A 55,330-nucleotide genomic window follows, 5' to 3' on the forward strand; every position below is an offset into this window, starting at 1 on the left:
ACGCCGAGGTCTTCCTTGGCGAGACTGGCCACGGGCGAGTCACTGGCCGCGATCTCCCGTGCTTTCGAAATGGCGCCTTCCAAGTCGCCTTCGCGCGCCAGGGTGCGTACATTCAAATGCTGCAGCGTATCGGGGTTGAACACCTCACCCGTATCGCCTATCTGGAAGCCATCGGCGCGCAGGGTGTTGCGGTAATTCTCAGCCACACCTCGATCACCGGCGAAGTAGATACCGTGACCATAGGCCTGGGCACCTTCGCCCGTGCCGATCTTGTTGAGCTGGAAGCCGTCGTTCTCGATGCCCCGATAGGGTGAGCCGTGCCACGCGGGTTGCTCCATCGTCGCGCCGGCCTGCGCCAGTGCATCGCCCTGGACGTTCAACGGGTACCGCTGGTACAGCTCATCAGGGGTGATACCCAGGCGTGCCGCCGTGGTGGTGTAGAAGTCACGCGCCAGGGCCGCGTAGCCATGGTTCACGTCCGGACTGAAACGCCCAGTGTCGTTGAGCTGCGTCAGCACCTGGTCATAGACGGCCTGCGATTGCGTCTGCTGCGCATCCTGGGCCTGCTTGTCGCTGACGATCTTCGCAGCCTGGTCGGTCATGGCCTGCTGCTGGCCAGCCATGTAGTCCTGGCTCTGCTGATACGTCATGCCGTCCGGATCGGTTTTCAGGTGCGGAAGCAGCGCGGCATCGGCAGGGCCGCCCGCGATGTGCGTGGCATAATCTGCCACCGGTATGCGCACATCCCCATTGGTCTGGATGGCTTCGTTGAGCTGGGATGCCACATCAGGCAGTTTCTCGGCCAGCTGCGTGCCGCTGATGCCGGCCTGCTGCAGTGCGCCGTCCAGGTCGCGGGCCGACACGTACAGATCCTGCAGATTGCCACCCTCGGTCATGTTCTGCACCAGCTGACCAAAGGCCTGCTGGTCACGCCCCCGGGTCTTGCTGGCGGTCGCGGCCTCGCTGAGCTGCGAGAGTGCCTCATAGCCACCCTCGGCCTGCTGGGCTTTCATGCTGTTCGTGACGGTGTCGCGCACAGCCATGTCGTAAGGCTGCGCGGCACGCGGCCCCAAGGCACCGCCCATGATCGCGTTGGTGAGGGATCCCAGGATCAGATCGTCCAGCGTGGTCGGTTGCCGCATCGAGGGCGGCAGCGCCGTATTCATGAGCGCATTGCCGCCTGCCACCGTCGCGGCGCCCGAGACAGCCCCGGTAGCCAGACGCGTGAGTACGCCACCGGGGGCGGCCAGTGGCACGATGCCGCCGGCGGTGGTGACACCGTATTGCATTTGTGCGGCCCGAAGTGCCGCACCGATGTCTCCAGTCTTGGCATACACATCACGGCCCGTGTTGACCGCTGAGGTGAGCGACGGGAAAGCCATGGCCTGCGCGCCATGGGTGACGGCTTGGCCAACCGCTTGCGCCATGCTCGGCATTGCCGCTCCGGCGACCGCTTCCGGTGCACCCATGCCGCCGGTGCCGACTATCTGGGCCAACGTCCCCAGCAAGTTACCGGCCTGGTAGGTGGCCTTTTCCGCGAAGCCGGCATTGGGCGACAGCGTCAATTCTTTCTGCTGCTGGGCATCCAGCGGCTGCACCATGTTGCGCGTCCACCAGTCAGACGCGGCTGTGGTGGGGGAACCGGACACCCAGGAAGCCAACTTGTCGTAAGCCTCTGGCGCGGATCCCAGCACCCAGTTGAATGCGGCGGCGGCCCGATTGAAGGAACTGCCCAGGCCTTGGCCAAACGCCCCCAGCATGGTTGGGGGTGGCGCACCCGGATCCAGCTGGGGCGCGGGGTTGGTCGGCGCAGGAAGCCGCTGCACGCTGCCCTCAACCCCAGCCAGGTTCGGGATGTCGTCGTGGCTGATCGCCGTGTTCGATGGGCTTGTCAGGAACCGTGCCAAATGGGGCGCGACCTGCTGCAGGTTGTAGGGGTCCACGCTACGCGTGAGCAACTGCTGGCGCGCCAAGTCAGGATCCTGGCGCACCGTATCGGCGGGCACACCCAAGATACTCGCCTGGCGCTGCACGACAGCTGCCTGATCCGGGCTTTGCGCGCCCACGGTCATCAGGTTGTTGCTGATCTGGGTGGCCGTTGTGCCCAGCTCCTGCTGGGCGAACTTGGCAATGGCTTCCGCCATGCCGGGAGGGTATTGGTTATCGGACATTTTTAGGGGACCAGTAGGGGTGGTTAAGCCCACCCGTTCTTTTTGATGAAATCACCCAGCGGATCACCGCTACCGCTGCTTTGCTGGTACCGGTACCAGCTTTGGGCGACCTTGCCGGCGCTCGTGAGCAGGGTTCCTGCCGCAGAGCCTGCAGGACTGATACCTTCAGCGCTGGCGGACTCCATCGCACCGGTGGCATTCAGGCCAACGGCCTGGGATCTCTGACTGAGGGCCCCCATCTCGGCGTTCGATTGCACATTCATGGCCTGCACGCCAGACTGCAACTTGGCATTCATGCCCTGTTCCCGGTAGCCCAGGGCCTGCCCCATGGCGTTGTACTGAATGGTGTGCGTGTCGATATCCTTCATCATCTCGGTGGAGGCCTGCACCTCGGCGGCGCTGCCTTCGCCCAGATCGACACCCCGGGCCGCCATGACCGCACGCTGTGTGCCCGCCACCTGGCCCGCGCGCAATGTCTGCTGCATGACCTGGTTCTGGCCAGTGAGCAACGCGGACTGCGCGCCCAACTCGGCCATCTTGGCGTTGTAGTCGCCCACGGTCCGGATCGCATCCGCATTCGCGTTGCCGATGGTCAGCAAGGTGTTCGCGTTCGTGTCGGCAATGTCGGCGTTGATGCCCGACATCTTCGATTGAAATTCCAGGTTGCCCTGCTGCTCCTGCGCGCCGTAGTAGCTACCGGCGGCGGACATGACGCCCCCACCGATGTTGCCGATCAGCGAGGCCTGCGCAAGTTGGGCCTGCGCAAGCTGGGTGGATGGAATGGTCATTTATGCCCCTGTGCTGACTGCAGCCGCGGTTGCGAGGAGTCGCGGATTACGCCCACGTCGCGGTGTGTCTGGGATCGGGCCACGACGCCCGACAGGAAGGCTTCGGCCGATTCCCACACTTGGTCGAAGTCCTCGACGGTGCCATCCGGATTCTGGATGGCCTGATAGTCATCGATCAACCCCTGCGCCCCTATCGGCAGCGTGCAGCCGGCACTGTCCACGGCAAAGCCCACCACGGGGGTGCGCGCCACGGTGTCGCCATCGACAAGAAACAGCGTGAAAAAGCCGGGGTATGCTGGGATGACGTGCTGGGGGGCAAAGGGCGGGGGTGTATAGGCCATGTCACTGCCCCGCTTGCTGGGTTTCGCCGCCCCACTGGGCGGCCACCCGGCACGCGCTGGCGTGCTTGCTCAGGTCTTCGCCATCGGTGAAAGGTGCGGGCACGGCAATGCCCGATGTGACAATGCCGGCGGCAGTCACCGGCAGCACGACATTGGGCCGGGTATCACCCCCGGGGGTGACGACATCGGCAAGCACGAAAGACAGGACGGGCGCCAGGTATCGGTGATCGGCAACCAGGCCGGGGAACCAGACGTAGCCACTTTCGCGGTTCAGGACATGCCGGACTTGTACTTTGACGGCGGATTGCATGGGGGGTCGTCCTCCACAAGGTGTATTGCCCCCACCTTATCCGCCGGGTTCACTAGGCATCCATAGTAGGCATGTAGGCACTTTGTGGTGCCTACTTCCCACGCGCGTACATTTCGTAGTTTTCTACCCTCACCTTACCCTGAGCACTGGCCACTCTCCATGCATGCTCGAACGCATCAACAGAGGAAAAAAGTCGCGCATCGCCCAAGCAAGCATCCGTGATTTTCCCCTTGCCGCCACGCGGAACGTTCAAGGGGTCGTAATCCAAGCTGTGCACGGCGGCCAGGATGGCGGCGATTTGTTGCTGCCGACGGCCTTCCTTTTCTGGTGATGTGGGTGATGTGAGTGCGGGAGCTGTGGCGTCTCCCACATAGCCATGCTGCGCGCGCCATGCGTCAAAGGCCACCACAGGTATCTGCCAGTCCATCACAACCCGACGCTTGTCGCGCCAGGTGCGGCACAGCAGTAGCCGGTTCTCCCGGTCACCGGGGTCAACACCGTGCAAGGCGCCATCCTCGACCTGGCGCGCAAGAAGCGCCAGCCAGAAATCGAAGGTCTCATCGTCGCCGTCACCGGTCAAGACTTGCGCCGCGTCACACAGGCTAATGAATCCTGCCATGCCATCCCCTATCGATCCGTACCCGGTCACACCAGGTCGGAAAACTCGGTGTCCGCGCCAGCTGCGGCCTTGCGCGGCGCCTGCCCGGGCAGGGTGCCCGCCTCGAAGGCTTCCAGAATCTGCTCAGCGGTCATGGTGCCAGACGGCACGTTGTACCGGTGGGCCAGCTGCCACGCCATGCGATCCCGGGTTTCCTTGCGCAAGGCTTCCCGCTGCCGTTCCGCATGCAGGCGCCGATTCTCTGCACGCTTGGCTTCTTTCTGCTTGGCCCGCCACGGGGCCCTGCCGCGCTGGGGGGCTTCGATCACGTGCAATTCAGCCACCAGCGCATCCCACTGACCAAGCCTGCCGTGCAGCTCATGCAGGGCCGCTTCGACCAGGGGCCAATGGGCATACCGCAGTGATTCCTGGCTCACGAACCACAGTAGGTACCAGGTGGGCATATCGGCCACGGGCTTGCCCCGATAGGCGCCAAAGGTCATTTCCATGCCAAAGCCCCCCGCTGACGCACGCACAGGGCCGCATGGTGTGCCGATCGGCACGCGCCAGGGTGCGGTACCGAGGCGGCCGTATCGTGCGCGCGCATCGTGCGCGCGATGTGTGTCATTAACTCATGCAGGATGCGGCACCGGGGCCAGGACGGCCGTATCGCGTGCGCGCATCCGCGCGTGATGCGTCCCATACATGCTTGAAAGGCACCCACCCGGGCGGTTATCGTCGGCCCTGTACCCCAACCTTCAGGACACCACGCCATGCAAACCCGCAGACTTCTACTGATTGCCGCTTGCACCGCCCTACTTGCCGGGTGCGCCCATACATCGGCCGTGGTCGGGCAGTTCTCAGGATCGAAGGATGAATTCATGGGGGAAGCATCGGCCGCCATGTGGGGTGAAGGCACGCTGCACATCCAGACCCAGGCGGGCGTCACCTGTGAAGGCACGCTGGTGCGGCCCACGTCGCTGGTGTCGGGCAACGGGAAGATGCACTGCTCCGACGGGCGCACCGGCACCTTCGTCTTCACCAAGAGCAACGTGTACGGTGGCACGGGCTTTGGCTCCATGTCCGACGGGGAGCGGTTCCGCTTCAACTGGGGCAACGATGTACGTCGGGCAAATTCGCAGTGTGAGAAGTCCGGCAGCACTGTGTCATGCACCCAGTACTGACCTGTTTTGCACCCGCTATTTCGGCCACCGGGTGGGGGCGGAGAGGCCTGTAATTTTTTACTTGCGTCGTTTGCGTCGTTTCTTGCCCTTTTTTGGAAAACTTTCTCATACGCATACATAAAAAAGTTTATATAAAAACCATAAGAAACGACGCAAACGACGCAACCCGGCTCCGCCCGACCTTCTCTTGCCCGGTAAAAGCTGCGGATTCGCAAAAGCTGCGGATTCACCCCGCCGTAGCCTGTGACCGAAAATGCGGGGAATTGCGGAAATGCGAAATCTTGCGCGTTCATCGCAGCCCCTCGGCGGGGCGAACCCGCACGCCTTGCAGGCCGCGCCCCCGCAAACCCGACACATCCCTGACCGGATTGAACCCTCGGGCGGTCAGCCGCCGCCCCAGCGTCTTGCCACTGGGCACCATCCGCAGCATGCCCGAACCCTGCGCCCAGAACTCCCACGACCTCCACAGCCGGGTGTTGCTCTCCACATAGTCGGGGCCGATCTCGCAGCACTCATCCAGCCATTCGGACAGCACATCCATGTCACCCTTGTAGTCGTCGCGCGCCTGGCGCACCGAGGCGGGCAGGTCCAGGCCGTCGCGCTGATAGGCAAGTGCCCCGCGCACGCACCAGGCAAGGATGCCCGACGCCTCAGCGGCAAGCTTTGCCGCCCGCTGCGGGTCTTTGACAATCGTCTCGTCCTGGTCAAAGTTCCGGGTACCTGAGCCATGCTTGTTCACCCTGAAAACGAAACTGCGTCTAGACATTGGGCGTTGGTGGTCACTATCCTGGGCGTGCACAAGGGCGCATGGCCAGAAAACCCGCAGGGACAGCCACTTTGCAAACGGCTATGCATTCTTGTGCGCTTCTTCAAGCACTTCACGGCCCCGATTCGGGGAAGGTCTCGGTGTACGTCGTGCGGAGATGATCATGGAAAAAGCATTAACGCTGAAAGAGGTTGCAGAACTACTTGGCCTTTCCTATAGCACGATCTTCGCCAACCGCCATCAAATCGGCTTCCGGTTGCCTGGCTCCCGCGTCTGGCGCGTTTGGCCGGCAGACCTGGAGAAGTTGCGACCGCAAATGCCCACGCCACAGTCTCCGATCACCGTTCGAGATTATGGCGCTCCACTGGTGCATCAACCATTCCGGACATCTGCCGCACGGGAGGCTTCAAAGGAACTGGATAGGTTATTGGCGTTGGGCCGAAAGCCGAAGAAAAACGGTAACCCGTAATGGTCTGAAATTGGCGTAGGGCTTGCTCAGTCCGCCATCACCGACACAGAACGGGCCGCACGGCTGGCGGCCATCATCCATACCGCCCATGCACGCAAGGTTGGCGCCGAGTCAGGCGCCCAGGATGATTTGGACGGACTGGTGTGATTCATCCCCGACGAGATCGATAACAGACCCCCCTCACGCATTACTAGATTAAACGCTGACGGGGGGCCCTTACGCATTACTGGGGTGGCGGGGGCGCTACGTTGTGGTCGCACTGCCGGCTGCCGGATGCGTGCGCTATGCGCTATGCGCTGGGCGCTACGGGCATCGCGCAATGCGCAAAGCACCCCGGTACCGGCGTCCCCGTCATGTATCATGGCAGCAACGGGAGGGGTGGAAATCGTGAAGGAAGGCGCCAAGCCGTCATTTTTGGGTACCAGTTTGGGTACTTTAAAAAATGAGATCTTCTGAAACCCGCATGAATGCTGCATGTTTGTGTTTCCCTTCGGCACCAGAAGCAGCTCCACGGCTCGGCTCTACGGCTCTACCCCCAAAAACATCGGGGGACTCTACGCCATGCAGCTCTCCCCCATGGCTCTACCCCATTGGCGGGAATGGGCATTCATCAGACACGGTTGATCACCCCTGTCCCGGCATCGAGCCAGGAGGACACGGCCTCCGCCACTCTCAAAATCCCTGAAACTGTACTAAGAACGCTGGATCATCGCCACAAAGCATTGAGGCCCTCAAGAGGGCCTCAATGCTTTGTGGGGAGAACAACCGGCACACCCAGCCGACTGTTCTAATCAGATTATTTTTTGGCCGGAGGAACGCTGGGCACTGCATCACCCGTGGGGGCTGCCGGCACAACGGGAGCAGCAGCCTTGCCCTGCGGCACGGCCGAGCTGGCCGCTGGTGCATTGGTCGCGGGAGCCGAAGTCTTCGACGGAACGTTCGGCACTGCCGTGCCAGTGGGGGCAACCGGAGCTGCCGGCGCTTTCTTGGCCGGTTCACTGAAGCCCGACATGATGCCGGATTCGATCGGCGAACTGGACGGATGGTGCGCTACCCAGGCCAAGCCCCCGGTGGTGACGAAGAACACGATGGCTGCCCATTTGGTCATCCTGGACAGGAAGTTTGCCGCACCCGCCGAACCAAACACGCTGCCTGCGGAGCCACTGCCGAATGCAGCCCCCATGTCGGCTCCCTTGCCCTGCTGCAACAGCACCAGAACGATGATCAGGATGGACGAGATGATCTGCAAGGTCAGCAGGATCGAGTTAAGCAATTGCATGTTGACAGGGCTCCGGGCTGCGCAGTTTACGCAGCCGCTATTTTCAAAAATTCGTCAGCGACCAAAGAGGCTCCACCCACCAGCGCGCCGTCAATATCGGGCTGGGCAAAGAGCGCGGCCGCATTCGCGGCCTTCACGCTGCCGCCGTACAAGATACGGGTCTGGCCCGCGCCGCGCCGCGAGAGGGCCGCACGAATGAACGCATGCACGGCCTGGGCCTGATCGGGAGTGGCCGTGCGGCCCGTCCCGATGGCCCAGACAGGTTCGTATGCAATCACCATCCGCCCCAATGCACCCGCACCCAACGCCAGGACGGGGTCAAGCTGGTCACCGATCACGCGCTCCGCATTGCCCGCATCCCGTTCCGGCAGAGTCTCGCCCACACAAACCACCGGGCTGAGACCACATGCCAGCGCACTGGAAGCCTTGGCCGCCACCAGGCTGCTGGATTCCGCATGCATGGCCCGACGTTCAGAATGCCCGCACAACACCCAGGAACAGCCAAAATCAGCCAGCATGGCCGCCGAAGTCTCGCCGGTGTAGGCCCCACGCTCGTGAATGCTGACGTCCTGGGCGCCCCAGGAGACGGGCGATCCCGAGAGCAACGCCTGGGTCTGCGACAGGTACGGAAAAGGTACACAGACAGCGAGCTCCGTGTCACCGCCGCGAACGGCGCCAGACAGCAAGGCACCCAGCAGCGCCGCATTATCCTGCAGGCTGCCGTGCATTTTCCAGTTGCCCATGACAAGGCGCTTGCGGGGGTGGCTCATGAGAGTCGTTGCAGGCAAATAAAATCGAGTAACCCTGGATTGTAGCGTGTTTACCGGGCTGGCGCTCCAAGCAGAGGCATCATGGACGGTGCATCCAGCATGGGCAGCTCACCCGCACGCGGGTCGGTCCGATCCAAGAGCTGCTGCCGGCCCAAATTGAAAGTCGCCACGAGGCGTGCCAGCGTATCCGCCTGGCCCTGCAGACTGTTCGTCGCAGCTGCGGATTCGTCCACCAGGCTGGCATTCTGGCGTGTCACTTCGTCCATCTGGGTTACGGCGGTATTGATCTCTTCGATACCCGTGGTCTGTTCGCGGTTGGCTGCGCTGATCTCGCCCATGATGTCCGTCACACGCCGGACGCCATCCACGATGTCCCGCATGGTCGCCCCGGCATGGGTAGCCTGCTTGTTGCCCCTGGCCGCCGACTCCACCGAAGTGTCGATGAGCGCCTTGATCTCCTTCGCCGCAGCGGCGCTACGCTGGGCAAGCGCCCGGACCTCGGCGGCCACCACCGCAAAGCCTCGCCCCTGTTCACCGGCACGTGCCGCTTCCACCGCCGCATTCAGCGCCAGGATATTGGTCTGGAACGCGATCGAGTCGATGACGCCGATGATGTCGGTAACCTGCTGGGACCTCTGATTGATCTCACTCATCGTGGACACGAGCTGCGATACGATGGCACCGCCGTCCGTCGCCGTCCTGGCAGCTGATGCTGCCAGCGAATTGGCCTGCTGCGTATTGTCGGCATTCTGCCGCACCGTGGCCGTCAACTCTTCCATCGTGGCCGCCGTTTGTGCCAGGGAACTGGCCTGCTGCTCAGTTCGCGACGACAAATCCAGGTTGCCCGCCGTGATTTCGGCGGCCGCAGAGGCAATCGCATCGGACCCGCTACGAACCTCTCCAAGCGCGCCGCGCAAATTGCGCGTCATGGCCCCGAGGGCACCCAGCAATTGAGCCACCTCGTCCTTCCCACCGGCGTCGATATCCACAGTCAAATCGCGCCGGGCAACCGCACTCGCAAGATCCACCGCATGACGCAGCGGACGGGTCACCGAACGCGTCACGCGCCAGGCGAAGAGCGGTCCCAGCAACAACGCCAGCAACGTCGCCACCGCCAGAACGAACAGCCCCAACCGGCTGGATCGGGCACTCGCGTCGAACAGTTCCTGCACGGAATCATCCTGGAACCGGGACAGTTGGTCGACCCGATCCAGAAGGCCGGCCGTCACCTTCGGCAATTCCTGATTGAAGAAGGCGTCGGCTGCACCGTAATCACCACCATCCAGGCTCTTGAAAGCCTGGCCGCGCGCCTTCAGAAAGGTCTCCCGCGCCTGGCGAAATTGCCGCAGCAGCGTGATCGACTCAGCATGCGTGAGCTGCTGCGCCAGAGCGTCGCCGAGCTTTTGCATCTGCTGGTCCGAAGCCTGGATCGATGCCTTCAGCTTGTGCAGCGTATCCGGGTCCGCAGCCAGCGTGGCCTGCGTCTGGTTGGTGCTCATGCTGATCTGGCGCGTCAGTTGCTGGATCAGCGCGTTGGTCTGAAGCCGGTGGTTCAGCGCCTGATTGTCCTGTTGCGAATCGACGATGCGCCACGCGCCAATCCCGGACATCACCACCAACAGGATGATCACAAGGCCAAATCCCAGGCCCAGCCGGGTGCCGATTTTGAAATTGCGCATGGTGTTGTCCCGCGATGATCGTTTTCGTTGAGATGGCATTGCCTCCGCATCCGGCACGGCGGCACAAATACCGACAGCATGGAGCGTCAGGAGACGACAGGCCATTAACGGCAGGAACTCAGGATTCTTATGGTGCTCCCAGCCGGGATCGAACCGGCATGACCGAAGTCGAGGGGTTTTAAGCCCCTTGCGTCTACCAATTCCGCCATGGGAGCCGCCCTGCGGAGAGGCTCGCGGCATTGTACTCGTAACGCCCCGCGCTTCCGGTGCCGCCACGACCGCCGGACCTCGGGCGCCTCTACAATCAACCCATAGACCTTGAAGCGGAGCCGACCATGAATCCCCGAACCCTGATCCTGTGCGGCGCCCTGTTGCTCGCTCTGGGGGTCAGTGCCGGCGCCTTCGGCGCCCACGGCCTCCGGCGCATCATTTCGCCCGAATCGCTGGAGACCTGGCGCACCGCCGCCCACTACCAGATGCTGCATGGCCTGGGCCTGCTGTTGATCGCCGCGCTCTGGTCGCACGCGTCGCCCACGCTGGCGGCCTGGGCGGGCGGCCTGATGCTGGCGGGAGTGATCGTGTTCAGCGGCAGCCTGTACGCCCTGGTCCTGACGGGCACCCGCATCCTGGGCGCCATCACGCCCATCGGCGGCCTGCTCATGATCATTGCCTGGGTCCTGCTGGCTTGGGCGGCCTGGTCGGGGCGGTAGTTCGGAAAGGAGCACATCATGACGGACCTGTTTGAAAACCCCATGGGCCTGATGGGATTCGAATTCGTCGAATTCGCATCGCCGGCCCCGAACATCCTGGAACCGCTTTTCGAGAAGCTCGGATTCACGCTGGTCGCAAACCATCGATCCAAGGACGTCGCGCTCTACCGCCAGGGCGACATCAACTTCATCGTCAACCGGGAGCCCAAGAGTCCGGCCGCCTACTTTGCGGCCGAACACGGCCCCTCCGCCTGCGGCCTGGCGTTCCGCGTGAAGGACGCTCACCACGCCTACGAGCGCGCGCTGGCCCTGGGCGCACAGCCCATCGAGATACCGACCGGCCCCATGGAACTGCGCCTGCCCGCCATCAAGGGAATCGGCGGCGCCCCGCTTTACCTGATCGACCGGTTCAAGGATGGGGAATCCATCTACGACATCGACTTCAGATTCATCGCGAACGTAGACCGCCACCCCAAGGGACATGGCCTCAAGATCGTCGACCACCTCACGCATAATGTCTACCGTGGCCGGATGGAATTCTGGGCCGGCTTCTACGAAAAGCTCTTCAATTTTCGGCAAATCCGGTACTTCGACATTACCGGGGAATATTCGGGCCTGACATCCAAAGCCATGACTGCGCCGGACGGCCTGATCCGCATCCCGCTCAACGAAGAATCGTCGAAGGGCGCCGGCCAGATCGAAGAATTCCTGATGAAATTCAACGGCGAAGGGATCCAACATGTCGCACTGCTCAGCGATGACCTGATTGCCACAATCGATGCGTTGCGGGCGGCCGGCGTCCCGCTGATGACCCCTCCGCCAGATACCTACTACGAATCGCTGGATACGCGCCTGCCGGGGCACGATCAGCCCACACAGGAACTGCAGGCACGGGGGATCCTCCTGGACGGCAACACCAGCGACGGGGAACCCAGGCTGCTGCTGCAGATCTTCTCCGAGACGCTGCTGGGGCCCGTCTTCTTCGAATTCATCCAGCGCAAGGGTGACACCGGTTTCGGCGAAGGCAACTTCAAGGCCCTGTTCGACTCGATCGAGCGCGATCAGATCCGCCGGGGAGTGATCTCACCAGCCCAGAATCTCTAGCCAGTAAGAGTCGTTTCGACGTGGGGGCGGCGCAGGCAACCGAACTGGCGGAAGCGGTGAGATTCGAACTCACGGATGGGTTGCCCCATCGCCGGTTTTCAAGACCGGTCCATTCAACCACTCTGGCACGCTTCCATAGGTTGAGAACGCGGACAGCAAACGTGTCCACACAACCTTGAAGTCCGCAAGTGTAGCGCATAACGAAGAAGGCGCCCGCAGGGCGCCTTCTTCGTGGATCCTGTCCCCCTGTGAAGGGGGACAGCTTGCGAGATTACTCGCCAGCCGGCGCAGGCGCGGCAGGCCCGCCCTGTGCTTCGATCCCGCCGATGGCCTTGACCGACAGGCGCAGGCGACCACGGTCATCAGCCTCGATGACCTTCACGCGCACCGACTGGCCGACCTTCAGCACGTCGTTGATGTCGGCGATGCGATAGTTGGCGATCTCGGAGATGTGCAGCAGCCCGTCACGGCCCGGCAGCACCTGAACGATGGCGCCGAAATCCAGCAAACGCTGGACGGTGCCCTGGTACTCCTGCCCGACTTCGACATCGGCCGTGAGTTCCTTGATCCGGCGCTCGGCCTCGTGGGCCTTGTCCAGGTCCGCGCTGGAAATCACGATGCTGCCATCATCGCTGATGTCGATATGCGTGCCCGTTTCCTCGGTCAGCGCACGGATGGTTGCCCCCCCCTTGCCGATCACGTCACGGATCTTCTCGGGGTTGATCTTCATCTGCAGCATGCGCGGAGCGAAACTCGAAAGTTCCGTACGCGAACCGTCGAGGGCCTGGCGCATCTTTTCCAGGATGTGCAGCCGGCCTTCGCGGGCTTGCGCCAGCGCGATCTGCATGATTTCCTTGGTGATGCCCTGGATCTTGATGTCCATCTGCAAGGCCGTGACACCGTGGTCGGTGCCCGTGACCTTGAAGTCCATGTCGCCCAGATGATCCTCATCGCCCAGGATGTCGGTCAGAACGGCGAACTTGTTGCCTTCCTTGATCAGGCCCATGGCCACACCGGCCACGTGATCCTTGACGGGCACGCCGGCATCCATCATGGACAGGCAACCGGCACAGACCGAAGCCATGGACGAGGAGCCGTTGGATTCCATGATCTCGGACACCACACGGATGGTGTACTGGAACTCTTCCGGGGCAGGCAACAGCGCCAGCAGTGCCCGTTTGGCCAGACGGCCGTGGCCGATCTCGCGGCGCTTCGGCACACCAAAGCGACCCGTTTCGCCAGTCGCAAACGGCGGCATGTTGTAGTGCATCATGAACCGATCGCGGTATTCACCCATGATCGAATCGATGATCTGCTCGTCCTGCTTGGTCCCCAGCGTGGTGATCGCCAGCGATTGCGTCTCACCTCGCGTGAACAGGGCCGAACCGTGGGCACGCGGCAGCACACCCAGACGGATGCTGATGGGGCGTACGGTACGCGTGTCGCGCCCGTCGATACGCGGTTCGCCACGCAAGATGCGGCCGCGGACGATTTCAGACTCGAGCGCAAACAGCAGGTTATCGACCTCTACGCCATCAGGGGCCACATCGCCACGAGCGGCAGCATGCTCGGCGAGCTTGGCCTTCACGTCGGCGTAGGTCTGGCGCAATGCGGCAGTACGCTCCTGCTTGTCATGGATCTTGTAGACCGTTTCCAGCGCCTCGAAAGCGGCACTGCGCACAGCAGTGGTCAGGACTTCGTTCACCGGCGCGGGCTGCCAGTCCCACTCGGGCTTGCCGGCCTCGGCCACCAGGTCATGGATGGCATTGATCGCGGCTTGCAACTGTTCATGGCCAAACACCACGGCGCCCAGCATCACGTCTTCGGGCAACTGCTTGGCCTCGGATTCCACCATCAGCACGGCGGATTCGGTCCCCGCGACCACCAGGTCGAGCCGCGAATTCTTCAGTTGAGAGACCGTCGGGTTGGCGACGTACTGGCCATCCACGTAGCCGACGCGAATGCCGCCCACAGGGCCATTGAACGGAATGCCGGACAATGCCAGCGCCGCCGATGCCCCCAGCATGGCCGGAATGTCGGGATCGACTTCAGGATTGACCGACAGGGTATGAATGATGATCTGGACGTCGTTGTAGAACCCGTCGGGGAACAGCGGCCGCAGCGGCCGGTCGATCAGCCGGGAAGTCAGGATTTCTTTCTCGGAAGGCTTGCCTTCGCGCTTGAAAAAGCCGCCCGGAATCTTGCCGGCAGCATAGGTCTTTTCGACGTAATCGACGGTCAGAGGGAAAAAGTCCTGACCGGGTTTGGCGGTCTTGGCGGCCACCACTGTCGCCAGCACCACGGTGTCATCCACGGACACCAGCACCGCACCGGAGGCCTGACGGGCGATCTCACCCGTCTCCATCACCACCGTGTGGGCGCCGTACTGAAACGACTTGCTCACTTTGTTGAACATGACATTATTCCTTTTACTTACGAAAAAACCGTGTACCCCGCGCACGGAATCGCGGCATACACGGTTCAACCATGGGGCACCAGACCCCTGGGCATTACTTGCGCAGCCCGAGCTTTTCGATCAGCGCGCGGTACGAATCCGGTTTGCTACCCTTCAGGTAGTCCAACAGCTTGCGGCGGCGGCTCACCATGCGCAGCAGGCCGCGGCGGGAGTGGTGATCCTTGGTGTGGAGCTTGAAGTGCCCGGTCAGCTCGTTGATACGAGCCGTCAACAGGGCCACCTGGACTTCAGGAGAACCGGTATCGCCGGTGGCGCGCTGGAATTGCGCAACGATGTCGGATTTGACGATATCTGCAACAGACATGCTATGAACCTCTAGTACAAGCGGCAGCACCGAGGCGTGCGGCCGTGGGATGAAAAAAAGCACCACGCAAATGTGGCACGGCGCTCATTATAGCGGATCGGGCGTGATCCAGCGCTGTCCGCAGACGATCAGTGCGGTGCGCCGCTATCGCTCGTGCCACCGCCGCGCATACGCTGCCCCAGGCGCCGCGCCCGACGCACTCGCCACAGCCAGGCGATCCAGCCCGACAGGCTGTAGAGAATGAACAGCCCGAACAGCACGACAGGTGGGTCGCTGGACACGAACACAAACACCGCCACCAGCGCGATCATCACCCAGAACGGTACGCTACGCCCCAGTGCAAAGGATTTGCCACTGAAAAATGGCGCATTCGACACCATGGCAATGCCGGCATACACCGTGAGGCCAAACGCAGCCCAGGCAATGAAGCCGCCCGAAAGCGACAGCTTGTTGTCCACCGACAGCCACACGAAACCGGCGACCAGCGCCGCTGCCGCCGGGCTGGGCAGACCCTGGAAATACTGTTTGTCGACCTTGCCGATATTGGCGTTGAAGCGCGCAAGCCGCAGCGCCGCACCGACCACATATACGAACGCGGCCAGCCACCCCCAGCGGCCCAGCCCCAGGAGCGACCACTGGTAGACCACCAGCGCCGGCGCCATGCCGAACGAGACCATGTCCGCCAGCGAATCGTACTGTTCGCCAAACGCCGACTGGGTATGCGTCAAACGCGCGACCCGACCGTCCATGCTGTCGAACACCATCGCCAGGAAGACCGCCATCGCGGCGACTTCGAAGTTGTGGTTCATTGCCTGGACCACGGCGTAGAAACCGGCAAAGAGATTGGCAGTGGTAAAGGCGTTGGGCAACAAATAGATGCTGCGGCGTCGCTGAGGTTCGTCAGGCATGGATTCAGGCAACGGATTCATCGGCGTTCGGAAAAACAGGCAGTTCAGCCAGGACCGTGCTGGTCGCGTGGACTTTGTCGCCCAGGGCGACTTTGGGGCGGGAGCCTGGGGGCAAGTATACGTCTACCCGCGATCCGAAGCGGATGAACCCATAGCGCTGGCCCGCGTAGAGCCGCTGCCCCACATGCGCGTGACAAAGAATGCGCTTGGCGACCAGCCCCGCCACCTGCACGGCCGTCACCATCTGGCCATCAGCCGTGAGCAGCACCATGGCATTGCGCTCGTTTTCCAGGGATGCCTTATCCAGGGAGGCGTTGAAGAACTTGCCGGCGAAATAAGTGAGCGACTGGACCTCTCCATCAACCGGGGCCCGGTTGGAATGGACGTTGAACACGTTCATGAACACGCTGATCTTCAGCGCGGCACGATCGTCGGCATACGGATCTGTCGCGTCCTCGACGCAGACGATTCGCCCGTCGGCAGGACACAGGACCAGCCCAGCCCCCTCGGGCGCCTCGCGCACCGGATCCCGGAAAAACTGCAGCGCAAAGAGCGTGAAGATCCAGAACGGAACAGAGGCCCAGCCCGACCATGCACCCACCAGCAGCGACACGATCACGCCGCCCGCCAGGATGGGCCAGCCCTCGCGGGCAATCAGGGGATGGGGATAAGGTGGGATCTTCATGGTGCGCAAGGATAACTCAATTCAGGATGTTGACACAGAATGCCGGGAGCCGACAGCCGCGCCGGCATTCCGCGAACCGGGCCGCACGGTCATGCAAAAGGCTGATGCCGCGGCAACGGACGGATGTCTCCCCCCAACCACAGCACCAGCCTCGTGACTACATGATCCTGCAGGCAGGCGGGTCAACCCCCGCCCTCGTGCAGAGGTCGGTAGGATCAGTTCTTGCTCTGATCCACCAGCTTGTGCGCCGCAATCCAGGGCATCATCGCCCGCAGCTTGCCGCCAACCTGTTCAATCTGCAATTCAGACGTGAGACGACGGCGGGAGGAAAGTTCCGGCGCACCCGCCGCGTTTTCCAAGATGAACCGCTTCGCGTAGACACCGGTCTGGATGTCATGCAGGACATCCCGCATGGCCGCACGCGACTCGTCATTGACCACACGCGGGCCGCTGACGTACTCGCCGAACTCCGCATTGTTGGAGATCGAGTAGTTCATGTTCGCGATCCCGCCTTCGTAGATCAGATCGACGATGAGCTTGAGCTCGTGGCAGCATTCGAAATAGGCCATTTCAGGAGCGTAACCAGCATCCACCAGCGTCTGGAAGCCCGACTTGATGAGCTCCACCGCCCCACCGCACAACACAGCCTGTTCACCGAACAGATCAGTCTCGGTTTCCTCACGGAAAGAGGTTTCGATGATACCAGCACGGCCGCCGCCATTGGCCATGGTGTAGGAGAGCGCCAGATCGCGCGCCTTGCCGGAATAATCCTGATGCACCGCGATCAGCATGGGCACACCACCGCCCTGCGTGTAGGTGCTGCGCACCGTGTGGCCCGGCGCCTTGGGGGCGATCATGATGACGTCGATATCGGCGCGCGGCACGATTTGCCCATAGTGGATGTTGAACCCGTGGGCAAAGGCCAGCGCGGCACCCGGCTTCATGTGGTCGGCAATCTGCGTGCGGTAGACCTGGGCGATATGCTCGTCAGGCAGCAGCATCATGACGACATCCGCGCTCTTGACGGCATCCGCGACTTCCTTGACTTCGAGCCCGGCGTTGACGGCCTTGTTCCATGAAGCCCCGCCCTTGCGCAGGCCCACCGTGACATGTACGCCAGAATCATGCAGGTTCAGCGCGTGCGCATGGCCCTGGGAACCGTAGCCGATGATGGCTACATGCTTGCCCTTGATGAGGGAGAGGTCGCAGTCTTTGTCGTAGAAAACTTTCATTCGGTACTCCGTTGATTTTTTGCAATTCTGAAAACAGGGATTCGGGGTTGCCCCCGAGACGGCTACAGCTTGAGGACGCGCTCGCCACGCCCCACCCCCGACACGCCCGTGCGGACGGTTTCCAGGATGGCGCTGCGATCCAGCGCGTCGATGAAGGCGGCGATCTTGTCCTGCACACCGGTCAGTTCGATGGTGTAGGTCTTGTCGGTGACATCGATGATGCGGCCGCGGAAAATCTCCGCCATGCGCTTCATCTCGTCACGTTCCTTGCCCACGGCACGCACCTTGATGAGCATGAGTTCACGCTCGACATGGGGCCCCTCGGACAAGTCCACGACCTTGACGACATCGACCAGGCGATTCAGGTGCTTGGTGATCTGCTCGATGACCTCGTCCGGACCGACCGTCACGATGGTCATGCGCGACAGCGTGGGATCTTCGGTCGGCGCCACGGTCAGCGTTTCAATGTTGTAGCCACGAGCCGAAAACAGGCCCACCACCCGCGACAGCGCGCCCGGCTCGTTTTCCAGCAGAATGGAAATGACGTGTTTCATGATTTCGATCCCCTCACAGATCCTCGGAACCCAGCAGCATTTCGGTCAGGCCGCGGCCTGCCTTCACCATGGGCCAGACGTTCTCGGTCTGATCAGTGATGAAATTCATGAACACCAGGCGGTCCTTGTGTTTCGTGAACGCCTCGCGCAACGCCGGTTCGACATCGGCCGGTTTCTCGATCTGCAGACCGACGTGCCCATAGCTTTCCACCAGTTTGACGAAATCCGGCAGTGCATCGACGTAGGTCTCGGAATACCGCGACCCGTAGTCGATCTGCTGCCACTGGCGAACCATGCCCAGGTAACGGTTGTTCAGGCAGAGGATCTTGGGCGTCAGGCGATACTGCTTGCAGGTGGACAGCTCCTGGATGTTCATCTGGATGGAGCCCTCACCGGTAATGACAGCCACGTCGCGCCCTGGATTGGCCATTTGCACGCCCATGGCAAACGGCAGGCCCACGCCCATGGTGCCCAGGCCGCCTGAATTGATCCAGCGGCGAGGTTCGGGGAACGGGTAGTACTGGGCTGCCCACATCTGGTGCTGCCCTACGTCCGAGGTGACGAAGGCCTGCCCGCGCGTGATTTCCCAGAGCTTCTGGATCACGAACTGCGGCTTGATGATGGTGTCGGAGTGCTCATAGTCCAGGCACTTGCGTGCACGCCATGTGTCGATCTGCTTCCACCAGGCATCCAGCCGATGCTCGGTGCCGCTCTGCTCGGCCAGCGCCTGCGCGTACAGGCCAATGAGATCCTGCAGGACCTCCTTGACGTCGCCGACGATGGGCACATCCACGCGCACCCGCTTGGAAATCGAGGACGGGTCGATGTCGATGTGGATGACCTTGCGCGGCACTTGGGCAAAATTGCGGGGATTGCCGATCACGCGGTCGTCGAAACGAACGCCGATGCCCAGCAACACGTCGCTGTTTTGCATGGCCATGTTGGCCTCGTAGGTGCCGTGCATACCCGGCATCCCCACGAACCGCTCGTCAGTGCCCGGCATGGTGCCCAGCCCCATGAGGGTCGTGGTGCACGGCGCGCCGGTCACACGGACCAGCTTGCGCAGTTCGTCGGAGGCATTGGAGAGCACCACACCGCCACCCGCGTAGATCATGGGCCGCTCAGCCGACAGCAGAAGCTGCACCGCTTTCTTGATCTGGCCTTGGTGCCCTTTGGTCACAGGCGAATAGGACCGCATCACCGTGGGCCCGCGCTTGGGCACGAACTTGCAGGTCGCCACTGAGACGTCCTTGGGAATGTCCACCAGCACCGGGCCGGGCCGGCCCGATCGGGCGATGTAGAAGGCGCGGCGCATGGTCTCGGCCAGATCCTTCACATCCCGCACCAAGAAGTTGTGCTTGACGCAGGGCCGGGTGATACCCACGGTATCGCATTCCTGGAACGCGTCCTGGCCGATCGCATGGGTGGGTACCTGGCCGCTGAGGATGACCATCGGGATCGAGTCCATGTAGGCCGTGGCAATACCGGTGACGGCATTGGTCACGCCTGGTCCGCTGGTGACCAGACAGACACCGATCTTGTCGGAAGAGCGGGAGTAAGCATCGGCTGCGTGAACGGCGGCCTGCTCATGTCGCACGAGAATGTGCTGGAATTTGTCTTGCTTGTAAATCGCGTCGTAGATGTAGAGGACCGCGCCGCCGGGGTAGCCAAAGACATGGTCTACGCCTTCCTCGATCAGACAACGGACGACGATGTCGGCGCCATTGAGTTCCATCATGGGTTCCTTTCATGACCAGTGCTCTGCACCAAGCAGTCAACCATCGACCCGGGCCACGACCGATGATCCACGACACGACCGACGCTGGGCGGTTCACGGAACCGCTTTGCCCGGCCACCCCGTGGGAACGGTCTGCACCCCTTGGCACAAGACACGAGCGCTCAGAGAGCGCGGGAGGTAGAAATGGACGCCTCGGGCGACGCTTGTGGCGGTCCCTGAAGCATTGAACAGGTTCGGAGTCCCGGGTGCATGGCCCGGATGTTCGCCTGATCGATTTGCCTGGATGCAACAAATCGAGGCACTAATTTAATGCATTGCAACATTCGCCGCAAGCGACCGCACCCCCGACGAAATATCAATTCGAGTCCAGCGCCGAATTCCCTATACTTGAGAGAACCGCCGCACTGGCATCTCGACGACCGGCTGCATGACATCGACTACTTCTCAGTTGCAGCGATTCTTCTACAGCCACTATTTTTTTGGCGGGCTGCGCCAGTCCGTTGGCGTCCTCCTGCCGGCATTCATATTGTGGGGAATCTTCGGCTGGGTGGCGGGCGGTTTTGTGGCGGCCGTAGGGGCGGGCTGCGTGGCGATCCTCGATCAGCCAGGCGGACCACGCCGTTATGGGATCAACGGCATGGTGGCCGCCCTGTGCCTGAGTTCGCTGACCACGGCGATCACGGGGCTCGCGTCCAGCTACGCGCTGGCCATCTGGCTTACCGTCCCAGCCCTGTGTTTCGCTTTCTCGATGCTGACGGTCTACGGCAAACACGGCGGGCTGCTCGGGTTTGCCTGCCTGCTCATCATGACGCTGACCATGCGCATCCCCATGGCGCCGGCCGACGTCTGGCAGCACACACTGACATCCTTCCTGGGCGGAGCGTTCTATCTGGTCTACAGCGCAATCGCGCACCGTGTGCTGTGGCACCGGGAAGAACAGCAGGCTTTGTCGGTCGCCCTCTTTGCCACCGCCGACTACATCGCAGCCCGCGCCTGTTTCTACGACGTGCACCTGGATCTGGAGGACAGCTACCGGCAGCTCGTCCACCACCAGTCAGCCACGACCGACGCTCACCAAGTGGCGCGCGACATGGTACTGCGGGAGCTGCCGCGCGGCACGCGATCGCGTGGTGACCGGTTGCGCCAGGGCCTGCTGAACCTGTTCGTGGACATGGTGGGGCTGCTCGACAGCATGGTGGCCACCCACACGGATTACGCGACCCTACGCCACGCTCTGCCTGACAACGACTTCCTGCTGTTCGCGCGGGACGCATTGATCAAGCTGGCGAACAACATTGGCGGGCTTGCGCTGAACGTTGCACGCAACCGGCACACCCAAGTGCGCAACAGCGTCAAGGCCGAACTCAGAGCCATGGAGTTCGAGCTGCAGCAGTTGCGCGAGTCGGGGCTGACCCAGTCGAATCCCGAACTGTACGCATTACTGGTGCAAGTCCTGCGCAGAATCCGCAACATGACGAACCGCGTCGACCGGATGGCTGAGCACACCCAGAGCCAGGTGCTGCCGGTCGCCGACACTGCACGTGAGAACAAGACGCTGGACCGCTTCTTGACGCGACAGAAATGGCGTTGGGATGTGCTGGCGCGCAACCTGAACATGCAATCGGTGCACTTCCGCTACGCCCTGCGCGTGGCCGTGGCTGCCATGGTGGCCATGGCCATCGGTCTGGTCATGGGTCATGCCTCCATCGTGCGCACACTGGACCCGGGCATGGCCGGGCATAGCTACTGGATCATCCTGACCGTGCTCATCATCATGAAACCCGGCTTCGCGCTGACCCGACAGCGCAACGGCTGGCGACTGATGGGTACGCTGCTAGGGTGCGGATTCGCGCTCATCCTGTTCGCGCTGGTGGAAAACCAGGCAATCTTCCTGTTCATCCTGGTCATCTGCAGCATCCTGGGCTACGCACTGGTCCAGGTCAATTTCACGCTTTCGGCACTGGCCAACACGATGATGGTGCTGCTGGTATTCCACCTGCTCATTCCGGGGTCGAATGCCGTCGTGGGAGAGCGCCTGATCGACACACTGATCGGCAGCGCTCTGGCGCTTGCCTGCAGCTACCTCCTGCCAGCCTGGGAACGCCAGAATCTGGACGCACTGGCGCGGACGCTGCAAACCGCCAATCTGGAATTCCTGCGCAGTGGTCTGGACTACGTGCAGGCCCAGCGCGCCGCGCGATCGAGCGGGACAGCACCCGCCAATGATACCCAGACAGAAGCACAGGTGAACTGGAACGTGGCGCGCAAGAACGTGCACCTGGCGTTCAGCAATTACACCGCGGCGTTCCACCGAATGATGGATGAGCCGGCGCGCCGCCAGCGCCATGTCCCGGTACTGAACCGGCTGCTGATCCAGCACCACACGCTGGCCTCGCAGATCGCGGCCGTCATCCCGCACCTGGCACGCATGGATGGCGAGCCCAAAGGGATCGCGCAGGCGATCGAGACCACCCTGGACCTGCTGCAGGACCGCGATGCCACACCACCGAACGTGATCGAAACCGAGGGCGACCTGGCCAGCATCGCCTACCCTCTGCGCCAGATGACCAAGGCCGCCAGAATCATCCGGGAAGACATGTCGGAGCTGGAGCCAACACCATCACTGGCCCCCTCGCCGCAACACCACGCAGCGACCGGCTGACGTCCTCGTTCGCAGGATGCGCAGCGCCGGAACGCCGTGCGCCGGGCTCAGGAATGGGCGCGCCGGAAGACCAGACGGTCTGGGGTGGAAGCATCGGCCATGTAGCGGTAGCCGTCCGAGTCGAACTTGCGCAGACCCTCGGCCGAAGTGATCCGGTGATCGATCACAAACCGCGCCATGAGGCCCCGGGCGCGCTTGGCGTAAAAGCTGATGACCTTCCAGGCGCCGTTTTTCTCGTCCTGAAAGACACAGTCCACCACACGCGCCTGCAGGGCCTTCAAGTCCACCGACTTGAAATACTCGTTGGATGCCAGGTTCAACAGCACACGATCGCCGCCAGCATGGTCCAACCGGCGATTCAGTTCCTGCGCGATACGGCCGCCCCAGTAGGCATACAGCGTGCGGCCGCGCTTCGTGTGTAGCGCAGTCCCCATCTCCAGACGGTGAGGTTGAATCAGATCCAGCGGCCGCAACACGCCATACAGACCACTGAGAATGGCGAGATGATCCTGGGCCCAGGAAAGCCGCGCATCGGACAGTTCGGATGCGCGCAGGCCCTCATAGACGTCGCCGTTGAATGCCAACGCAGCCTGCCGCCCCTGGCGCGCATCTGGCTCGTCCACCCAGGACGCATAGCGATCGGCATTCAGCCGGGCCAGCGCATCCGATAGATCCATGAGCCGAGCCAGGCGGACGGGCGTTTGCCGCTGCATGATCCGGACCAGTTCAAGAGCCTCCCCGGAGAATACCGGGTGGGTCTGCAGTGTGGTGCGCACCGGCGTGTCATAGTCCAGCTTCTTCGCCGGCGACAGGACCATCAGCATGAGAAAGACTCCGTGAATTTGGCGACCCGAGCAGCCCACGCAGGTCAGGGTACGTCATTAAAGCAGATCAAGCACCCGTATGTGGTGCTTGTTCTCCGGGCACGCAGGCTGCTAATATGACGCCGCACTGGAGATGGCATGCCTCCATGAACCGCCCGAGGATCGGGCTGATGATGCCTACAACCACCGGAAACGGGTTGTAGGCATTTTTTGTGCCACCCGTACCCGGAATACCTGATTCATTCAACCGACCAAAGGATTCCCGTGCCGACTCTGACTTACTCACTGATTGCAATCGTCCTGGGCGCCGGTGCCGGTGCCGTTCTGCGCTGGTGGCTAGGTATCACGCTGAACGCCGTTCTGCCGACCCTGACGCTGGGCACACTCGCCGCCAACCTGCTGGGCGGCTACATCATCGGAGTCGCAGTCGCCTGGTTCGGCGCCCACCCTGGATTTTCGCCGCAGCTGCGGCTGTTCATCATCACGGGATTCTGTGGCGGGCTCACCACGTTCTCGACCTTTTCAGCCGAGCTCGCCCTGCTGCTACAGGAGGGGCGCTACGGCTGGATGGCCACTTCCATGGTGGTCCACGTCGGCGGCTCACTGGCGATGACACTACTGGGCATCGCAACCGTGATGTCGCTGCGCGCCATCCAGGGTTGAGCCGCCCGACGCCGTACGCCTGGCGACCGCATCACCAATTGCACGACCCAGTGACGGCACCGCCAGCCCCTTCAGGGCACCTTATTCAGCCAGGAAGGGGTCCCGAATTTTTCCCGAATGAGCCGCTCGGCTGTCGCCTGCTCCGCCGCCGTGAGCGCACCTGGCCGCAACCCATGCCGCTGCCGGAAGACGTCCAACATGCACGCGATGATGTCCTCACGCGGCAAACCCGTCTGGCGGCGTAGCGGATCAACCCGTTTGGCCGCAGAGGTGGTGCCCTTATCGGACAGCTTTTCACGCCCGATGCGCAGCACCTGGACCATTTTCGCCGCATCCATGTCGTACGCCATGGTCACGTGATGCAGCATCGCCCCGCGCCGGCGCGCCTGGGCGGCTCCGCCGATCTTGCCATCGTGCGACGTGATGTCGTTCAGCGGCTGGTACCAGGCCTTGACGCCAACCTTCCCGAGCGCTTCCAGCGCAAAGGCATCCATGCAGGCATACGCTTCCTGAAAGCTCATGCCTGCGACCAGCGCCTCGGGAGCGTAGATCGAATAGGTGATGGCGCTGCCAGGCTCCACGAACATGGCGCCGCCGCCGCTGATGCGGCGCACGACTTCTACCCCGAAGCGCTCGGCTGCAGCCATGTCGACCTCGTTCTTCAGCGATTGGAAGATGCCGATGATGATCGAGGCAGCCGACCATTCCCAGATGCGCAGCGTGGGCGTACGGCGCCCCGCCGCAACTTCGTCGAGCAAGACTTCATCCAGCGCCAAATGCTCAATCGGCCTCTGGGGCGGCAGGTGAATGAGCTGCCAGTCATAGTCCTTCCACTGCGCACGCGCGGGCTTTTGCGTCATGACAGCGCCCTCTGGATCACCACCGCGATTCCCTCGACGGTGATGCCATACATCATGACTTCAGGGTTCAGCACGCTTTGCACAGCCCGCTCGATGGGCACGGCATTGCCGTCAGCTGGCAGCCCGACCAGTGCGGCATTGATGGCGTCCAGCGTCTCGGGCGGCTCCAGAAAGAAGTCACCGGACAACTGAACGGCCTGCAGGCGACCATCGGCCACCTGCAAATCCACGACCAGGAGTTTTCCACCCGGAATCTTGTATTCGGCGTGACGCGCCGCTTGAAACTGCGTCACTGCATGAACCAGCCGTGACTCACCACCAGCGACTGGCCAGTCAGTGCATTGCTCGGGAAGGCGGCAAAGGTCAGCGCCACTTGGGCGACGTCATCCACCGTCGTGAATTCACCATCGACCGTGTCCTTCAGCATCACGGTCTTGATCACGTCGGCTTCGCTGATTCCCAGCTCCTGGGCTTGTTCCGGTATCTGCTTTTCCACCAGCGGCGTGCGCACGAATCCCGGGCAGATGACGTTGGTACGGATGCCGTAGGGCGCGCCTTCCTTGGAGATGACCTTGGCCAGCCCCTCGAGCCCGTGCTTTGCCGTCACATATGGGCTCTTGAGCTTCGAAGCTTCCTTGGAGTGCACCGAACCCATGAAGAGGATGCAGCCGCCACGCTTGGAGGCGATCATCTGGCGCACCGCCGCACGTGATGTCAGAAAGCCGCCATCCAGATGCACGGCCAGCAGCTTTTTCCAGTCCGAGAATTTGAAATCCTGAATCGGCGCAACAATCTGAATGCCGGCATTGCTGACGGCGATGTCCACATAGCCCAGTTGTTTCTGGACAGCGTCGAACCCCCGGTCGACCGCCGACTCATCCGTCACGTCCATGGCGACCGCCATGGTCTTCACCCCCTTCCGGGCGATGGCGTCCGCCGTCGCCTGCGCCGCATCCAGTTTCAGGTCGGCGATGACGATATTGGCACCCGCGTCGGCGAAGAGTTCGGCGATCCGCTTTCCCAAACCGCTCGCAGCCCCCGTAACAATCGCGTTCTTGCCCTTCAGACTCAGGATGGGGCTGGCATGGACGTCGGCAGACGATTGAATGCTCATGATGCTTTCTCCGGAAAATGTGGTCGATGCGATAGAGCATACAGCGATTCGCTGACCGCCCGATTACACTGTGGAACGCGCCATCATCGCCGGAGCACCAGCATGGACACGTCATTCGCTCACCTGCCGAAACCCGTCACACTGGAAGGCTACGGGGTACGGCTGATCCCCCTGTCCCTGTCGCACGCACCCGGCCTGCGCGCCGCAGCGGCCGATGGCGAACTCTGGCAACTGCGCGTCACCTCTGTCCCGAGTCCGGATGATACCGAGGACTACATCACCAACGCACTGAACGCTCAGGCCGAGGGCCACATGCTGCCCTTCGCCGTGCTGGACGATCATGGAACCATTCTGGGTACGACGCGGTATCACGACATCGTCCCCGCCATTGCAAGGCTGGAAATTGGCTATACCTGGTATGCCGGATCACGCCAGCGCACACACGTGAACACGGCCTGCAAACTGTTGCTGCTGCAACATGCCTTCGAGCAACTGGGCGCCGCCATCGTCGGCTGGCGGACGGACAATTTCAACGTGGCTTCGCAGCGTGCCATCGAGCGCCTGGGGGCCAAGCGCGACGGTGTGTTGCGTCACCACGCGCTGCGCCGCGATGGCACGGTGCGCGACACCGTGATGTACAGCCTGCTCACGGGGGAATGGCCAGAGGTCCGCGCACACCTGCTGTACCTGTTGACGCGACCACGGTGACGTCGGCGGCCCCTGCGGGCCAGCACCTGCTGCACCCCCCTATGTATCCTTGTGAAATACATGCCGCGTCCGGTCGAGGCTGAACGGCATGACGGTCCCGCCATGCTGCGAAACGGCCGACTGGGCGACCGCATGGCGGACAAGAAGCGATCACAAATGCAGGTTCCGCACCACGAACACTATTGTCTTCAGGCGACTTATGGTAAATTAGCAATAGCTAAATTAGTATTTCCTAAACAAATGTTTTTCTGGCCGACTGTCGATCCAGCAGCACCCCTGGCAAGCACCGATACGGGCCTTCTCAGGCCGACAGCCACACAAAACACTCACTGGAGAACCTCATGACAATCGAACGCGCAGTTCTGGCCTTTGCCGGCGCCGTGGTCCTGATCAGCCTCGGGCTGGGCTATTTCATATCCCCCTACTGGTTCTGGCTGACGGCATTCGTTGGTCTGAACTTGTTCCAATCCGCCTTCACCGGATTCTGCCCACTGGCCAAGATCCTGAAAAAGCTCGGTCTGAAACCGGGTTGCGCATTTCCATCCTGACAGCTCAAACACAGGCACACCATGCTTGCAACTTCGCGCAGCCTCATGCTGCTGGCCTTGGTTCCTGTGGCCGCCCAGTGCGTGGCCCAATCAGCGCCGATCCCGCTGCCAACCCAGACCGTCGAATCCACTTCGCCGGTCCAGTATGAAGTTTGGGACGGGGTAGTGGAAGCCACCAGGGACACGACGATTGCGGCGCAAACCAATGCGAAAGTGCTTGAACTACCGTTTGACGTCGGCGACTCTTTCACCAAAGGCGCTGTGCTGGCGCGCCTGAGCGACGTCGAACAGCAGGCGGGCCTGCGCAGTGCGCAGGCCCGGCTCACCGCGGCTCGGGCCGAATCCCGCGAAGCGGGGATCCATTGGAAACGCACCGCCGAACTCTCCCAGCAGCACGCCAACTCCCAAGCCCAGCTCGACGCGGCAACCGCCCGGCGAGATACCAGTCGCGCCAATCTGGATGCCGCACAGGCTGCCGTTCATAGCGCCGAGCAGCAAGTCAGCTACACCGTAATCCGGGCACCATTCGATGGTGTCATCCTGCGTCGCTTTGTGCAGGCAGGTCAGGCCGTACAGTCCGGGCCGCCCGAACCACAGCCGATACTATCCATCGCGGCCCTGGACTCCCTGCGAGTGGACACGGTCGTACCGCAAACAAGGGCAGCAGCAATCCGCACCGCGAACGAGGCCACCATACGGCTCGACGGAAACCGGGACATCACCGGCATCCGGATCACGGTTTTTCCTTACGCGGACCCCGCCAGCCACACTATCCACGTCCGTGTCGATTTGCCCGGCAAGATCGAGAACCTCTATCCTGGGATGACGGTTCCGGTCGCTTTCCCAGTGCCTGGCCTGCCACGGCTTCTGATTCCCTCCAGCGACATCATCAGCCGAGGCGAACTTGCCGCCGTGTATGTCCTGGGCCCGAATGACGATCTGAGCCTGCGCCAGGTGCGTCTGGGCCGCGAGTCCGGTGGTCTGATCGAGGTTCTGGCCGGTCTGCGGGCGGGAGAAAGGATCGTGACCGACACCACAGCCGCCGCACAGTACCTAGCCCGACAACACGCCGCCGGAGGGCCACACCCGTGACCACTCCCCCGCTGAGCTTCGCCGGCCGGGTCGCCCGCACCTTCCAGGATCACCCGCTGACACCGATTCTGGCCATCGCCGCCGTGCTGATCGGCCTCGCGGCGCTGCTCATCACGCCCCGGGAAGAAGAGCCGCAGATCGACGTCACGATGGCGAATGTCACCGTGCCTTTCCCGGGAGCAAACGAACTGGATGTCGAAAACCTCGTGGCCTCACCGCTGGAAGAGCGCCTGGCCGGGATGCAGGGCGTCAAGCACATCTATTCCGTCAGCCGGCCCGGAGTGGCCATACTGACGGTGGAGTTCCAGGTGGGCGTGCCGAGGCAGACCGCCCTAGTGCGGCTCCATAACCAGATCGCCCAGAACCGGGACCTCTGGCCGGCCCATTTGGGCGTAGGCCAACCTCTTGTCCACGCCATGGGCATCGACGATGTCCCGATCATGGCCCTGACGCTGTGGACCGATGATTCGCAGCGCGGTCCCGTGGATCTCGCCGCAGTCGCCCACACGCTCGAATCGCACATCAAGAGCATCCCGGGCACCCGCGATGTCTATACGATCGGCACCCCTGATCGGGCAACCGTGCTACGGTTCGACCCGGCAAAATTATCCGCTTACGGGCTGACGCTCAACGATCTGATCCAGACGCTGCGGTCGGCCAACATCGTCGCACAGGCGGGCAGCCGCATCGCGGACGACCACGACATCCCGCTGACTGCCGGAACGCATCTCGGCGAAGGTGACCTTGCCGGTCTCGTGATTGGCACGAAAAACGGCCAACCGGTCCTCCTGTCCGATGTGGCGGACATCAGGCAAGGCGCGGACGATCCGGAACGCTACGTTTGGTTCGGCACCCCGCCAGGCCGGGGTGGCCCCGCCACCGGCATGGCTCCCGCCCTGACGCTGGCCATTACGAAGCTGTCCGGCACCAATGCCGCCGACATCACCCAGGCGGTTCGCCACCAGATCGACACGCTCAGCGGAATCGACATCCCGGCGGGGGTTCACATCGCGGTCACGCGTGATTACGGCCAGACTTCCACCGACAAGGCGGGAAGCCTGTTGAACCACCTGTTTCTGGCGACGCTGTCGGTTGTCGCACTCGTCCTGCTGACCCTGGGCTGGCGCGAGGCCATCGTGGTCGGCAGCGCCGTGATCATCACGCTCATGCTGACACTGTTTGCATCCTGGGCCATGGGGTTCACGGTGAACAGGGTGTCGTTATTCGCCCTCATCTTTTCAATCGGAATTCTGGTGGACGACGCCATCGTAGTGGTCGAGAACATCCACCGCCACAGGGCACTAGGCGGCCGCAATCTGCTCGAAGTCATCCCGGAAGCCGTCTCCGAGGTCGGCGGCCCGACCATCCTCGCCACCCTGACGGTGATCGCCGCCTTGCTGCCCATGGCGTTCGTCTCGGGCCTGATGGGCCCCTACATGCGACCGATCCCCATCAATGCCTCGGCGGGCATGCTGCTGTCGCTCACCGTGGCGCTGATCGTAACGCCCTGGCTTTCGCTGCGACTACTGGGGCGGCACCACGAGCCCACCGCACCGTCGGCTGCGGAAAACGGGCGCGAAGGCCGCCTGTCACGAACATTCCGGCACCTGATGACGCCTTTCCTTGAAGGACGACAAGCCGCACGCCGACGATCCCTGCTGTTTGCCGCCATGGGCCTGCTGGTGCTTGGCGCCATTGGCCTGGTGGTCATGAAGGCGGTGATCCTGAAAATGCTGCCGTTCGACAATAAATCCGAATTTCAGGTCGTGGTCGACATGCCCGAAGGCAGTACGCTGCAGACCACGAACCAGTTGCTGGTCCAGATGAGCCAGGCGCTGAACAATGTCCCCGAAGTCCTGGACTATCAGGGCTACGCGGGCACCAGCGCGCCGGTAACCTTCAACGGCCTAGTCCGCCAATACTATCTGCGCAGTGGTCCTGTAGTCGGTGATCTCCAAGTCAACCTGGTGGACAAGAGCGAGCGATCGCGCCAGAGCCACGCGATCGCCCGGGCAGTCCGGCCCATGCTGGCCCGGATCGGTGCCCAGTACGGTGCCTCCGTCAAAGTGGTGGAAGTGCCGCCGGGACCGCCCGTCCTGGCGCCTATCGTCGCCGAGATCTATGGTCCCCGCTACGCGACGTTGCAAACGCTTGCCCAAGGCCTGACGACGAAGTTTCGGAATGACACCGATCTGGTGGACATCGACACCAGCGTCGAAGCGGATTCAGTGCGGACCATTCTCGCAGTCGATCGGCCCCGCGCCAGCCGCCTCGGACTGAACCAGGCGGACATCGTAGAGGCAATCCGGTCGTCGCAGGCGGGCGCCGACGCTACCTATATGATGAACGGCCGCACGCGCCAGGCCATCCCGATCCGGCTGCGCCTGAGGGCGGGCGATCAGGCGGCACTCGACGCCCTGCTGGGCCTGCGGCTGCGCGCCAGCACCGGGGCCCTGGTCCCCCTGGCGTCTGTCGTCAGCGTGCAGCGGGCCCCGGGTCAAAAGGCGATTTACCACAAGGACCTGCGGCCCTACACCTACGTCACCGCCGACGATGCAGGCAGCACCGACAGTCCGCTATACGGCATGTTCTCCATGGTATCGACGCTGAATCGGGAGAAGATCGACGGCCACACACTGGCGCAAACCTTCGTCAGCCCGCCTAACGATCCGACCGCATACACCGTGAAATGGGACGGCGAATGGCAGATCACCTACGAGACTTTCCGCGACATGGGTATCGCCTACGCTGCGGGACTGGTGCTGATCTATCTGCTGATCGTTGCACACTTCAAGCGTTACATGATGCCTCTGATCATCATGGCGCCGATCCCGTTGACCATCATCGGGGTCATGCCCGGCCATGCGCTGCTGGGCGCGCAATTCACCGCGACATCGATGATCGGCATGATCGCACTGGCGGGCATCATTGTGCGAAATTCAATTCTGCTGATCGATTTCATCGATCTCTCGCTCGCGGGCGGCAAGCCACTGGCCCAGGCGGTCGTCGATGCGGCCGCGATACGCGCCAAGCCAATCATGCTGACGGCCTTCGCAGCCATGATCGGCGGCTTTTTCATCCTGAGCGACCCGATCTTCCAGGGGCTGGCGGTATCGCTGGTCTTCGGGATCCTGGTCTCCACGCTTCTGACCCTGCTGATCATCCCGCTGCTGTATTTCGCCTGGCTGAACCGCCACGGTACCCCGAACGAGAAAACTCCATCGTGACGACCCCCTCACCCCGAACCCCCGACACCCGCGTGGCGCGCCCCGGCCAGGCCGGCGGCCGGTCGCGCGCGGCCGGCCGGCCATGGGCCATGGTCGCGATCAGCCTGGTTCTGTCGGGCTGCGCCGTCGGGCCCACGTATCAGAAACCATCCCCGCCGGCAGTATCCCGGTATACGCACCAGCCGCTGCCCGCCCAGTTACCCGCTGGCGACGCTGGCTCCCCCACCACAACGATCGAAAAGCAGAATATCCGCTATGGCGGACCGGTCGAGCAACGATGGTGGGACAATTTCCACTCACCGGCCCTGAGTGCCCTGGTGGACAAAGCGCTGGCCCATAATCCGGACATTGCTGCCGCACAGGCAACGCTGGAACAGGCCGAATATCAGCTGCGAGCAAGCCAAGGTGGCCTGTTTCCACAAGCCAGCGCGGGGGTCTCGAGCGGCCGAATACGAGATTCGGGAGCCTCCAGCAACGGCATGACGGGGCCTCAGCTGTTCGACCTTCACACAGGGCGGGTTTCGGTCAGCTACTTGCCCGATGTCTTCGGCCTGACCCGGCAGCAAATCAAAGGAGCGGACGCCCAGGCCGACGTGGCCCGCGAACAGCTCGCGGCTGCGCAACTGACCATCACCGGCCGTGTCGTCAGCACCGTTCTGGACATCGCACGCCTGGAGGAGACCATCCGCACACTGACAGACAACTGGAATGCCTCGCAAAACATACTGGAATCGACCCGTGCACGCTACCGCTTGGGTGCCATCTCTCAATTCGAAATGCTGGCGCAAGAGAAACAGTCTCTCGACATCCAGTCGCAACTGACCCAGCGGCAGAAGGACCTCGATCAGGTGCATCATCGATTGGACATCTATCTTGGCGAGTTCCCCGGCAACGCGGGCAAAGAGAAAATCCCCTCGTTCTCAGAGCTGGCCCTGCCCCAGGAGTTGCCGCTCAGCCTGCCGTCTTCTCTGGTCAATGCACGGCCAGACATCCGCGCGGCCGAAGCGCAGTTGCGCGCAGCCAACGCCCAAGTCGGCGAAGCAGCGGCGCGCCTGTATCCCAGGATCCAGATCACGGCCGATTTCGGCAGACAAAGCAATACAGCCGCGACTTTCTTCAACCCAGCCAGCCGTATCTGGGATCTGGCGGGCGGACTGATCATGCCCCTGTTCCAAGGTGGCACGCTTCGAGCGGAAAAACAGGCGTCTGAGGCGGCCTATCGCGCGGAACTCGCCCGGTACCGGTCGACGGTCCTGAAAGCGTTTCTCGAGGTTGCCGATGTCCTGCAGGCGTTGCGACATGACGCCGACGATTCTCAATCTCGGGAACAGACCATGCTGGCGGCCAAGCAGTCTCTTGCCCTCAGCAGCGCGCAGTACCGCGCCGGAGAGATCGATCGTCCCGCCCTGCTGGCGGGCGAAATGCAGTATCGCACGGCACGGCTTGCGTTCGTTGCGGCCGCGATTCAGCGCTACGCAGACACGACGGCGCTCTATCTGGCGCTGGGTGGGGGCCATCCGGCCTCAGCTCGCCCATCGCAGCCATGAGTTCCGCTGCGATGCGGGCCGCTGGAAAGGCATTCCCAGAGAGCTCGATATGCCCAGAGTGATATATATTAGATTCATCTAAATTAATGAATGCTAAAATAAGACGGTGACCTTCCTGAGGCCGCCTCCATTCAGACGCTGTACCCCTATCGGCAACGGATCGATCGGATTGCGGGAAAACAGTCATTGCCCAAATCGTGGCCAACGAGCGGACGACGCCCCGTCCGCTCGGACCACACGGGCGGGAAATGGAAACATTGGAAAAGATTCTAGATCTTGATACATCGGGACTGGACGCGCATGCGGAAGAGGCCGCGGCCCTGTTGCGGGCCTTGGCGAACCCGCGTCGCCTGCGGATCCTGTGCTTGCTGACCGAGGGTGAGCGCAATGTCGGAGCCATACATGCTCACTTCCCGGCAATCAGCCAGTCCGCACTTTCGCAGCATCTTGCCAAGCTGAGGCAGGACGGTCTCGTCGTGGCGCGCAGAGAGGCGCAAACCATGTGGTATTCACTATGCGCCGGTCCGGCGGAACAGATGGTCGCCACGCTGCATCGCATCTATTGCTCTTCATAGGGAACATACCCCTACCCCCGCATGCGCCATGGTTGACAGTGACGAGGGGCGGAAGTACGGTCAAAGGGCAATCCTTTTCAGGAGGGATCTGACATGGTACAGACCGATACTCCGTCTGGGACCCCGCGGCCCAAGGACAAAGCGCCACAGGACCCGCAAATCTGCCCACAGTGTGGCCACGCGCTATATGAATGCCAATGTCCAGACCGCTGGGAAAACGAGGGCGGCGCGACGCCGCCACCGGATGACAGCGCCGCCTCATAGCCTCATAGGGCTCGACGTCCTGCTGTGAAATGGCTGACCAGGGCGCAAGACATGGGCAGCCACATCAACAGGTGGCTGGAGCCCAAACAAAAATCCCTGTAAATCGTCGAATTTACAGGGATTTGTATAATGACTTTGTGGTGCCAGGAGAGGCAACAAACAATCAGCAAATACGCCATTCTCCGAACATTCGGCTTTTGAAAGCACCCAAACTGGTACCCAAAAATCATTGCTTGCCTTCTTTTGGCTACTTTCCTTTTCCGCGCGTACCAGGTGCGTGCCGAAGCCACAAAAGCGAAGGGCTCCGATGTTACCCAGGTTAGAAGCCCGGGGTTCGGAACCCTCGAAGAGCAACAGTGCCGCCCTTGCCGACAGGTGTAGGCGAGGCGGCCTCCGGCGACAAGCGTCAACCACCGGCCCTCTTGAGCGGGGTATTCGGGACGCACCGCAGATGCGTTGCCCACTGGGTGCCGTCGGGGCTGCGGCTGTTTCCTACGTGGCGTACCCCTGTCACCTTGAAGTCACCGGAGAACGTCGCCTGATAGTTGTATACCCCGGGCCATGCGTTCGATGTCATCCCCACCATGCCCGGGGAGTTGGTCAGCGCTGGCGGCATCCTCACCAGACCACCGACCTGTACATCACCACGCAGCACGACGTCAATCTGCATCGTGCCCACATCGACCCATGTCGGCTGAGAGAGCAGGTCTGGAATGTTCAGCTGAACCACCCCCGGCTGCACGGTGCCGTCGTAGGCTACGATAGTCCGCCCTCGGATGGCAATGTCCACCCAATGGCGTGGGCCGAGGACTTCCTCCGAAGTGTCCTTGATCGCCATGGCCAGCCCGCTCAAAGTGCCGCAAACGTGCGGCATATCTTGGTCGGCAATGATCTGGTCAGAGATTGAGACCTCTACCGGGTTGTTCGGATACGCCATCTTGAGGCAGCTTTCCAAGGCTTCCGAGAGCTTCTGCCCACGCCTCCAGACGAGCACGAAATTGCCGGGATGTTCCATCGTGTAAACGGACGGATAGATCACAAGGCTAATGTGCTGGTCGGTACCCTGCCAGTTTCCGAAGCCTTGCACTACTTCGCCGACCATGAGCAATCCGCGCTGGGTCGGATCGGCAAGTGGCAGGCCTTTTGCCATGCCGCCCAGAAGCTCCAGCGTTACGCCGGGTTGGTAATTTCCCTGCGCATCGTAGTGCCGCCCGAAGTTTGAGGATTGCGCCAGATCCTGCAGGCTCACGCCCCAGAGTGTCAAAGTGCTGCCGCCAACCGGCGTAGCGTACGGCGTCGCGATCACGTCAAATCCAAGCATCAATGCCCCAGGATCCCAAACACCATTCGGGTGAGTCGTCCAAGTACGGGACGGCTTCGACGCACCGGGCGCGTACATGTTTAGTTCGTAGAATCGCATTCTCAATCTCTTCAAGGATGTTCCGCAGCCTCGGATGGGGCGGCGTGTTGTGCGGGGTGGTGGTTGAATCTGTCTAGTGCCTGTCAAGGTTCCGCAGATCTGCGAGCGCCCGCACACCGCCCGCTAAGTTGCACAAACCCCATGGATTTTTTTAGCCCGGCTACCCGCGACCTTTTTCCCTGTGACTTCCCCCGTGACTTCGCACATCGTCACAGGGTCAACCTCCGGCATACCCAGCCGCCGACGGTGCCAGTTCGCAATGTTCAACGTGGTCTTGAGCAATCCCTCGACGCTGCGCGGCCCGGTACTCGCTCCACCGTGCAGCTTGCAGCGCCCACCTTTGCCAGAGCCGACACGGCGGCACGGGTGCCCCTCCCGAGTCTTGGCCAGGCACAGGTTCTCACCGGTGGCGCGCAACTTCTTCATGAGGTGCCGCCCCATCTCCGAGTCCGGGTCGACCTCCGCTTTGATGACCTGAGCGCGGCATCGATCGGTGTCCACCTGCGCCTGCGCGAGACGCTCTTCAGGGGGAACACTTAGAAACGCTACAGCCGCACGGTATGACATTCTGGCCATGTGGCTCTCCTAATCGTCGTCCGGCAAACCCAGCACGGCCACCAGGTCGGCCACCAGATCCAAACGCCGCCGCTGATACCTCAGGACCCACTTGTTGATGGTCTGCCCGACATCTTCGTATCGGACAACTTCTGCAATGCCGCCCATTCCGTCTCCGGCAGCGGCATTGAGCAACACCTTGCCGGGCGAGATAGGCGAAATCTCCACGCTGAACTTTGAAGCCGTAGTCTGGTAAATGTGGCGCGTAAAGTTCTCCACGATTAACGACTCTGTCTCAGCGTCCTTTGCCTCTTCGTAGGCTTTTGCGATCTGGAAACGCTCATCGTTTGTGAGCGGGATAACCCATCGTGCGGCGTCAGTCTCGGCCACCACATGATCGGGGTGCCGTTTCAGATCGGCCTTGATAGTGACATCGCGCTTCCCGGTGGCCTCCTGTACGGCTGGGGCACTGTCTTGGTTGCTGTCTTGCTTGTTGAAAACCTTCATGTTGAAACCTCTTCTTTAGCCTTCGTTGATTTCCGTAATGCCCGTCTTTCCGACCACAGCCCGCTTGTGGCGAACCTGATACGGACTCATGACCGCCTGCGCGACAAGATCCAGACCGGGCCTCCATGTGCCATCCTTCGCTTGGAAGACCTTCGGCGTGAGTGTCCCTGTCATCGCCACCGCATCGCCGTCAGCCAGGGCCTGCAGGACGTGCTGCGCGGCCTCGTCAAAGACGATCACGCTCACCATGAGCGTGTCGCCGCCCGCCGTCGCCACGCGAAGCTTGGCCGTGGTGTAGGTGTTGCCGTTACGCCCGGTGCCGGTCTTCGGTGCACCGTAGAGCTTGCCTTGTATGATTGTGTCAATCATTGCGTGATCCTCTTGTCAGTCGCCTTGTCGAACGCCAGCCGGTAGGCCGTCCATAGCTCCATCCCCGCATCACACCGTCGCAGATCGGGGTTCATCCCGGCGGCAATGCACTGCCCGCAGGCGAAGTGATGGCGGTAATAGGCATCGGCCAAAGGTCGCCACTCGATGGCCTGGGCTGATACCGTGGTGACCTCTGTTTCCGCGCGTACCTCGGTGCGTACCTTCACCTGGGGGCTTTCCGCCAGGTCATGAAAAGTCATGTGGTCGCCGCCTCGGGCTGGATCGTTGGCAGCCGCCTTGCCGGTCGCTGGTACGGTTCCGATCTGAGGTTTTCTCAGGTCCGGTGCCGGTGCCGTGAGGGTCGCGGAATCACCCGCTGCCGGCGCCGCCAGCCAAGCATCCAGACCGGCGAGCATGTCAGTTTTGGGCATGGCCAGCCTCCAAACTTGTTTCCCTTCCCCGTTTTTGGGGTGCCACGGGTGCCACAGGTGCCAAGGCCAGTATCCATGCGGGTCTCCGCGTGGCACTATGGGTTTTTCGTGGTGCCACAGGTGCCACAAAATAACGGGGTGATCCCGATTTGTGGCACTTGTGGCACTTCGAAAGTGTGACGGTGCCACGCCGAAAGCCGCGCCAAATAAGGCTGCGGCCCGTGTGGCACTCGTGGCGCCCGTTTTTTAGGGGTGAGAAGTCGATTCCGGTCATTTCGTCGCCTCATCCATGATCCGGTCAGGGTCAATGTGGTACAGACGCGGGGTGCGCCCGTCCGGGGTGCGGGTCGATATCGCCGTCTTCTGGTTGCCCTTTTTGGCGAACCCACCAGCCCGATCAATCGCCGCAATCACCCGGTTCAGGTCGTACCCCTTGGTGGCCTCACGCAGCCCCCCAGAATTGAACAGGTACACCACGGAACCGCCGGACCGATCTACATACCCAGCCTGATCCCGGATCAGGTGCGCATCGTCGCCGCCCTCAATGCTGGCGAACCTGCTACCGCCATGCCGGTCCATGAAGTCTGCGAGCTTGCGCAGGATCGCCACGTCCTCAGCATTGCGCCCGCCGGTCGCCCGGTGATCTCGCCACAGGCCGAACGCATGGATGGCAGCCTCTACCGCCGTGAGCGGCTTCCACAGCGCAATCCCGGTGCCGGCCGCAATCTCCCCGGCCAGGGCACACAGCGCGAACACGCACGCCGCCCGCGTCTCTTGGCCGTCCACAGCCCCCAGCCGACTGGTGATGGCCTCCAGCCTGCCCGCCAGGTCCAGCGTGTCGGCGTTCCCGATAAGCGCCCGGGCAAAGGCGGGGCCAGCATGGCCGTAGTGGTGAGCCGCGCCATTGCGGATCGCGTCAGACAGCCCCGCCCCGGAAGGAAAGCCGTGCAGGTCATCCCACGCGCCGTACTGGCCAGAGACGGGGACATCCAGCAAGCGCAGGGACTGCCCGGCCTTCGCCTCGATGCCGCCTGCTGCCATGCGTGATCCGAGGGTCACTTCCCCCGTGGATAGTACGAACACCCGCCAGCGGGATACCTGCCGGGCCTCACCCCGCACGTTCGCCCGCGTCTTGCCGTGGCCATTGATCAATGCATAGGCGCACTCGTACAGGTCCCTGGGAGACACTTCACCGATTTCATCGAGCGCCAGCAAGGTGCCGGTATGCATCCGTGCCGCCCCCTCCAGGCCGTTCGATGTCACCCGCCAGGTGCGCCGGAAGGCCGGACCGCCCCAGACCGAAGTAGCCGCCTGCAGGGCCGATGTCTTGCCGGTGCTGGAATCACCAAACAGGTGCAGGCCCGCGCCGTCGCGGTTCACCCGTTCCAGCAGGACGCCGGCGAGTGCCGCCGAAATGCAAAGGGTCAGCATCGGATTGCCCACAGCCAGCGCGGCCACCTCCGTCTGCCAGCCTTGCAGCGTGCCAGCCTTCCCGTACGGTGCCGTGCGTTCACTTGCCTGATACCAGATATCATCAGCGCCGATCACCTCGTCGGGCAGCACGAACGCCTTGCCGTACCATCCGGTGGTGGTCGCCGCCCGCATGCGCTTGCGGGTGAATTGGCTGTTGATGTAATCCAGGATGCGCGCCTTGTTCTTGCGATCCAGCGCCAGGCCATCGGCCAGCAGCACGGCCAGCACTTCCACACCATCACCCGCGAGCATTTGCATGGGCATGGCCCACGGCTTCCAGTTGCCCGAGACGTTGCGGTAGCGAAGCAACCGCCCGTGATCGCCATCTTCCTGATTGGCGGTTGTCGCCTCGACGTGTAGCGGCCCGCAGATCCACGTATCTGTCGGTATGGGCGGCATATCCGCCTTGCCATCCTTCAGCCCGTGGTACCAGACCCCGGCGGGTACCTTCTTGCCGTGGCGCTCCACCGCGTCGTCATAGCAGCGCCAGGTGGGCCGCTCATTCATCGCCGGGAAGGGATCGGCAGGGTTAGCTGCATCCACATCCAGCACTGCGCGACTGGCCCGCAGTTCCGCTATTTCCGCTGCGCTCATACCGCTGCCCTCCGGGAAATCAATTCATCGGCCCAATCACCCACCGCATCCGGCAGCAGCACGCGAGCCACCAGGCCGGCTGCCGCCGCGCGCTTGGCCAGCCCCGCCGCTGCCTTCTGGCCAGTACCCGATTCGTCGTGATCGCCCATGATGTAGAGGCTATGCACTCCTGGGGGCGGGGTGAACGCCTCGAGGCCGTGCGCCGATACGCAGGACCAGGTGGGAACGCCGGTCAGGACCGCCGCCGCAATGGCCGTCTCGATTCCTTCGGCAACGGCCAGGCCCAGCTGCCCATCGGGTCGCAAGACCGGCGCGCCCAACTTGATGGACGCCCCAGCCATAGATCCCGCCGTGCGGGTCAACTTCTTCACGGTGGGAACACTGGCCTTGTGGCCATCGTCGGTCAGGTAGGTACGGTGCAGCGCCACCAGGACGCCATCGGGTGAAGTGACCGCCGCGAGCATCGCTGGATGCACACTCACATTGCCGTCGTCGTGCCAGTAATCCAGGCCCGGCACGAACCGTAGCGCATCGCTGGTGGGAACCGGCAAACCACGGCGCGCGAGGTAGAGGCCGGCTGCGCAGTCTGGTGTGAGCGGTGCCGCCTCGCCCCAGAAGCGCGCCAGGTAATCGCGGTTCTTCGCCCACTGCGCGGCCTGCTCCAGCTCGCGTTCACGGCGGGCCTGCTCCACCATTTGCCGGTGGCGGATGCGGTCCGCATCGGTGAGCGGCCTGTCATCGGACACCCAGACGCCAGACGTCCCCGCTTTCCAGTTCCACCATGGGCAGGCGGGCAGGTCGTCATCGAAGAGCCGATAGGCCCCGGACTTCTTGCCGCCGTGGTCGCCCTCGACCTTGCAGCGGATCAGCCGCCCGGCCTCGATGTCGCCAGGGATCAGGCCGCCAGCAGTGAGGGCGAGCCGCAGGAGCTGGTAGTCAATCATCATCACCCCCCGCCGCTTTGCGCAGCTTCTGCAGGTTCTCTTTATCGGCCAGGTGCTTCATCGCCTGAAACAGCAGCATGTCAGCGTTGGCCGTGTCATCGTTGGCGACCAGTGCAGCCGCGCCCGCCAGCATGGCGATTACCTCTTCCTGTTGCTCTTCGATACGCGCCGCGAGGACGCACACCCGCTCCAGATCCTTATTCATGGCTGGCCTCCCCCACGCGCTCATTGGCCCAGTCTGCAAGGTGGTCAGCGCGACATGCCATGACTCCCGACATTGCGCGCACCAGCGATACAAGTGATTCCACCTCGCTGGGCGTCATGGCGTTATCGTCGTCCTGTCGCAGCCCGTTGACCTGCACCAGCTCGATGATCGTCTGAATGCCGCCGAAAATGACCTGCGCCTCCTCTGTAAACTCCGCGAACGGACGCCCATGTACACGGCCATCAGAAACGGCCTTCAGCGCGCTGTCGCTGATTCTGGTCAGGCACGCTTGCAAGGACTTATTCATGGATCACCCCCCTCACACGAGCCAGCTCTAGCATGGCCGCAATGTCCTCAGGATCGTTGTCCCATTCACCACGGCCCGAGACGTTCTGAACGAACAGCGCCAGGGACTCATGAATGTGCGCGCCAGCGGGGGTGATCACTTCGCAGATAAAGCCAGCCGCAGATTTACGGTAGCCGTGGAAACGCCACAACGTGGTACCGCAGGTACGGGCATTCAGGATGGGGCTATTCATGGTTCACCCCCGCGATGATGCTGGCCAGTTCCTGGCTGAATGCTTCGTTGAACGCCTCAGCGCGCTCGAGAAGCTCCGGCAGGCCGACACAATGCGCCCGACACCGGAGGTCGCGCCATTCGGTAAGCGTGTGGGTAGGGGACCCAATGAACCACAAGCGCGCACTATGGCGGGCTTCTTTCTGGGTCAGGGGGAAGGTGAGCGCAGAACGCGCAGAGATGGGTAATGCAGCCATGTCATGGCCTCCATGAGCGGTTGAACCGCCCTCACCGTCGCCAAACGATGGAGGGCAGCAAATGGCGGGGTTGGCGAACCGGCGCTCATGAGTACCGGCATACCCGAAGGTATCCCCGCCATTGCCGCCCATAGGTGACATGGCAAGCAAATGAAAAACCGCCATGGGGCGGCGGTTCATTCGCCATGAGCTACACAGGTCGCCAAACCCGGTGCCGGTTGTTTTCGGCACAGGGATATTCTGGACGATCTCCGGCCCGCTGGCAAGCGGCGTTTCACCGCCCCCTTTGCGCAGGCAACGGCAGGCCGTGAACATCCACGCGAGCACGATCTGGAGCGCCGCCATTCAGGCCACCTCCAGCGAGTAGAGCGCCACGCCGCAATGGCGGTAGCCGTTCGCGTCCCAGATGCTCACGCGCTGGGTGCGGATGTCGTGGCCCATCCGGCGCAGCTCCAGGACCCGGGTGGGGCATTGGTAGCAGCCAATGCGCCGCAGGTCATAGCTGGTCTTGGGGCCGGTGACGAGAGCCTGCATGATCCGCGTGCGCTGGCTGTCGGCACTGGTGGAGCGGTTGTCAGTAGGCATCACGCAGCCCTCCCGATCAGGACAGTTTCCAGCCGCTGCAATGCGGCCTTGGCCTGTTGATAGCCTTGATGGTGGTTGTGCGCGCCAGCCATGGCCTGGGCCGCGACGGACTGCGCCACCACCAGGATGGACTGGCATGCCGTGCTCAGGTACTTGCGGCTACCCGATTCGATCCCCACCGCCTGATTAATGGCGCGGTTCACGTTCAGATGCACGAACCTCGCGTTGCTGGAATCGTGGGCGAGCCGGGCGATTTCGTCGTGCAAGTCGTGGTAGGTGGGCAGGTACTCAGCGCTGTGAAGATCGGCGCGCTGGCGCGCCTCACGGAAGGCTAGGACAAGGCGCACCTTCAGTTCGGGCACACGCTTGGTGTTGCGGCTGTAGGTCAGCAACAGGTAGGCCTGATCCTCGTTCAGCAGGGCGAACTTGACATACTTCGTGCCACGCGCTCCCGCTTCTTTCACTGCCTCCGTTTCAAACCGGAGAAGTCCGAGCTGACGGAAGTCCTCGGCATAATCAGCGAGCAGTTCACGCACATGCTGGTGCTGATTGCCCAGGTACTGCGCGAGCAAGCGGGAATCGACGCGCGGTTCGGCTTCCGTGCCCGAGAGGGTGATAGAATCTGCCTTGGTCGTCAGGGCCGCGCTCCCCCCAGAGTTGCGGCCCATTTCTTTGGTCGTCTGCACGATCAAGCCCCCTTGTGAGCGGCCTGCCAGGCCAGGGGGTCAGCCGCCCACTGGTGCAGCTCTTCATTGCGCCACGCAGCCACGCGGGGGCTGATTTTGATGGGGGCCGGGATCTTCTTCTGGCGCACCCACAACCACAAGGTGCTCGACGCGACGCCGCCGGCGAATTTGCGTACGGCCGGCTGGCGGGAAAAGCCCTTGGCGGGCAAGGGATTATCGAGGGTTACCGCTTGTGCGGTATTGACGCTGCTCATAGCTCATAGCTCCAAGAAAAACGCTATGAACACATCTGAGCATTTACGGACAACTGGAATAACCCGCTTGCCCGGCAGAGGGGGTTGTCTGCTCAGCAGACGGGGGGGTTAGGTGGAAACGTGCAACGCTTGCTCTTTCTGCAAATCAACACGCCACTTCGTTATTGTCTTGATGGACGCGACGGACTCTACCTTATCCAGCATGTCACGGTCGAACGACGCCTTGCTCACGTATTTTCCTGGTTCCTTTTGCCACTCCAACCACAGTTCCCGGACTAATCCCTTGTCCTTTCCATTCTTCTTTTGGTGTCTCGCAACCGCCCCCTTGGTTGCGCGATCTTTGCGCATATTCCTCAGGCGTTCCTCTATCTGTTGCTCAGTCAGCGCCAGATGGAGAACAGTGAAAGGGTCCAGAGGCTGCATAGCCTCGATGGCCTTTATTGCGTAGCTAATGCCGTTTTTTTCATCCAAGCATATGGCCTTTATATCCTTCGCCGCCCTTATAGCCGCCGCGAATCTGATAAGGAGGGAACCAGCTTGCGCAGGCGTTTCACTACCGAGATATTCGAGTAGCTGTCGCAGCCCGTCTGTTTTGCCTTTTTCTCTGGCCTTCATACCGCGCCATCCCATGCACCATCCAAGGAAATAGGTGCCAGCACCAGGCCGGTGGATGTTTCCGGCTTTTCGCCCCGTCGGGCTAGGTGCTGGCATAACGGTGTCACACGATCATTTGCTGGCCGCCTGCCTGGGAGCCTTCGGCGGCTTCACATAGGTTTCGTACAGGCGCTGAACCTCCCCCGCCATGCCGAGGAACCGAGGCACCCATTCAGGAATCGGCGCATCCAGCGTCACCCAGCGGCTAGGGGTGGACTTGTTGACGCCAGCCATGCGGCAGAAGTCGCTTTGCTTCCAGCCTAGGGCGGCGAGCGCTTGGGAAAATTCTTCTGGGGTCATAGGTATCCTGTCCGATGGACTGCGATTGTGTACCTACATGCTATCGCTTAGTATCTCTCTGTGCAATCATAATAGTCTATAACGTACGCATACTTTACATAAGGCCCATTATGCGAATGCGTATCAGTGGATAACTTTCTTACGCTTTTACGGAAATCAGCCATACAAACCACTGTCCAATGGCTGTGCACTTTGGTCAAAAATTGAACAGTTACAGCGAACCACACCGGAAAAAGTTATCCACAGTCCATTACCAGAAGCTGGCCCTTACCCATTTTGTGGCACCTGTGGCACTACTGAAAACATGCGGTGCCACGCGGAAACCCACATGGATAGAGGCTGCGGCACGTGTAGCACCTGTGGCACCACCAAAAACGGTAAGGAACATGGAAATCATCATCCGGCAGCCCGCCGCATCTCGACGACAGTTTTCTGTCCTGCCTGCTCCTGCAGGAAATCCGCCCAGGTCTGCATCACCTGGCGCCGTTCATCCTCGAACCGTGCCCGGTCATAGGCCGCCTGAATTTCGTCCTTCTTTGCGTGGGCCAACTGGGCTTCCAGCACATCCACATCGATTTTCAGCCGTTCGCGCGCCACGGTGCGCAGCATGGCCCGGGAGCCGTGGGTGGCGTGCCGCCCCTTGAAGCCCATATCCCGCAAGGCTTTGCTCAAGGCGTCCCGGTGCATGTGTTCGTTGCTCTGACTACCGGGGAAGACGTAGTCACCGCCGCTGTACTGGCGCACGCCCTGCAGCAGCGCCACCGCCTGGGTGGGCAGGCTCACGACATGCTCATGACGCATCTTCATCTTGGCGGCCGGAATCGTCCACTCTGCCCGGTCAAGGTCGATCTCCGACCAGGCGGCAGAAGCCACCACGCCGGGGCGGCAGGCCGTGTAGGCCGCCAGCAAGAGCCCGGCGCGCACGATGACGCCGGGGTACGCATCGACCGCCCGCATAAGTGGCCCGATACCCTGCACCTTGGTGATGGCCGGTATGTGGCCACTGCGGTACTTGGGCAGAACGCCACGCAGCCTCAGCACCTGATCGTCACCGCGCATACCGCGCTGGATGCTGTATTCAATGACACCATTCAGGTACTGGCGAGCCTTCCGTGCCAGGGATGGGGCATTGGTACCCATCTGGTGCAGCACGTCCACCACGTCCTTGCTGGCCATGATGCGCACGTCCAGAGTGCCGATAAAGGGCTGCAGGCGTTTTCTGACGATGAATACCGCCTTGTCATAGGTGGCCGTGGCCCATCCCGGCTTGCGATCCGCCAGCCAGGCATCAGACAGCACAGTGAAGGAATGATCCCGCGCATCCTTGGCCGCCTGTTCCGCCTGTACCTCTTCCTCAGTCTTGGCCCGGTTCGCCGCCTTGATGCGGTCAACCATCCCCACCGGCTGCTCACCCAACCGTACCCGCTGGTGCAGTTCCTCGGCGGCCTTGTGGGCGTCGGCAATGCTCATCTCGGGGTACACCCCCACGATCTTTTTCCCGCGCTTGCCCTCAGGGGTGCGGTAGCGCACCTGCCACTGCTTCAACCCGGACGGCTGGATGACCAGGTGCAGACCGTTGCCAGAAGCCAACGTGTAGGCAGCATCTTTGGGGCGGGCTTTTCGGGCGGCCAGATCACTGATTTGCTGGGCGAGTTTCGGCATGGATTTGGGTACTTTGGCGTCAGGTACCCAAACAAAGTACCTAAACAGGTACCCAAAAGCAATAGATTCTATTGGACGAACATCGGACGCCGTTAGAGCGGCTGAATGCAAAAAACCCGCAGAACTCAACGTTCATGCGGGTTTTGTTGTCTTATCGTCGGACTACATGAGACGATATTGGTACCGTTAAAAGTACCCACTGGTGCCCAGGAGAGGACTCGAACCTCCACACCTTGCGGCACATGGACCTGAACCATGCGCGTCTACCAATTCCGCCACCTGGGCACAGCATAACGTGTATGCTATCGCTTCTGTCCGAAACCGCCGAATCTGGTGCTGATTTGGACAGAAGCAGAACTATACAACACAAATTTTTTGGATGCAAACACCCTTTGAAAAAGCGAATCAACAACGACAATAACCGCGACGCTTCCTCATCACAGGCAGATCTGCCGCCCGACTTCGACCCAAAGGTTCCCAGCCGCGAGCAGATTCTGTCGATTCTGCGGACCTCCGGCAAGCCGCTTTCACTGGAGGCCCTGGCGGATACCGCCGATGCGGAGATTCCGCCCTCTGCCGGCTTCATCCGGCGCATCAAGGCCATGGAACGCGATGGCCAACTGAGGTTCAACCCCCAGGGCCGGCTACAGATCTGCAACAACACCACCTTCATTACCGGCACCGTCCAGGGTCACCGGGATGGTTTCGGCTTCCTGATTCCCGACGACGGCAGCCCCGACCTGTATCTTTCGTCACACGAAATGGACAAGGTCCTGCATGGTGACCGGGTCCGGGTGAAGGCAACCGGCGAATACCGGGGCCGTCCCGAAGGCGCCATTGTCGAAGTTCTGGAGCGGCGCACGCTCAAGCTGGTCGGGCGATTCCTGAAGGAGCACGGCACATTCGTCGTCGCACCCGAAGACCAGCGCATCAAGCACGACATCTTGATTGGCGCACAAGACACGGCAGGAGCCGAGTCCGGTCAGGTCGTGACGGTGCAGATCCTGCGCCAGCCGGCCAGCCATATGCAGCCCCTGGGCCGGGTGACAGAGGTTCTGGGCGAGATCGACGATCCAGGCATGGAAATCGAGATTGCAGTACGCAAATTCGACGTCCCGGTGGACTTCTCAGAGGCTACGCAACGCCAGGTCAAGGCAATTCCCGACCAAGTAGCTGCCAGTGAAACAGCAGGCCGCGTCGACCTGCGCGATATTCCCTTCATCACCATCGATGGTGAGGACGCTCGCGACTTCGACGACGCCGTATTCTGCACGGCCACCGACCTGGGCACGGCCAAGCGCGCACGACCGGGCTGGCGGCTGCTAGTCGCCATCGCTGACGTCAGCCACTACGTGTGGCCGCAGTCGGCGCTGGACGATGACGCGCTGGAACGCGGCACCAGCGTGTATTTTCCACGCCGCGTGATCCCCATGCTGCCTGAGGCACTGTCCAACGGAATCTGTTCGCTGAACCCGGACCTGGACCGACTGGTGATGGTCTGCGACATGATGATTCCGGCGGGTGGCGCGAAGGCCGGCACCGTCACGGCCTACCAGTTCTACGAGGCGGTCATTCACTCCCACGCGCGCACCACCTACGACGATATCTGGGCTGCGCTGCAACAGCCGACAGGGCCGGCGGCGCAGAACCTGGGCGACTTGTACCCGCATGTGCAAACCGCGCACGAACTCTTTCAGGCACTGTCGACAGCGCGCCGCAAGCGCGGCGCCATCGATTTCGATACCGTGGAGACGCGCATCGTCTGCAATCCGCTGGGGAAGATCGAGCGCATCGAACCCACGACACGCAACGACGCCCACAAGCTGATCGAAGAATGCATGCTGGCCGCCAATACCAGCGCGGCGGACTTTATCGTGCGCAACGAGCGCCAGGCGCTGTTCCGGGTGCACGACGGCCCCACGCCCGAAAAGCTGCAGGCGCTGCGCGACTACCTGCGCCATCTGGGCCTGACGCTGGACGGCGGCGAAGAACCCAGCACCAGCGACTATGCGAAGCTCATCGACGCCAGCCGAGCCCGGCCGGATTTTGCCGCGATCCAGACGATGTGCCTGCGTTCCATGCAGCAGGCCATCTACAGTCCAGAACAGACCGGCCACTTTGGCCTGGCCTACGAACACTATGCACACTTCACCTCGCCCATCCGGCGATACCCTGATCTGCTGGTGCATCGAGTCATCCGCAGCATCCTGCGAAAACAGCGCTACCAGCCGCCGGCCCTGCCCGGGCCTGCACCCGATCCGGCTCTGCCGGCGCGGGTGCGCGAGCACGATGCCTGGGAGGCGCTGGGGATCTGGCTGTCAGCTCGCGAGCGGCGGGCTGACGAGGCATCGCGCGATGTGGAAGCCTGGCTCAAATGCTGGTTCGTGCGCGAACATGTGGGCGAGGTCTTCAGCGGCCACATCAGCAGCGTGACCAGCTTCGGCGTGTTCGTCACGCTGGACACGCTCTATGTCGAGGGCCTGGTGCACATCTCGGAACTGGGTGACGACTACTATCAATACAACGAGGCACTGAACGAACTACGCGGCGAACGCACTGGCATCCGCCATCAATTGGGCGACGCACTGCAGGTTCAGGTCTCGCGCGTCGACCTCGAGGCGCGTCGCATCGACTTCCGACCGGTACGCAAAGAGGACTACAAATCCCTGCAGGCCGAGATCGACGGCGATGCGCACAAACCGTCCCGGGGCTATAAAAAAGCGGCCGGCACCAAACCCGCAGCCCTGAAGGGAACCACCGCGCGCCAACGGCGCGCCGAGGCCAAACGCGCGGCCCGCCAGACGACGCCGCGCAAACGGCACTCGTAGCCGCAATCGCCGGCCCCCGGACCGATCCGGCGGCCGGTGCCGCGCACTACAATGACGGCTTGCAGCACACTAGGATCCCCATGTCATCTCAACAGATCCTGTCCGGCTTCCATGCCGTGCAGGCGCGCCTGCGCCACGCCCCCGACTCGATCCGCGACGTCTACCTGGACACCAGCCGCCAGGACGCGCGCATGCAACGATGCATCCAGCAGCTCGAGGCTGCCAGTGTGCGCTGGCACGCAGCAGATGCTCAGCGCCTGGACGGCCTGGCCCACGGCGTGCGCCACCAGGGAATCGTTGCCCTGGCGCGGCCCCGACCGCTGGCGGTCTCCATCGACGAGGTGCTGGACCCGCTGGCCGAGCGCCACGAACCAGCTCTGCTACTGGTGCTCGACGGGGTCACCGACCCGCACAATCTGGGTGCCTGCCTGCGTACGGCGGATGCCGCGGGTGTACACGCCGTGGTCGCCCCCAAGGACCGCGCCGTCGGGCTGAACGCGACCGTCCAGCGGGTGGCTTGCGGGGCGGCCGACACGGTGCCCTACCTGACGGTGACCAACCTGGCCCGCACGCTGCGAGCGCTGCGTGAGCGCGACATCTGGCTGGTCGGCACGGACGACACAGCCGCTCGCAGCCTGCATCAGGTCGATGCACGGCGCGCAATGGCCTGGGTGATGGGTGCCGAAGGCGAAGGCATGCGCCGGCTGACGCGCGAGACCTGTGACGAACTGGTGGCCATCCCCATGCACGGCTCGGTCGAAAGCCTGAACGTGAGCGTGGCCAGCGCCGTCTGTCTGTACGAAAGCGTACGTCAGCGGACAACCGCCTAGCGTCGGCCGCCGCCTGGCGAAGACCGAGAGCAACGCCTCCCCGCCGCCCTCCCTGAATCGCGGCATAATGTCCGAACCTGCCGCGATGGCCCTTCGGCCGTCCATTCGGCGCCATTTCACCTACCTTCACGATTTCGCCCACCATGTCCGATTTCGGCTTCACCACACAGATCGTCCACCAGGATCATCTGGCGCACCGCGAGCACGGCGCCATCTTCCAGCCCATCCACCCATCCACCGAATTTGCCTACGCGACAGCCGAGGATCTGGCGGCGGTCTTCCAGGGGCGCCAGGCGGGCTTCACCTACGGCCGCACCGGCACGCCGACGACAGCTGCGCTGGAAGCCAAGATCACCGCAATGGAAAAGGGCATCGGCACGGTGTGCTTCGCTACCGGCATGGCCGCGTTGAACGCGATCTTTTTTGCCCTGCTGCGTCAAGGAGACCACCTGGTCGCGAGCAAGTACGTCTTCGGTAACACCAACAGCCTGTTGCTCACCCTGGGCAGCCTGGGAGTCGAGATCACGCTGGTCGATGCCACGGACGCGTCCCAGGTCGAAGCCGCCATCAGGCCCAATACGCGGATGGTGTTCGTGGAGACCATCGCCAATCCCGGAACCCAGGTGGCGGATCTGAAGGCCATCGGCGACCTATGCCAGACGCGCAAGCTGGTCTATGTAGTAGACAGCACTTTGTCCTCTCCCTACCTGCGTCGGGGACGCGACTTCGGCGCATCGCTGGTCATCAACTCGCTATCCAAGCACATCAGCGGCCACGGTAACGCGCTAGGCGGCGCGGTGACTCAGACCGGCCTCTATGACTGGACCCACTTTCCAAATATCTACGAGCAATATCACAAGGGCGAATCCAACACCTGGGGGCTGCTTCAGATCAAGAAAAAAGGTCTGCGAGACATGGGCGGCACTCTGTCCTCAGACGTCGCGCACCGCATCGCGGCCGGCGCGGAAACCATGGCCTTGCGCATGGACCGGATCTGCAGCAACGCCCTGGCGCTCGCCACAGTCCTGCAAGCGCATCCGCGCGTAAGCCGCGTCCACTATCCAGGGCTGGCCAGTCATGCGCAGCACGAACGCGCCACCGAGTTCTTCGGAGGTCTTTACGGCGGGCTGATGGGGGTGGAGCTCAAGCCAGAGGTCGACGTGTTCGACTGCCTGAACCACCTGAAGGTCGCAGCGCTCGCCACGCACCTGGGTGACAACCGCACACTGGTGTTGCCTGCGGCACACACCATCTATTACGAGATGGGCCCGGAACGCCGCGCGCTGATGGGCATTTCGGACGGCTTCCTGCGCATCTCGGTAGGGATCGAAGACGAACCCGATCTGATCGGCGATTTTACCCAGGCGCTGGATGCAGCCCGCGCCTGAGCGGCGAATCGGGGATTACCCGCAGAGCAGTTCAGTTCTTTAACAAAGATCAGCAAACACGCGGGTCTCCAGCGGTTTTTCTTGACAGCGCTGCAGTTCAAAGGCTTAATACGCCTTAGCCACCACACCTCATTTGGGCAACAAACATCAGCTGTACGACTGATTGTCCCAGGCTGAAGGAGTTGGCCGTGGCGGATTTTTCAATCACTGAATGTCTGGCGTTCCACCACGCCAGGCCACAATAAACCTCAGGGGTATTTCATCAATGAACAAGACCGAGCTGATCGAGCATATTTCCTCCAAGACCGATCTTTCCAAGGCGGACGTGGGACGCGCCCTGGAAGCCTTCGTCGGCGCAGTAAAAACCACCCTGAAAAAGAAGGGTTCCGTGACCCTGGTCGGCTTCGGTACATTTGCCGTGTCCGACCGTGCCGCGCGTACCGGCCGCAATCCGCGCACCGGCGAAGCCATCAAGATCAAAAAGGCCCGTGTGCCGAAATTCCGCCCGGGCAAGGCATTGAAGGATGCCGTGAACTGATCGGTCGGTTGCCAGACCCCGAAAAGGCCACCTGCGGTGGCCTTTTTGCTGGACGCGCAATTTGCCGCTACCAGCTCCCACCGATATAATCTGGCCGCGCGTATCCCATCGGCGCAGCCGGGTGCTTAGCTCAGTTGGTAGAGCGGCGCCTTTACACGGCGTAGGTCACAGGTTCGAACCCTGTAGCACCCACCACCCCCGGTTCCCATTGCCGCCCGGCCGGCGCACCGGCGGACTGTCCAAAGTACAGTCCAGGACCCTCCCGATTTACAATCCTGGCCATGAACTCACCCGCCCATTCGCCTGCCTCGCTGCGCTGCGGCCTGGACGCCCTCGCACAGTTCGATGACATCATCGACGTGCGCTCGCCAGCGGAATACGCCGACGACCATATCCCGGGCGCCATCAGCGCGCCGGTACTGGACAACGCGGAGCGCGCCCTCATCGGCACCATCTACGCACAGGAATCGCCCTTCAAGGCCACCCGGCTGGGCGCGGCAATCGTTGCGCGGCACATCGCCGATTACCTAGAGACGCTGTTCGCCGACCGTCCGCGAGGCTGGCGGCCGCTGGTGTACTGCTGGCGTGGCGGAAAGCGGTCCGGCGCCATGACGAGCTGGCTCAACCAGATCGGCTGGCGCGCGCGCCAGCTCGACGGCGGCTACAAGACCTGGCGCCGCCACGTCATCGACGCGCTGGCTACCTGGCCCGCAGGCCTGGACTGCATCATCCTGGCGGGTCCCACAGGATCAGGCAAGACACGGCTGCTGCAGTCCCTATCTCGGGTCGGCGCCCAGACGCTGGACCTGGAGGGCCTGGCCTGTCACCGGGGATCACTGTTGGGGGATCTGCCCGATCAACCACAGCCCAGCCAGCGCGGTTTCGAAACGGCCCTCCACCAGGCTATCGATGCGCTGGACCCGTTGCGACCGGTCTTCGTCGAGGCGGAAAGCCGCCGCATCGGACGCCTGAGCCTGCCCGATGCGCTGCTGCAGGCCATGCGCGTCGGCCGCTGCGTGCGGGTACAAGCGAGCACGCCCCAGCGAATCGCCTTCCTGCTGCAGGATTATCGCCACCTGTTCGATGCTCCCGACGACTTCAAACAGAAACTGGAACAGCTCGTGGGCCTGCACAGCCGACAGACCATCACCGAATGGCAGGCTCTGATCGACGCCGACCGCCGCGCGGAACTGTTCGAGGCGCTGGTGGAGCGCCACTACGATCCGGCCTACCGACGAAGCAGTCACTCCAACTACGAGGGGCTGGCCCAGGCCGACACCTTCATCTACGATCCGACGACGGATGACGGCGGCGTGCAGGCGCGCGCGCTGATCGCACAGTTCGCGGACCAAACCGTTCCCATACCTTCATCCCAGGAAAGCGCATGACCCAAGCAACACCTCCCCGCCTGACCTCGCTGTCGCACGGCGGGGGCTGCGGCTGCAAGATCGCCCCCGACGTTCTGGCGCAACTGATGCGCAATGCTCTGCCCACAGGTCCATTTCCGGACTTGCTGGTAGGCACGCAAACTGCCGACGATGCGGCGGTCTATCGTCTCAATGACGAACAGGCACTCATCGCCACCACGGACTTCTTCATGCCCATTGTGGATGATCCGCAGGACTTTGGACGCATCGCGGCCGCCAACGCCCTGTCGGACGTCTACGCCATGGGGGGAAAGCCCATCATGGCGTTGGCGCTGGTGGGGATGCCCATCAAGACGCTGCCCACCGAAACCATCAACGCCATTCTGGCGGGAGGCGCCTCCATCTGCCAGCACGCGGGCATCCCGATCGCTGGCGGGCATTCCATCGATTCGGTAGAGCCGATCTATGGGCTGGCCGTGATGGGAATCGCGCACCCCGGCCAGATCCGGCGCAACGACCAAGCGCGAGCGGGAGACGTACTGATCCTGAGCAAGCCGCTGGGCGTGGGCATTCTGTCTGCCGCTCTGAAGAAGGGGCTGCTGGATCCCGCTGGCTATCAGGCGATGATCGCGAGCACCACACAACTCAATACCCCCGGCGCGCGCCTGGGACAATTGAAATCGGTACACGCCATGACAGATGTCACAGGGTTCAGCCTGCTGGGGCACACGCTGGAAATGTGCCGAGGCTCCGGCCTGCGGGCCGACATCGAATTCAAGGCGTTGCCCTGGCTGCCGGGTGTGCGCCAACTGGCCGAGGCCGGCACTTTTACCGGAGCATCGGCCCGCAATTGGCGCGCCTGCGAATCGGAAGTCACGCTGGATGCAACGTTGCCATCCGTCGGGCAGACGCTGCTGACCGATCCACAGACTTCCGGCGGACTGCTGGTCGCTTGCTCCCCCGAGGCGGCCGACTCCGTCCTGGAGCTCCTTCGGGCAGACGGATTCGGCCAGGCAGGCCGGATCGGGACGCTGCAAGCAGGTGCTCCTCACATTCGGGTATCCTGACCCCATCCACGCCGACAGGAATCCGCCATGCTCGACCCTCTGACGATTGCCCGGAACGCCACCGCACCCGCCGTCCTGCTGCCCCAAATGGCCAATCGCCATGGCTGCATCACGGGGGCAACCGGAACCGGCAAGACCATCACCCTGCAGGTGCTGGCCGTAGGCGAAGCCCTGGTCTCCCTGCTGGACGCCAAGGGGCAGCCGACGCCGACGCAACGCGTCTGGACGATGGCGCCCGGCAGCCACACGAGTCGGCGGCGCTGATGGACACCGGTTCCGCACCGCGCAGCCCGGCACCCCCGGCGCCAGCGGAACCCGTCATCCACCGCTGTGCCTGGTGCAGCGACGATCCCCTGTATATCCGCTACCACGACGAGGAATGGGGCGTCCCGTCTTACGATCCCGACCACCTGTTCGAACTGCTATTGCTGGAAGGTTTCCAGGCGGGGCTGTCGTGGATCACCATCCTGCGCAAACGGGAGGCATTCCGCGAAGCGCTGCTGGGGTTCGATCCACGCGCGCTCGCAGCCACCGACGCGACCTGGGTCCAGGACCGCATGGGGAACCCCGCCATTATCCGCAACCGGCTGAAATTGGAGGCGGCCGGCCGCAACGCCAGGGCCTGGCTGGCGATCCCCGATCCAGTCGGTCTGATCTGGTCTGTAGTGGACGGACGGCCCCTCACCCATCGCTACACCACCAGCGCCGACATCCCGGCGGCCGGCCCGGAGGCGCAGGTGCTCAGCAAGCGATTGAAGAAGCTGGGCTTCACATTCGTGGGACCCACGATCTGCCATTCCTATCTGCAGGCGATCGGATGCCTCATGGACCACACCACGGATTGCGACCGCTACCGGACGCTGGCCGATGCCGCGATGCCCACTCACCCACACGCACCGCTGCGCATCGGGCAGCACTGATGGGTGCATCATGCCCGGACGGCCTGGCCCAAGCGTACCGCCACGCACTTTACCGGATCGACACCCCCACTCCAATCGTGCTGAGGATCGGTGCCACGCACCCCGAATTGAAAGTGCTGGCAGCGACCCTTGGGCAACCCGAATGGGGAGCGTTCCTGTCGGCCAGCAATCCGCACAGCCGGATCCTGAGGCCGGCCGCCAACAATCGGCGCCTGGCAGCCTTGCAGCGAGCCCTGAAGTCTTCGGGCCACCTCTGGCTGCCCGGACAAGGCCTGGATCCTTTGGGGCAATGGCCCGCGGAACCCAGCCTGTGGATTGCCGGTCTGACCGAGGCCGACGCGCGCACACTGGCGTTGCGCTTCAGACAGAACGCATTCGTCTGGTGCGACGCGCACACTGTCGCCCATCTGGTCTGGACCAGACAGATTCAGGATTCTGTGCATCCGTTCTGCTAACGTAAGGGCCAATCTCGTCTCCGGAGAACTGCCATGCACCGATTGCTGACCCGCTACACCGTCTTTTATCTGGTGATTGCACTGTCCGTGCTGAGCGCCGCGCTCGCGCTGACGACGGGTCCCGGCTGGTGGGTTTCATTCGCTCTCTTTGGCACACTGACGCTCTTGGGGGTCAATGATCTGACCCAGACACAGCACGCCATCCGGCGCAACTACCCGGTCATCGGCAATCTGCGCTTTCTGTTCGAATTCGTGCGCCCCGAGATTCGCCAATATTTCTTCGAGGACGACACACTGGAGCAGCCGTTTTCGCGGGTGAACCGCTCCCTGGTCTACCAGCGCGCCAAGCGCCAGACGGACCTGCGTCCCTTCGG

The 55,330-nt window shown here is 62.5% G+C and carries 59 protein-coding genes, 4 tRNA genes, 1 pseudogene and 1 riboswitch (1 of these 65 cut by a window edge); of the genes and pseudogenes, 23 read left to right on the forward strand and 41 right to left on the reverse strand.

From position 1 onward, the window contains the following. From EPN31_RS13930 to EPN31_RS13955, 6 genes and pseudogenes are all read right to left on the reverse strand, one after another. A pseudogene (locus tag EPN31_RS13930) lies at positions 1-2,171 on the reverse strand (hypothetical protein); the annotation flags it as partial. A gap of 23 nt (positions 2,172-2,194) precedes the next feature. Further along, the gene (locus tag EPN31_RS13935; RefSeq protein WP_291774273.1) at positions 2,195-2,959 is read right to left on the reverse strand and encodes a hypothetical protein; all 765 of its coding nucleotides are present in this window, start codon (positions 2,957-2,959) and stop codon (positions 2,195-2,197) included. Further along, a complete protein-coding gene (locus EPN31_RS13940) occupies positions 2,956-3,300 on the reverse strand; it encodes a hypothetical protein (protein ID WP_291774277.1) in 345 nt (114 codons plus the stop codon). The genes EPN31_RS13935 and EPN31_RS13940 overlap by 4 nt, the downstream gene beginning before the upstream one ends. Position 3,301: 1 nt before the next feature. Beyond that, positions 3,302-3,610: a hypothetical protein gene (locus EPN31_RS13945; RefSeq protein WP_291774280.1), complete on the reverse strand. Its 309-nt coding sequence runs from the start codon at positions 3,608-3,610 to the stop codon at positions 3,302-3,304. 91 nt (positions 3,611-3,701) lie between these two features. Beyond that, positions 3,702-4,229, reverse strand: a complete 528-nt coding sequence (locus EPN31_RS13950; RefSeq protein WP_291774281.1) for a hypothetical protein — start codon at positions 4,227-4,229, stop codon at positions 3,702-3,704. 26 nt (positions 4,230-4,255) lie between these two features. Further along, on the reverse strand, positions 4,256-4,717 hold the full coding sequence (locus EPN31_RS13955; protein WP_291774284.1) for a DUF3820 family protein: 462 nt from the start codon (positions 4,715-4,717) through the stop codon (positions 4,256-4,258). 372 nt (positions 4,718-5,089) lie between these two features. Between EPN31_RS13955 and EPN31_RS13960 the strand changes: the two genes are divergently transcribed. Beyond that, positions 5,090-5,392 carry a hypothetical protein gene (locus tag EPN31_RS13960; protein ID WP_291774287.1) on the forward strand — a complete coding sequence of 101 codons (303 nt, stop codon included), beginning with the start codon at positions 5,090-5,092 and terminating at the stop codon, positions 5,390-5,392. Positions 5,393-5,681: 289 nt separating this feature from the next. Here the strand turns inward: EPN31_RS13960 and EPN31_RS13965 are convergent, their stop codons facing one another. Then, entirely contained in the window at positions 5,682-6,158 is a 477-nt protein-coding gene (locus tag EPN31_RS13965; protein ID WP_291774289.1) for a hypothetical protein, read from the reverse strand. 163 nt (positions 6,159-6,321) lie between these two features. On the opposite strand from EPN31_RS13965, the gene EPN31_RS13970 reads away from it, so the two are divergent. Then, positions 6,322-6,627 (forward strand): hypothetical protein, encoded by a 306-nt coding sequence (locus EPN31_RS13970; RefSeq protein ID WP_291774293.1) that lies wholly within the window; start codon positions 6,322-6,324, stop codon positions 6,625-6,627. A gap of 796 nt (positions 6,628-7,423) precedes the next feature. Here the strand turns inward: EPN31_RS13970 and secG are convergent. The 4 genes from secG to EPN31_RS13990 form a co-directional block, all read right to left on the reverse strand. Continuing rightward, entirely contained in the window at positions 7,424-7,906 is a 483-nt protein-coding gene (secG, locus tag EPN31_RS13975) for a preprotein translocase subunit SecG (protein ID WP_291774296.1), read from the reverse strand. Positions 7,907-7,932: 26 nt separating this feature from the next. Further along, positions 7,933-8,676 (reverse strand): triose-phosphate isomerase, encoded by a 744-nt coding sequence (gene tpiA / locus EPN31_RS13980; RefSeq protein ID WP_291774299.1) that lies wholly within the window; start codon positions 8,674-8,676, stop codon positions 7,933-7,935. Positions 8,677-8,726: 50 nt separating this feature from the next. Next, a complete protein-coding gene (locus EPN31_RS13985) occupies positions 8,727-10,355 on the reverse strand; it encodes a methyl-accepting chemotaxis protein (RefSeq protein WP_291774302.1) in 1,629 nt (542 codons plus the stop codon). Positions 10,356-10,485: 130 nt separating this feature from the next. Beyond that, positions 10,486-10,570: transfer RNA gene (locus EPN31_RS13990), tRNA-Leu, on the reverse strand. Between the two features lie 120 nt (positions 10,571-10,690). Between EPN31_RS13990 and EPN31_RS13995 the strand changes: the two genes are divergently transcribed. Next, a complete protein-coding gene (locus EPN31_RS13995; RefSeq protein WP_291774304.1) occupies positions 10,691-11,065 on the forward strand; it encodes a DUF423 domain-containing protein in 375 nt (124 codons plus the stop codon). Positions 11,066-11,083: 18 nt separating this feature from the next. Continuing rightward, positions 11,084-12,169, forward strand: coding sequence for a 4-hydroxyphenylpyruvate dioxygenase (gene hppD, locus EPN31_RS14000; RefSeq protein WP_291774306.1), 1,086 nt, complete (start codon positions 11,084-11,086; stop codon positions 12,167-12,169). Positions 12,170-12,214: 45 nt separating this feature from the next. Here the strand turns inward: hppD and EPN31_RS14005 are convergent. The 8 genes from EPN31_RS14005 to EPN31_RS14040 form a co-directional block, all read right to left on the reverse strand. Further along, positions 12,215-12,304 (reverse strand) — tRNA-Ser (locus EPN31_RS14005). Between the two features lie 136 nt (positions 12,305-12,440). Next, a complete protein-coding gene (gene pnp, locus EPN31_RS14010; protein ID WP_291774308.1) occupies positions 12,441-14,585 on the reverse strand; it encodes a polyribonucleotide nucleotidyltransferase in 2,145 nt (714 codons plus the stop codon). Positions 14,586-14,679: 94 nt separating this feature from the next. After that, positions 14,680-14,949 (reverse strand): 30S ribosomal protein S15, encoded by a 270-nt coding sequence (rpsO, locus tag EPN31_RS14015; RefSeq protein WP_291774310.1) that lies wholly within the window; start codon positions 14,947-14,949, stop codon positions 14,680-14,682. A 128-nt stretch (positions 14,950-15,077) separates the two neighbouring features. Beyond that, positions 15,078-15,857, reverse strand: coding sequence for a CDP-diacylglycerol--serine O-phosphatidyltransferase (gene pssA / locus EPN31_RS14020; protein ID WP_291774313.1), 780 nt, complete (start codon positions 15,855-15,857; stop codon positions 15,078-15,080). A 4-nt stretch (positions 15,858-15,861) separates the two neighbouring features. Next, positions 15,862-16,542, reverse strand: a complete 681-nt coding sequence (locus tag EPN31_RS14025) for a phosphatidylserine decarboxylase (protein WP_291774315.1) — start codon at positions 16,540-16,542, stop codon at positions 15,862-15,864. 215 nt (positions 16,543-16,757) lie between these two features. Further along, positions 16,758-17,774: a ketol-acid reductoisomerase gene (ilvC, locus tag EPN31_RS14030; RefSeq protein ID WP_291774318.1), complete on the reverse strand. Its 1,017-nt coding sequence runs from the start codon at positions 17,772-17,774 to the stop codon at positions 16,758-16,760. Between the two features lie 62 nt (positions 17,775-17,836). Continuing rightward, complete coding sequence (gene ilvN, locus EPN31_RS14035; protein WP_291774321.1) at positions 17,837-18,328, reverse strand: acetolactate synthase small subunit; 492 nt, start codon at positions 18,326-18,328, stop codon at positions 17,837-17,839. 13 nt (positions 18,329-18,341) lie between these two features. Next, positions 18,342-20,063: an acetolactate synthase 3 catalytic subunit gene (locus EPN31_RS14040; RefSeq protein WP_291774537.1), complete on the reverse strand. Its 1,722-nt coding sequence runs from the start codon at positions 20,061-20,063 to the stop codon at positions 18,342-18,344. 430 nt (positions 20,064-20,493) lie between these two features. On the opposite strand from EPN31_RS14040, the gene EPN31_RS14045 reads away from it, so the two are divergent. Continuing rightward, positions 20,494-22,728: an FUSC family membrane protein gene (locus EPN31_RS14045; RefSeq protein WP_291774324.1), complete on the forward strand. Its 2,235-nt coding sequence runs from the start codon at positions 20,494-20,496 to the stop codon at positions 22,726-22,728. Positions 22,729-22,775: 47 nt separating this feature from the next. Here EPN31_RS14045 and yaaA read toward each other — a convergent pair whose 3' ends face one another. Then, on the reverse strand, positions 22,776-23,552 hold the full coding sequence (gene yaaA, locus EPN31_RS14050) for a peroxide stress protein YaaA (RefSeq protein WP_291774326.1): 777 nt from the start codon (positions 23,550-23,552) through the stop codon (positions 22,776-22,778). A gap of 120 nt (positions 23,553-23,672) precedes the next feature. Then, a riboswitch (Fluoride riboswitch) is annotated at positions 23,673-23,739 on the forward strand. An 86-nt stretch (positions 23,740-23,825) separates the two neighbouring features. Here yaaA and crcB point away from each other — a divergent pair. Beyond that, positions 23,826-24,215, forward strand: coding sequence for a fluoride efflux transporter CrcB (gene crcB / locus EPN31_RS14055; RefSeq protein ID WP_291774540.1), 390 nt, complete (start codon positions 23,826-23,828; stop codon positions 24,213-24,215). 71 nt (positions 24,216-24,286) lie between these two features. On the opposite strand, the gene EPN31_RS14060 is transcribed toward crcB, so the two are convergent. Genes EPN31_RS14060 through EPN31_RS14070 form a run of 3 tightly spaced genes read right to left on the reverse strand, consistent with a single transcriptional unit; the run spans position 24,287 to position 26,147 of the window. After that, entirely contained in the window at positions 24,287-25,075 is a 789-nt protein-coding gene (locus tag EPN31_RS14060; protein ID WP_291774329.1) for a biotin/lipoate A/B protein ligase family protein, read from the reverse strand. Then, on the reverse strand, positions 25,072-25,368 hold the full coding sequence (locus EPN31_RS14065) for a lipoate protein ligase C-terminal domain-containing protein (RefSeq protein WP_291774332.1): 297 nt from the start codon (positions 25,366-25,368) through the stop codon (positions 25,072-25,074). Before EPN31_RS14065 ends, EPN31_RS14060 begins: the two co-directional genes overlap by 4 nt. Beyond that, positions 25,365-26,147 carry a 3-hydroxybutyrate dehydrogenase gene (locus EPN31_RS14070; protein WP_291774542.1) on the reverse strand — a complete coding sequence of 261 codons (783 nt, stop codon included), beginning with the start codon at positions 26,145-26,147 and terminating at the stop codon, positions 25,365-25,367. The genes EPN31_RS14065 and EPN31_RS14070 overlap by 4 nt, the downstream gene beginning before the upstream one ends. 144 nt (positions 26,148-26,291) lie before the next feature. Between EPN31_RS14070 and EPN31_RS14075 the strand changes: the two genes are divergently transcribed. From EPN31_RS14075 to EPN31_RS14100, 6 genes are all read left to right on the forward strand, one after another. Then, positions 26,292-26,897: a GNAT family N-acetyltransferase gene (locus tag EPN31_RS14075; protein WP_291774335.1), complete on the forward strand. Its 606-nt coding sequence runs from the start codon at positions 26,292-26,294 to the stop codon at positions 26,895-26,897. 341 nt (positions 26,898-27,238) lie between these two features. Next, positions 27,239-27,445, forward strand: a complete 207-nt coding sequence (locus tag EPN31_RS14080) for a DUF2892 domain-containing protein (protein WP_291774338.1) — start codon at positions 27,239-27,241, stop codon at positions 27,443-27,445. Between the two features lie 21 nt (positions 27,446-27,466). Next, on the forward strand, positions 27,467-28,537 hold the full coding sequence (locus EPN31_RS14085) for an efflux RND transporter periplasmic adaptor subunit (RefSeq protein WP_291774341.1): 1,071 nt from the start codon (positions 27,467-27,469) through the stop codon (positions 28,535-28,537). Further along, positions 28,534-31,764 carry an efflux RND transporter permease subunit gene (locus EPN31_RS14090; protein ID WP_291774344.1) on the forward strand — a complete coding sequence of 1,077 codons (3,231 nt, stop codon included), beginning with the start codon at positions 28,534-28,536 and terminating at the stop codon, positions 31,762-31,764. Before EPN31_RS14085 ends, EPN31_RS14090 begins: the two co-directional genes overlap by 4 nt. Next, positions 31,761-33,311: an efflux transporter outer membrane subunit gene (locus EPN31_RS14095; RefSeq protein WP_291774347.1), complete on the forward strand. Its 1,551-nt coding sequence runs from the start codon at positions 31,761-31,763 to the stop codon at positions 33,309-33,311. The genes EPN31_RS14090 and EPN31_RS14095 overlap by 4 nt, the downstream gene beginning before the upstream one ends. Before the next feature lie 248 nt (positions 33,312-33,559). Further along, the gene (locus EPN31_RS14100; RefSeq protein WP_291774350.1) at positions 33,560-33,886 is read left to right on the forward strand and encodes a metalloregulator ArsR/SmtB family transcription factor; all 327 of its coding nucleotides are present in this window, start codon (positions 33,560-33,562) and stop codon (positions 33,884-33,886) included. 670 nt (positions 33,887-34,556) lie between these two features. On the opposite strand, the gene EPN31_RS14105 is transcribed toward EPN31_RS14100, so the two are convergent. From EPN31_RS14105 to EPN31_RS14190, 18 genes are all read right to left on the reverse strand, one after another. After that, positions 34,557-35,570: a hypothetical protein gene (locus EPN31_RS14105; RefSeq protein ID WP_291774353.1), complete on the reverse strand. Its 1,014-nt coding sequence runs from the start codon at positions 35,568-35,570 to the stop codon at positions 34,557-34,559. A gap of 123 nt (positions 35,571-35,693) precedes the next feature. Next, the gene (locus tag EPN31_RS14110; RefSeq protein WP_291774356.1) at positions 35,694-36,146 is read right to left on the reverse strand and encodes an HGGxSTG domain-containing protein; all 453 of its coding nucleotides are present in this window, start codon (positions 36,144-36,146) and stop codon (positions 35,694-35,696) included. A 9-nt stretch (positions 36,147-36,155) separates the two neighbouring features. After that, positions 36,156-36,632 (reverse strand): hypothetical protein, encoded by a 477-nt coding sequence (locus tag EPN31_RS14115; RefSeq protein WP_291774359.1) that lies wholly within the window; start codon positions 36,630-36,632, stop codon positions 36,156-36,158. 15 nt (positions 36,633-36,647) lie between these two features. After that, positions 36,648-37,001: a single-stranded DNA-binding protein gene (locus tag EPN31_RS14120; RefSeq protein WP_291774362.1), complete on the reverse strand. Its 354-nt coding sequence runs from the start codon at positions 36,999-37,001 to the stop codon at positions 36,648-36,650. Next, positions 36,998-37,432, reverse strand: coding sequence for a hypothetical protein (locus EPN31_RS14125; protein WP_291774365.1), 435 nt, complete (start codon positions 37,430-37,432; stop codon positions 36,998-37,000). The genes EPN31_RS14120 and EPN31_RS14125 overlap by 4 nt, the downstream gene beginning before the upstream one ends. Before the next feature lie 270 nt (positions 37,433-37,702). Then, positions 37,703-39,499: a DUF927 domain-containing protein gene (locus EPN31_RS14130; RefSeq protein ID WP_291774368.1), complete on the reverse strand. Its 1,797-nt coding sequence runs from the start codon at positions 39,497-39,499 to the stop codon at positions 37,703-37,705. Beyond that, positions 39,496-40,446 carry a toprim domain-containing protein gene (locus EPN31_RS14135; RefSeq protein ID WP_291774370.1) on the reverse strand — a complete coding sequence of 317 codons (951 nt, stop codon included), beginning with the start codon at positions 40,444-40,446 and terminating at the stop codon, positions 39,496-39,498. The genes EPN31_RS14130 and EPN31_RS14135 overlap by 4 nt, the downstream gene beginning before the upstream one ends. Next, complete coding sequence (locus tag EPN31_RS14140) at positions 40,436-40,648, reverse strand: hypothetical protein (protein ID WP_291774372.1); 213 nt, start codon at positions 40,646-40,648, stop codon at positions 40,436-40,438. Before EPN31_RS14140 ends, EPN31_RS14135 begins: the two co-directional genes overlap by 11 nt. After that, positions 40,641-40,955, reverse strand: a complete 315-nt coding sequence (locus EPN31_RS14145; protein WP_291774374.1) for a hypothetical protein — start codon at positions 40,953-40,955, stop codon at positions 40,641-40,643. Before EPN31_RS14145 ends, EPN31_RS14140 begins: the two co-directional genes overlap by 8 nt. Beyond that, positions 40,948-41,187: a hypothetical protein gene (locus EPN31_RS14150; RefSeq protein ID WP_291774375.1), complete on the reverse strand. Its 240-nt coding sequence runs from the start codon at positions 41,185-41,187 to the stop codon at positions 40,948-40,950. The genes EPN31_RS14145 and EPN31_RS14150 overlap by 8 nt, the downstream gene beginning before the upstream one ends. Then, on the reverse strand, positions 41,180-41,767 hold the full coding sequence (locus EPN31_RS14155) for a hypothetical protein (RefSeq protein ID WP_291774377.1): 588 nt from the start codon (positions 41,765-41,767) through the stop codon (positions 41,180-41,182). Before EPN31_RS14155 ends, EPN31_RS14150 begins: the two co-directional genes overlap by 8 nt. After that, positions 41,768-42,007, reverse strand: a complete 240-nt coding sequence (locus EPN31_RS14160) for a helix-turn-helix domain-containing protein (RefSeq protein WP_291774379.1) — start codon at positions 42,005-42,007, stop codon at positions 41,768-41,770. Next, the gene (locus tag EPN31_RS14165; RefSeq protein ID WP_291774381.1) at positions 42,007-42,693 is read right to left on the reverse strand and encodes a Rha family transcriptional regulator; all 687 of its coding nucleotides are present in this window, start codon (positions 42,691-42,693) and stop codon (positions 42,007-42,009) included. Before EPN31_RS14165 ends, EPN31_RS14160 begins: the two co-directional genes overlap by 1 nt. Before the next feature lie 2 nt (positions 42,694-42,695). Continuing rightward, complete coding sequence (locus tag EPN31_RS14170; protein ID WP_291774384.1) at positions 42,696-42,947, reverse strand: AlpA family transcriptional regulator; 252 nt, start codon at positions 42,945-42,947, stop codon at positions 42,696-42,698. A gap of 108 nt (positions 42,948-43,055) precedes the next feature. After that, a complete protein-coding gene (locus EPN31_RS14175; protein WP_291774386.1) occupies positions 43,056-43,562 on the reverse strand; it encodes a hypothetical protein in 507 nt (168 codons plus the stop codon). A 111-nt stretch (positions 43,563-43,673) separates the two neighbouring features. Continuing rightward, entirely contained in the window at positions 43,674-43,901 is a 228-nt protein-coding gene (locus tag EPN31_RS14180) for a transcriptional regulator (RefSeq protein ID WP_291774389.1), read from the reverse strand. 396 nt (positions 43,902-44,297) lie between these two features. Continuing rightward, positions 44,298-45,563 carry an integrase arm-type DNA-binding domain-containing protein gene (locus EPN31_RS14185; protein WP_291774392.1) on the reverse strand — a complete coding sequence of 422 codons (1,266 nt, stop codon included), beginning with the start codon at positions 45,561-45,563 and terminating at the stop codon, positions 44,298-44,300. 200 nt (positions 45,564-45,763) lie between these two features. After that, positions 45,764-45,848 (reverse strand) — tRNA-Leu (locus EPN31_RS14190). A gap of 107 nt (positions 45,849-45,955) precedes the next feature. On the opposite strand from EPN31_RS14190, the gene rnr reads away from it, so the two are divergent. From rnr to EPN31_RS14245, 11 genes are all read left to right on the forward strand, one after another. Then, complete coding sequence (rnr, locus tag EPN31_RS14195; RefSeq protein WP_291774395.1) at positions 45,956-48,391, forward strand: ribonuclease R; 2,436 nt, start codon at positions 45,956-45,958, stop codon at positions 48,389-48,391. An 80-nt stretch (positions 48,392-48,471) separates the two neighbouring features. Then, entirely contained in the window at positions 48,472-49,221 is a 750-nt protein-coding gene (rlmB, locus tag EPN31_RS14200; RefSeq protein ID WP_291774398.1) for a 23S rRNA (guanosine(2251)-2'-O)-methyltransferase RlmB, read from the forward strand. A 143-nt stretch (positions 49,222-49,364) separates the two neighbouring features. Then, entirely contained in the window at positions 49,365-50,609 is a 1,245-nt protein-coding gene (locus EPN31_RS14205) for a cystathionine gamma-synthase family protein (protein WP_291774401.1), read from the forward strand. A 265-nt stretch (positions 50,610-50,874) separates the two neighbouring features. Next, positions 50,875-51,147: an HU family DNA-binding protein gene (locus tag EPN31_RS14210; protein WP_291774404.1), complete on the forward strand. Its 273-nt coding sequence runs from the start codon at positions 50,875-50,877 to the stop codon at positions 51,145-51,147. A gap of 119 nt (positions 51,148-51,266) precedes the next feature. Continuing rightward, positions 51,267-51,342: transfer RNA gene (locus EPN31_RS14215), tRNA-Val, on the forward strand. 86 nt (positions 51,343-51,428) lie between these two features. Further along, a complete protein-coding gene (gene mnmH / locus EPN31_RS14220) occupies positions 51,429-52,535 on the forward strand; it encodes a tRNA 2-selenouridine(34) synthase MnmH (RefSeq protein ID WP_291774407.1) in 1,107 nt (368 codons plus the stop codon). Beyond that, positions 52,532-53,581: a selenide, water dikinase SelD gene (selD, locus tag EPN31_RS14225; protein ID WP_291774409.1), complete on the forward strand. Its 1,050-nt coding sequence runs from the start codon at positions 52,532-52,534 to the stop codon at positions 53,579-53,581. The genes mnmH and selD overlap by 4 nt, the downstream gene beginning before the upstream one ends. 27 nt (positions 53,582-53,608) lie before the next feature. Further along, positions 53,609-53,845, forward strand: coding sequence for a helicase HerA-like domain-containing protein (locus EPN31_RS14230; RefSeq protein ID WP_291774412.1), 237 nt, complete (start codon positions 53,609-53,611; stop codon positions 53,843-53,845). Next, positions 53,845-54,501 carry a DNA-3-methyladenine glycosylase I gene (locus tag EPN31_RS14235; protein ID WP_291774414.1) on the forward strand — a complete coding sequence of 219 codons (657 nt, stop codon included), beginning with the start codon at positions 53,845-53,847 and terminating at the stop codon, positions 54,499-54,501. Before EPN31_RS14230 ends, EPN31_RS14235 begins: the two co-directional genes overlap by 1 nt. Continuing rightward, entirely contained in the window at positions 54,501-54,956 is a 456-nt protein-coding gene (locus EPN31_RS14240) for a DUF3293 domain-containing protein (RefSeq protein WP_291774415.1), read from the forward strand. The genes EPN31_RS14235 and EPN31_RS14240 overlap by 1 nt, the downstream gene beginning before the upstream one ends. A gap of 33 nt (positions 54,957-54,989) precedes the next feature. Then, positions 54,990-55,330, forward strand: the start of a protein-coding gene (locus EPN31_RS14245) for an FMN-binding glutamate synthase family protein (RefSeq protein ID WP_291774417.1). The gene runs 1,327 nt beyond the window's last position; only the first 341 of its 1,668 coding nucleotides appear in the window; it begins with the start codon at positions 54,990-54,992; its stop codon lies off the right edge, out of view.

This window comes from Castellaniella sp., assembly GCF_004321985.1.
Classification (GTDB): domain Bacteria; phylum Pseudomonadota; class Gammaproteobacteria; order Burkholderiales; family Burkholderiaceae_B; genus Castellaniella.

What these genes read in the sequence shown, in the direction of transcription:
- EPN31_RS14140 (WP_291774372.1), bottom strand. Translation starts at nt 40,648, where the DNA reads ATGAATAAGGATCTGGAGCGGGTGTGCGTCCTCGCGGCGCGTATCGAA.
- EPN31_RS13970 (WP_291774293.1), top strand. Translation starts at nt 6,322, where the DNA reads ATGGAAAAAGCATTAACGCTGAAAGAGGTTGCAGAACTACTTGGCCTT.
- rlmB (WP_291774398.1), top strand. Translation starts at nt 48,472, where the DNA reads ATGTCATCTCAACAGATCCTGTCCGGCTTCCATGCCGTGCAGGCGCGC.
- EPN31_RS14150 (WP_291774375.1), bottom strand. Translation starts at nt 41,187, where the DNA reads ATGAATAGCCCCATCCTGAATGCCCGTACCTGCGGTACCACGTTGTGG.
- pssA (WP_291774313.1), bottom strand. Translation starts at nt 15,857, where the DNA reads ATGCCTGACGAACCTCAGCGACGCCGCAGCATCTATTTGTTGCCCAAC.
- EPN31_RS14120 (WP_291774362.1), bottom strand. Translation starts at nt 37,001, where the DNA reads ATGATTGACACAATCATACAAGGCAAGCTCTACGGTGCACCGAAGACC.
- EPN31_RS14025 (WP_291774315.1), bottom strand. Translation starts at nt 16,542, where the DNA reads ATGAAGATCCCACCTTATCCCCATCCCCTGATTGCCCGCGAGGGCTGG.
- pnp (WP_291774308.1), bottom strand. Translation starts at nt 14,585, where the DNA reads ATGTTCAACAAAGTGAGCAAGTCGTTTCAGTACGGCGCCCACACGGTG.
- EPN31_RS14135 (WP_291774370.1), bottom strand. Translation starts at nt 40,446, where the DNA reads ATGATGATTGACTACCAGCTCCTGCGGCTCGCCCTCACTGCTGGCGGC.
- hppD (WP_291774306.1), top strand. Translation starts at nt 11,084, where the DNA reads ATGACGGACCTGTTTGAAAACCCCATGGGCCTGATGGGATTCGAATTC.
- EPN31_RS14040 (WP_291774537.1), bottom strand. Translation starts at nt 20,063, where the DNA reads ATGGAACTCAATGGCGCCGACATCGTCGTCCGTTGTCTGATCGAGGAA.
- EPN31_RS14080 (WP_291774338.1), top strand. Translation starts at nt 27,239, where the DNA reads ATGACAATCGAACGCGCAGTTCTGGCCTTTGCCGGCGCCGTGGTCCTG.
- EPN31_RS14230 (WP_291774412.1), top strand. Translation starts at nt 53,609, where the DNA reads ATGCTCGACCCTCTGACGATTGCCCGGAACGCCACCGCACCCGCCGTC.
- EPN31_RS14155 (WP_291774377.1), bottom strand. Translation starts at nt 41,767, where the DNA reads ATGGCGGCGCTCCAGATCGTGCTCGCGTGGATGTTCACGGCCTGCCGT.
- secG (WP_291774296.1), bottom strand. Translation starts at nt 7,906, where the DNA reads ATGCAATTGCTTAACTCGATCCTGCTGACCTTGCAGATCATCTCGTCC.
- yaaA (WP_291774326.1), bottom strand. Translation starts at nt 23,552, where the DNA reads ATGCTGATGGTCCTGTCGCCGGCGAAGAAGCTGGACTATGACACGCCG.
- EPN31_RS14130 (WP_291774368.1), bottom strand. Translation starts at nt 39,499, where the DNA reads ATGAGCGCAGCGGAAATAGCGGAACTGCGGGCCAGTCGCGCAGTGCTG.
- EPN31_RS14125 (WP_291774365.1), bottom strand. Translation starts at nt 37,432, where the DNA reads ATGCCCAAAACTGACATGCTCGCCGGTCTGGATGCTTGGCTGGCGGCG.
- EPN31_RS13955 (WP_291774284.1), bottom strand. Translation starts at nt 4,717, where the DNA reads ATGGAAATGACCTTTGGCGCCTATCGGGGCAAGCCCGTGGCCGATATG.
- EPN31_RS14115 (WP_291774359.1), bottom strand. Translation starts at nt 36,632, where the DNA reads ATGAAGGTTTTCAACAAGCAAGACAGCAACCAAGACAGTGCCCCAGCC.
- EPN31_RS14085 (WP_291774341.1), top strand. Translation starts at nt 27,467, where the DNA reads ATGCTTGCAACTTCGCGCAGCCTCATGCTGCTGGCCTTGGTTCCTGTG.
- EPN31_RS13965 (WP_291774289.1), bottom strand. Translation starts at nt 6,158, where the DNA reads ATGTCTAGACGCAGTTTCGTTTTCAGGGTGAACAAGCATGGCTCAGGT.
- EPN31_RS14100 (WP_291774350.1), top strand. Translation starts at nt 33,560, where the DNA reads ATGGAAACATTGGAAAAGATTCTAGATCTTGATACATCGGGACTGGAC.
- tpiA (WP_291774299.1), bottom strand. Translation starts at nt 8,676, where the DNA reads ATGAGCCACCCCCGCAAGCGCCTTGTCATGGGCAACTGGAAAATGCAC.
- rpsO (WP_291774310.1), bottom strand. Translation starts at nt 14,949, where the DNA reads ATGTCTGTTGCAGATATCGTCAAATCCGACATCGTTGCGCAATTCCAG.
- EPN31_RS14170 (WP_291774384.1), bottom strand. Translation starts at nt 42,947, where the DNA reads ATGAGCAGCGTCAATACCGCACAAGCGGTAACCCTCGATAATCCCTTG.
- EPN31_RS14110 (WP_291774356.1), bottom strand. Translation starts at nt 36,146, where the DNA reads ATGGCCAGAATGTCATACCGTGCGGCTGTAGCGTTTCTAAGTGTTCCC.
- selD (WP_291774409.1), top strand. Translation starts at nt 52,532, where the DNA reads ATGACCCAAGCAACACCTCCCCGCCTGACCTCGCTGTCGCACGGCGGG.
- EPN31_RS13950 (WP_291774281.1), bottom strand. Translation starts at nt 4,229, where the DNA reads ATGGCAGGATTCATTAGCCTGTGTGACGCGGCGCAAGTCTTGACCGGT.
- EPN31_RS14175 (WP_291774386.1), bottom strand. Translation starts at nt 43,562, where the DNA reads ATGAAGGCCAGAGAAAAAGGCAAAACAGACGGGCTGCGACAGCTACTC.
- ilvN (WP_291774321.1), bottom strand. Translation starts at nt 18,328, where the DNA reads ATGAAACACGTCATTTCCATTCTGCTGGAAAACGAGCCGGGCGCGCTG.
- EPN31_RS13960 (WP_291774287.1), top strand. Translation starts at nt 5,090, where the DNA reads ATGGGGGAAGCATCGGCCGCCATGTGGGGTGAAGGCACGCTGCACATC.
- EPN31_RS14235 (WP_291774414.1), top strand. Translation starts at nt 53,845, where the DNA reads ATGGACACCGGTTCCGCACCGCGCAGCCCGGCACCCCCGGCGCCAGCG.
- EPN31_RS13985 (WP_291774302.1), bottom strand. Translation starts at nt 10,355, where the DNA reads ATGCGCAATTTCAAAATCGGCACCCGGCTGGGCCTGGGATTTGGCCTT.
- EPN31_RS14160 (WP_291774379.1), bottom strand. Translation starts at nt 42,007, where the DNA reads ATGCCTACTGACAACCGCTCCACCAGTGCCGACAGCCAGCGCACGCGG.
- EPN31_RS13935 (WP_291774273.1), bottom strand. Translation starts at nt 2,959, where the DNA reads ATGACCATTCCATCCACCCAGCTTGCGCAGGCCCAACTTGCGCAGGCC.
- mnmH (WP_291774407.1), top strand. Translation starts at nt 51,429, where the DNA reads ATGAACTCACCCGCCCATTCGCCTGCCTCGCTGCGCTGCGGCCTGGAC.
- EPN31_RS13995 (WP_291774304.1), top strand. Translation starts at nt 10,691, where the DNA reads ATGAATCCCCGAACCCTGATCCTGTGCGGCGCCCTGTTGCTCGCTCTG.
- EPN31_RS13945 (WP_291774280.1), bottom strand. Translation starts at nt 3,610, where the DNA reads ATGCAATCCGCCGTCAAAGTACAAGTCCGGCATGTCCTGAACCGCGAA.
- EPN31_RS14045 (WP_291774324.1), top strand. Translation starts at nt 20,494, where the DNA reads ATGACATCGACTACTTCTCAGTTGCAGCGATTCTTCTACAGCCACTAT.
- EPN31_RS14075 (WP_291774335.1), top strand. Translation starts at nt 26,292, where the DNA reads ATGGACACGTCATTCGCTCACCTGCCGAAACCCGTCACACTGGAAGGC.
- EPN31_RS14180 (WP_291774389.1), bottom strand. Translation starts at nt 43,901, where the DNA reads ATGACCCCAGAAGAATTTTCCCAAGCGCTCGCCGCCCTAGGCTGGAAG.
- EPN31_RS14060 (WP_291774329.1), bottom strand. Translation starts at nt 25,075, where the DNA reads ATGACGCAAAAGCCCGCGCGTGCGCAGTGGAAGGACTATGACTGGCAG.
- EPN31_RS14240 (WP_291774415.1), top strand. Translation starts at nt 54,501, where the DNA reads ATGGGTGCATCATGCCCGGACGGCCTGGCCCAAGCGTACCGCCACGCA.
- ilvC (WP_291774318.1), bottom strand. Translation starts at nt 17,774, where the DNA reads ATGAAAGTTTTCTACGACAAAGACTGCGACCTCTCCCTCATCAAGGGC.
- EPN31_RS14185 (WP_291774392.1), bottom strand. Translation starts at nt 45,563, where the DNA reads ATGCCGAAACTCGCCCAGCAAATCAGTGATCTGGCCGCCCGAAAAGCC.
- EPN31_RS14205 (WP_291774401.1), top strand. Translation starts at nt 49,365, where the DNA reads ATGTCCGATTTCGGCTTCACCACACAGATCGTCCACCAGGATCATCTG.
- EPN31_RS14145 (WP_291774374.1), bottom strand. Translation starts at nt 40,955, where the DNA reads ATGAATAAGTCCTTGCAAGCGTGCCTGACCAGAATCAGCGACAGCGCG.
- EPN31_RS13940 (WP_291774277.1), bottom strand. Translation starts at nt 3,300, where the DNA reads ATGGCCTATACACCCCCGCCCTTTGCCCCCCAGCACGTCATCCCAGCA.
- EPN31_RS14105 (WP_291774353.1), bottom strand. Translation starts at nt 35,570, where the DNA reads ATGCGATTCTACGAACTAAACATGTACGCGCCCGGTGCGTCGAAGCCG.
- EPN31_RS14210 (WP_291774404.1), top strand. Translation starts at nt 50,875, where the DNA reads ATGAACAAGACCGAGCTGATCGAGCATATTTCCTCCAAGACCGATCTT.